The organism is Thermanaerothrix daxensis (assembly GCF_001306145.1).
GTDB classification, from domain to species: domain Bacteria; phylum Chloroflexota; class Anaerolineae; order Anaerolineales; family Anaerolineaceae; genus Thermanaerothrix; species Thermanaerothrix daxensis.
In genome coordinates, this window is the sequence record NZ_LGKO01000005.1 from 803,870 (window position 1) to 860,233 (window position 56,364).

General features: G+C 53.6%; 54 protein-coding genes and 1 tRNA gene (2 of these 55 only partly in view). 31 read left to right on the forward strand and 24 right to left on the reverse strand.

What is annotated here, in order from left to right; genetic code table 11:
• From hrcA to prmA, 5 genes are all read left to right on the forward strand, one after another.
• A protein-coding gene (hrcA, locus tag SE15_RS12280; RefSeq protein ID WP_054522389.1) for a heat-inducible transcriptional repressor HrcA crosses the window boundary here: on the forward strand, positions 1-305 show its end. It extends 769 nt beyond the left edge of the window; 305 of the gene's 1,074 nt are visible here — the last part of the coding sequence; the start codon falls outside the window, past its left edge; the stop codon is at positions 303-305.
• Positions 298-969, forward strand: a complete 672-nt coding sequence (locus SE15_RS12285) for a nucleotide exchange factor GrpE (protein ID WP_054522390.1) — start codon at positions 298-300, stop codon at positions 967-969. The genes hrcA and SE15_RS12285 overlap by 8 nt, the downstream gene beginning before the upstream one ends.
• Before the next feature lie 15 nt (positions 970-984).
• Complete coding sequence (dnaK, locus tag SE15_RS12290; protein ID WP_054522391.1) at positions 985-2,871, forward strand: molecular chaperone DnaK; 1,887 nt, start codon at positions 985-987, stop codon at positions 2,869-2,871.
• Between the two features lie 83 nt (positions 2,872-2,954).
• A complete protein-coding gene (gene dnaJ, locus SE15_RS12295; RefSeq protein ID WP_054522392.1) occupies positions 2,955-4,073 on the forward strand; it encodes a molecular chaperone DnaJ in 1,119 nt (372 codons plus the stop codon).
• Positions 4,066-4,989, forward strand: coding sequence for a 50S ribosomal protein L11 methyltransferase (gene prmA, locus SE15_RS12300; RefSeq protein ID WP_054522393.1), 924 nt, complete (start codon positions 4,066-4,068; stop codon positions 4,987-4,989). Before dnaJ ends, prmA begins: the two co-directional genes overlap by 8 nt.
• 8 nt (positions 4,990-4,997) lie before the next feature.
• On the opposite strand, the gene SE15_RS12305 is transcribed toward prmA, so the two are convergent.
• Positions 4,998-6,341, reverse strand: a complete 1,344-nt coding sequence (locus SE15_RS12305; RefSeq protein WP_054522394.1) for a nicotinate phosphoribosyltransferase — start codon at positions 6,339-6,341, stop codon at positions 4,998-5,000.
• Positions 6,342-6,514: 173 nt separating this feature from the next.
• On the opposite strand from SE15_RS12305, the gene SE15_RS12310 reads away from it, so the two are divergent.
• Genes SE15_RS12310 through SE15_RS12325 form a run of 4 tightly spaced genes read left to right on the forward strand, consistent with a single transcriptional unit; the run spans position 6,515 to position 8,743 of the window.
• Positions 6,515-6,748, forward strand: a complete 234-nt coding sequence (locus tag SE15_RS12310; protein WP_054522395.1) for a DUF2905 family protein — start codon at positions 6,515-6,517, stop codon at positions 6,746-6,748.
• A 26-nt stretch (positions 6,749-6,774) separates the two neighbouring features.
• The gene (locus SE15_RS12315) at positions 6,775-7,329 is read left to right on the forward strand and encodes a phosphoribosyltransferase family protein (RefSeq protein WP_054522396.1); all 555 of its coding nucleotides are present in this window, start codon (positions 6,775-6,777) and stop codon (positions 7,327-7,329) included.
• Between the two features lie 21 nt (positions 7,330-7,350).
• The gene (galK, locus tag SE15_RS12320; protein ID WP_054522397.1) at positions 7,351-8,487 is read left to right on the forward strand and encodes a galactokinase; all 1,137 of its coding nucleotides are present in this window, start codon (positions 7,351-7,353) and stop codon (positions 8,485-8,487) included.
• Between the two features lie 34 nt (positions 8,488-8,521).
• Complete coding sequence (locus SE15_RS12325) at positions 8,522-8,743, forward strand: ferredoxin (RefSeq protein WP_160316708.1); 222 nt, start codon at positions 8,522-8,524, stop codon at positions 8,741-8,743.
• 10 nt (positions 8,744-8,753) lie between these two features.
• On the opposite strand, the gene SE15_RS12330 is transcribed toward SE15_RS12325, so the two are convergent.
• Positions 8,754-9,737, reverse strand: coding sequence for a prephenate dehydrogenase (locus SE15_RS12330; RefSeq protein WP_054522399.1), 984 nt, complete (start codon positions 9,735-9,737; stop codon positions 8,754-8,756).
• Positions 9,734-10,387: a site-2 protease family protein gene (locus SE15_RS12335; RefSeq protein WP_054522400.1), complete on the reverse strand. Its 654-nt coding sequence runs from the start codon at positions 10,385-10,387 to the stop codon at positions 9,734-9,736. Before SE15_RS12335 ends, SE15_RS12330 begins: the two co-directional genes overlap by 4 nt.
• Positions 10,388-10,437: 50 nt before the next feature.
• Here SE15_RS12335 and SE15_RS12340 point away from each other — a divergent pair, with 50 nt between their 5' ends.
• The 11 genes from SE15_RS12340 to SE15_RS12390 are packed head-to-tail and all read left to right on the forward strand — an operon-like array spanning position 10,438 to position 20,614.
• Positions 10,438-10,665 carry a DUF951 domain-containing protein gene (locus SE15_RS12340; RefSeq protein ID WP_236690032.1) on the forward strand — a complete coding sequence of 76 codons (228 nt, stop codon included), beginning with the start codon at positions 10,438-10,440 and terminating at the stop codon, positions 10,663-10,665.
• Entirely contained in the window at positions 10,649-11,809 is a 1,161-nt protein-coding gene (locus SE15_RS12345) for an MGDG synthase family glycosyltransferase (RefSeq protein WP_054522402.1), read from the forward strand. Before SE15_RS12340 ends, SE15_RS12345 begins: the two co-directional genes overlap by 17 nt.
• A gap of 8 nt (positions 11,810-11,817) precedes the next feature.
• Complete coding sequence (tsaE, locus tag SE15_RS12350; RefSeq protein WP_054522403.1) at positions 11,818-12,330, forward strand: tRNA (adenosine(37)-N6)-threonylcarbamoyltransferase complex ATPase subunit type 1 TsaE; 513 nt, start codon at positions 11,818-11,820, stop codon at positions 12,328-12,330.
• On the forward strand, positions 12,314-12,979 hold the full coding sequence (gene tsaB, locus SE15_RS12355) for a tRNA (adenosine(37)-N6)-threonylcarbamoyltransferase complex dimerization subunit type 1 TsaB (RefSeq protein WP_054522404.1): 666 nt from the start codon (positions 12,314-12,316) through the stop codon (positions 12,977-12,979). The genes tsaE and tsaB overlap by 17 nt, the downstream gene beginning before the upstream one ends.
• A complete protein-coding gene (gene rimI, locus SE15_RS12360) occupies positions 12,976-13,530 on the forward strand; it encodes a ribosomal protein S18-alanine N-acetyltransferase (protein ID WP_083461922.1) in 555 nt (184 codons plus the stop codon). The genes tsaB and rimI overlap by 4 nt, the downstream gene beginning before the upstream one ends.
• Positions 13,527-14,183 (forward strand): uracil-DNA glycosylase, encoded by a 657-nt coding sequence (locus SE15_RS12365; RefSeq protein WP_054522406.1) that lies wholly within the window; start codon positions 13,527-13,529, stop codon positions 14,181-14,183. Before rimI ends, SE15_RS12365 begins: the two co-directional genes overlap by 4 nt.
• A gap of 13 nt (positions 14,184-14,196) precedes the next feature.
• Positions 14,197-15,519 (forward strand): nucleotide sugar dehydrogenase, encoded by a 1,323-nt coding sequence (locus SE15_RS12370; RefSeq protein ID WP_054522407.1) that lies wholly within the window; start codon positions 14,197-14,199, stop codon positions 15,517-15,519.
• A complete protein-coding gene (locus SE15_RS12375; protein ID WP_054522408.1) occupies positions 15,516-16,493 on the forward strand; it encodes an SDR family NAD(P)-dependent oxidoreductase in 978 nt (325 codons plus the stop codon). Before SE15_RS12370 ends, SE15_RS12375 begins: the two co-directional genes overlap by 4 nt.
• Positions 16,490-17,857 carry a lipopolysaccharide biosynthesis protein gene (locus SE15_RS12380; protein WP_054522409.1) on the forward strand — a complete coding sequence of 456 codons (1,368 nt, stop codon included), beginning with the start codon at positions 16,490-16,492 and terminating at the stop codon, positions 17,855-17,857. Before SE15_RS12375 ends, SE15_RS12380 begins: the two co-directional genes overlap by 4 nt.
• Positions 17,838-18,998 carry a glycosyltransferase gene (locus SE15_RS12385; protein ID WP_083461923.1) on the forward strand — a complete coding sequence of 387 codons (1,161 nt, stop codon included), beginning with the start codon at positions 17,838-17,840 and terminating at the stop codon, positions 18,996-18,998. The genes SE15_RS12380 and SE15_RS12385 overlap by 20 nt, the downstream gene beginning before the upstream one ends.
• The gene (locus tag SE15_RS12390; RefSeq protein WP_054522411.1) at positions 18,995-20,614 is read left to right on the forward strand and encodes a hypothetical protein; all 1,620 of its coding nucleotides are present in this window, start codon (positions 18,995-18,997) and stop codon (positions 20,612-20,614) included. The genes SE15_RS12385 and SE15_RS12390 overlap by 4 nt, the downstream gene beginning before the upstream one ends.
• Here SE15_RS12390 and SE15_RS12395 read toward each other — a convergent pair.
• From SE15_RS12395 to SE15_RS12435, 9 genes are all read right to left on the reverse strand, one after another.
• Positions 20,509-22,020: an O-antigen ligase family protein gene (locus tag SE15_RS12395; protein ID WP_054522412.1), complete on the reverse strand. Its 1,512-nt coding sequence runs from the start codon at positions 22,018-22,020 to the stop codon at positions 20,509-20,511. The two genes, SE15_RS12390 and SE15_RS12395, sit on opposite strands and share 106 nt — an antisense overlap.
• Positions 22,017-22,826: a YveK family protein gene (locus tag SE15_RS12400; protein ID WP_054522413.1), complete on the reverse strand. Its 810-nt coding sequence runs from the start codon at positions 22,824-22,826 to the stop codon at positions 22,017-22,019. The genes SE15_RS12395 and SE15_RS12400 overlap by 4 nt, the downstream gene beginning before the upstream one ends.
• A 10-nt stretch (positions 22,827-22,836) precedes the next feature.
• Positions 22,837-23,715 carry a dTDP-4-dehydrorhamnose reductase gene (rfbD, locus tag SE15_RS12405; protein WP_054522414.1) on the reverse strand — a complete coding sequence of 293 codons (879 nt, stop codon included), beginning with the start codon at positions 23,713-23,715 and terminating at the stop codon, positions 22,837-22,839.
• 2 nt (positions 23,716-23,717) lie between these two features.
• Positions 23,718-24,593, reverse strand: a complete 876-nt coding sequence (rfbA, locus tag SE15_RS12410) for a glucose-1-phosphate thymidylyltransferase RfbA (RefSeq protein ID WP_054522415.1) — start codon at positions 24,591-24,593, stop codon at positions 23,718-23,720.
• Entirely contained in the window at positions 24,590-25,675 is a 1,086-nt protein-coding gene (gene rfbB, locus SE15_RS12415) for a dTDP-glucose 4,6-dehydratase (protein WP_054522416.1), read from the reverse strand. The genes rfbA and rfbB overlap by 4 nt, the downstream gene beginning before the upstream one ends.
• A gap of 16 nt (positions 25,676-25,691) precedes the next feature.
• Positions 25,692-26,240, reverse strand: coding sequence for a dTDP-4-dehydrorhamnose 3,5-epimerase (gene rfbC / locus SE15_RS12420; protein WP_054522417.1), 549 nt, complete (start codon positions 26,238-26,240; stop codon positions 25,692-25,694).
• Positions 26,241-26,367: 127 nt separating this feature from the next.
• Positions 26,368-26,901 carry an FKBP-type peptidyl-prolyl cis-trans isomerase gene (locus SE15_RS12425; RefSeq protein WP_054522418.1) on the reverse strand — a complete coding sequence of 178 codons (534 nt, stop codon included), beginning with the start codon at positions 26,899-26,901 and terminating at the stop codon, positions 26,368-26,370.
• A gap of 66 nt (positions 26,902-26,967) precedes the next feature.
• Positions 26,968-28,830 carry an HD domain-containing protein gene (locus tag SE15_RS12430; protein ID WP_054522419.1) on the reverse strand — a complete coding sequence of 621 codons (1,863 nt, stop codon included), beginning with the start codon at positions 28,828-28,830 and terminating at the stop codon, positions 26,968-26,970.
• A gap of 94 nt (positions 28,831-28,924) precedes the next feature.
• The gene (locus SE15_RS12435) at positions 28,925-29,917 is read right to left on the reverse strand and encodes an aldo/keto reductase (RefSeq protein WP_054522420.1); all 993 of its coding nucleotides are present in this window, start codon (positions 29,915-29,917) and stop codon (positions 28,925-28,927) included.
• A gap of 80 nt (positions 29,918-29,997) precedes the next feature.
• Between SE15_RS12435 and glgX the strand changes: the two genes are divergently transcribed.
• Positions 29,998-32,070: a glycogen debranching protein GlgX gene (gene glgX / locus SE15_RS12440; RefSeq protein WP_054522421.1), complete on the forward strand. Its 2,073-nt coding sequence runs from the start codon at positions 29,998-30,000 to the stop codon at positions 32,068-32,070.
• Between the two features lie 18 nt (positions 32,071-32,088).
• Here the strand turns inward: glgX and SE15_RS12445 are convergent, their stop codons facing one another.
• The 6 genes from SE15_RS12445 to SE15_RS12470 form a co-directional block, all read right to left on the reverse strand.
• Entirely contained in the window at positions 32,089-32,997 is a 909-nt protein-coding gene (locus SE15_RS12445) for a radical SAM protein (protein ID WP_054522422.1), read from the reverse strand.
• A 14-nt stretch (positions 32,998-33,011) separates the two neighbouring features.
• Entirely contained in the window at positions 33,012-33,716 is a 705-nt protein-coding gene (locus SE15_RS12450; RefSeq protein WP_054522507.1) for an ABC transporter ATP-binding protein, read from the reverse strand.
• Positions 33,709-34,512 carry an ABC transporter ATP-binding protein gene (locus SE15_RS12455; RefSeq protein ID WP_054522423.1) on the reverse strand — a complete coding sequence of 268 codons (804 nt, stop codon included), beginning with the start codon at positions 34,510-34,512 and terminating at the stop codon, positions 33,709-33,711. The genes SE15_RS12450 and SE15_RS12455 overlap by 8 nt, the downstream gene beginning before the upstream one ends.
• An 11-nt stretch (positions 34,513-34,523) precedes the next feature.
• Complete coding sequence (locus SE15_RS12460) at positions 34,524-35,882, reverse strand: branched-chain amino acid ABC transporter permease (RefSeq protein WP_054522424.1); 1,359 nt, start codon at positions 35,880-35,882, stop codon at positions 34,524-34,526.
• A gap of 12 nt (positions 35,883-35,894) precedes the next feature.
• On the reverse strand, positions 35,895-37,016 hold the full coding sequence (locus SE15_RS12465; RefSeq protein ID WP_083461925.1) for a branched-chain amino acid ABC transporter permease: 1,122 nt from the start codon (positions 37,014-37,016) through the stop codon (positions 35,895-35,897).
• A 92-nt stretch (positions 37,017-37,108) separates the two neighbouring features.
• Positions 37,109-38,284: an ABC transporter substrate-binding protein gene (locus SE15_RS12470; protein WP_054522425.1), complete on the reverse strand. Its 1,176-nt coding sequence runs from the start codon at positions 38,282-38,284 to the stop codon at positions 37,109-37,111.
• Positions 38,285-38,654: 370 nt separating this feature from the next.
• Between SE15_RS12470 and SE15_RS12475 the strand changes: the two genes are divergently transcribed.
• Positions 38,655-39,068: a hypothetical protein gene (locus SE15_RS12475; RefSeq protein WP_054522426.1), complete on the forward strand. Its 414-nt coding sequence runs from the start codon at positions 38,655-38,657 to the stop codon at positions 39,066-39,068.
• 89 nt (positions 39,069-39,157) lie between these two features.
• On the opposite strand, the gene SE15_RS12480 is transcribed toward SE15_RS12475, so the two are convergent.
• Together SE15_RS12480 and kamA are read right to left on the reverse strand one after the other, a co-directional pair.
• Positions 39,158-40,123, reverse strand: a complete 966-nt coding sequence (locus SE15_RS12480) for a potassium channel beta subunit family protein (protein WP_054522427.1) — start codon at positions 40,121-40,123, stop codon at positions 39,158-39,160.
• 40 nt (positions 40,124-40,163) lie between these two features.
• The gene (kamA, locus tag SE15_RS12485) at positions 40,164-41,507 is read right to left on the reverse strand and encodes a lysine 2,3-aminomutase (protein WP_054522428.1); all 1,344 of its coding nucleotides are present in this window, start codon (positions 41,505-41,507) and stop codon (positions 40,164-40,166) included.
• A 275-nt stretch (positions 41,508-41,782) separates the two neighbouring features.
• Between kamA and alr the strand changes: the two genes are divergently transcribed.
• Entirely contained in the window at positions 41,783-42,913 is a 1,131-nt protein-coding gene (gene alr, locus SE15_RS12490) for an alanine racemase (RefSeq protein ID WP_054522429.1), read from the forward strand.
• A gap of 2 nt (positions 42,914-42,915) precedes the next feature.
• Positions 42,916-44,610, forward strand: a complete 1,695-nt coding sequence (gene recJ / locus SE15_RS12495) for a single-stranded-DNA-specific exonuclease RecJ (RefSeq protein WP_054522430.1) — start codon at positions 42,916-42,918, stop codon at positions 44,608-44,610.
• Positions 44,611-44,614: 4 nt separating this feature from the next.
• Here the strand turns inward: recJ and SE15_RS12500 are convergent, their stop codons facing one another.
• Positions 44,615-45,301: a glycosyltransferase family 2 protein gene (locus SE15_RS12500; protein ID WP_236690033.1), complete on the reverse strand. Its 687-nt coding sequence runs from the start codon at positions 45,299-45,301 to the stop codon at positions 44,615-44,617.
• A 100-nt stretch (positions 45,302-45,401) separates the two neighbouring features.
• On the opposite strand from SE15_RS12500, the gene SE15_RS12505 reads away from it, so the two are divergent.
• From SE15_RS12505 to SE15_RS12515, 3 genes are read left to right on the forward strand one after another with little or no spacing between them, the layout of a single operon-like run.
• Complete coding sequence (locus SE15_RS12505; protein WP_054522431.1) at positions 45,402-46,748, forward strand: ATP-binding protein; 1,347 nt, start codon at positions 45,402-45,404, stop codon at positions 46,746-46,748.
• Between the two features lie 2 nt (positions 46,749-46,750).
• Positions 46,751-47,545 (forward strand): glycerophosphodiester phosphodiesterase, encoded by a 795-nt coding sequence (locus tag SE15_RS12510; protein WP_054522432.1) that lies wholly within the window; start codon positions 46,751-46,753, stop codon positions 47,543-47,545.
• Positions 47,542-50,430 (forward strand): glycoside hydrolase family 3 N-terminal domain-containing protein, encoded by a 2,889-nt coding sequence (locus SE15_RS12515; RefSeq protein WP_054522433.1) that lies wholly within the window; start codon positions 47,542-47,544, stop codon positions 50,428-50,430. The genes SE15_RS12510 and SE15_RS12515 overlap by 4 nt, the downstream gene beginning before the upstream one ends.
• Here SE15_RS12515 and SE15_RS12520 read toward each other — a convergent pair.
• Positions 50,414-51,403: a serine/threonine protein kinase gene (locus SE15_RS12520; RefSeq protein ID WP_054522434.1), complete on the reverse strand. Its 990-nt coding sequence runs from the start codon at positions 51,401-51,403 to the stop codon at positions 50,414-50,416. The two genes, SE15_RS12515 and SE15_RS12520, sit on opposite strands and share 17 nt — an antisense overlap.
• A gap of 164 nt (positions 51,404-51,567) precedes the next feature.
• Between SE15_RS12520 and SE15_RS12525 the strand changes: the two genes are divergently transcribed.
• The gene (locus SE15_RS12525; RefSeq protein ID WP_054522435.1) at positions 51,568-52,242 is read left to right on the forward strand and encodes an FHA domain-containing protein; all 675 of its coding nucleotides are present in this window, start codon (positions 51,568-51,570) and stop codon (positions 52,240-52,242) included.
• 128 nt (positions 52,243-52,370) lie between these two features.
• Complete coding sequence (locus SE15_RS12530; RefSeq protein ID WP_152965613.1) at positions 52,371-53,210, forward strand: hypothetical protein; 840 nt, start codon at positions 52,371-52,373, stop codon at positions 53,208-53,210.
• A 1-nt stretch (position 53,211) separates the two neighbouring features.
• Here SE15_RS12530 and SE15_RS12535 read toward each other — a convergent pair whose 3' ends face one another.
• A complete protein-coding gene (locus tag SE15_RS12535; RefSeq protein ID WP_054522437.1) occupies positions 53,212-54,495 on the reverse strand; it encodes a glycosyltransferase in 1,284 nt (427 codons plus the stop codon).
• A gap of 48 nt (positions 54,496-54,543) precedes the next feature.
• Here SE15_RS12535 and SE15_RS12540 point away from each other — a divergent pair.
• A tRNA-Thr gene (locus tag SE15_RS12540) sits at positions 54,544-54,616 on the forward strand.
• A gap of 42 nt (positions 54,617-54,658) precedes the next feature.
• Here SE15_RS12540 and SE15_RS12545 read toward each other — a convergent pair.
• On the reverse strand, positions 54,659-55,126 hold the full coding sequence (locus SE15_RS12545) for an NUDIX domain-containing protein (protein WP_054522438.1): 468 nt from the start codon (positions 55,124-55,126) through the stop codon (positions 54,659-54,661).
• Positions 55,127-55,180: 54 nt separating this feature from the next.
• On the opposite strand from SE15_RS12545, the gene SE15_RS12550 reads away from it, so the two are divergent.
• On the forward strand, positions 55,181-56,364 hold the 5' portion of the coding sequence (locus SE15_RS12550; RefSeq protein ID WP_054522439.1) for a tetratricopeptide repeat protein. The gene runs 298 nt beyond the window's last position; 1,184 of the gene's 1,482 nt are visible here — the first part of the coding sequence; it begins with the start codon at positions 55,181-55,183; its stop codon lies off the right edge, out of view.

Below are 56,364 nucleotides of genomic sequence, written 5' to 3' on the forward strand. Positions count from 1 at the left end.
AACCCACACTGCTTCAAGATTTACTGGCTCGAACGGTCCTCACGCACAGTCCTGGCGGCGTCCAGGTGCTGATCGGCGGAGAGGGTACCTGGGAGGAGTTACGACAGTGTTCCATGGTGTTGGGGAGTTATGGGGCCCCAGGGCTGGTCATGGGAACGTTGGGGGTCCTGGGACCAATGCGTATGTCCTATGGTCGTGCCATCTCGGTGGTTCGTTTTATGTCAAATCTGCTGAGCGACCTGGTATCCGAAACCCTGATGGATGATTCGGCGATAAAATCGGATGAAGAGGTGAGCCATGAATAAGGATGAGCGTAAGCCCAAGGTGGTATCCCCTATTCCCGAGGAAGAGCAACAAACAGCCTCTACGCCTCAAGCCTCAGCGGCAGGTGGGGCTGAAGAGATACCTGAATCCTCTGCAAAAGAATCGGCTATTCCAGCAGCCGAATCAACCGAAGAAGAAGCAAAGGAAGTAATTAGTGAACCGATGACTACAATTCCATTGAGTGAATATGAGGCTTTAAAGCAAGAATTGGAGCGCGCTCAACAATCAGAAAAAGCGTATTTTGAGGGTTGGCAGCGTGAGCGAGCCGATTTTATCAATTACAAGAAGCGCATTGAGCGCGAGCAGAGTCAATTGGCTGAGACGATCGCGGCGAATATCCTCAAGAAGTATCTGGTAATTGTGGACGATTTGGAGCGTGCATTGAAGAATCGTCCTGCCAATGTGGATGCCCAATGGTTGGAGGGCATTGAACTTATCTACAAGAAGTTAATGGGTATTCTTGAGGCGGAGGGTGTAAAACGCATTCCGGCTGAAGGTGCCATGTTCGATCCCAACTTGCATGAGGCCATCTCGCATGAAGAAAGCCCGGATCACGAAAGTGGTCAAATCATTGAAGTGGTTCAGCAGGGTTACACCATCGGCGATCGTGTGTTGAGGCCGGCGCTGGTGAGAGTTGCACGCTAGGAGGATTAATCTACCATGGGCAAAATTGTTGGCATAGATTTGGGCACCACCAACTCTGTGGTGGCCGTCATGATCGGTGGTGAACCAGTGGTCATCCCATCAGCAGAGGGGGAACGTCTGGTTCCTTCCGTTGTGGCTGTGAATAAAAATCACGAGCGCCTGGTTGGGCGAGCGGCTCGAAATCAGGCTATTGTTAACCCTGAGAATACCATTTTTTCGATCAAGCGCTTGATGGGCCGCAAGTACGATGACCCTGAGGTTCAGCGCACGATCAGCCGCGTGCCCTACAAGATCACCAAAGCCCCCAACGGAGATGCTCGGGTGATTCTGGATGGGCGGGAATACTCTCCACCAGAGATCTCGGCCATGATTCTGGCTAAACTTAAGGCGGATGCGGAGGCCTACCTGGGGGAACCCGTAACTCAAGCGGTGATCACCGTGCCGGCTTACTTCAACGATGCTCAGCGCAACGCCACCAAGGATGCGGGTAAGATCGCCGGACTGGAAGTTTTGCGCATTATTAATGAGCCTACTGCCTCATCCCTGGCTTATGGGCTGGATAAAAAGAAGAACGAAGTGATTGCGGTTTACGATTTGGGTGGCGGTACCTTCGATATTTCCATCCTTGATGTCGGTGAGGGAGTTTTCCAGGTCAAATCCACCAGCGGTGATACCTTCTTAGGCGGGGATGATTTCGACCTGCGTTTGATGGACTATTTAATTGAAGAATTCAAAAAAGAAACGGGCATTGACTTACGTCAGGATCGGCAAGCACTGCAACGGCTCAAGGAAGCGGCTGAAAAGGCCAAGATTGAACTTTCAACTATCTTGCAGACTGAAATCAATCTTCCTTATATCACCGCCGACTCTACTGGCCCCAAGCACCTGGTGAAAACCATCACTCGTGCAAAACTGGAGCAGTTAACCGCGGATCTTGTTGAACGCACGATTGAGCCGGTAAAACGGGCGCTGAGTGATGCTGGGCTTCAACCCTCGGATGTCAATGAGGTAGTCCTGGTGGGCGGTATGACCCGCATGCCAGCCGTGCAGGAGGCGGTACGCCGTCTCTTTGGCAAAGAACCTCATAAGGGGGTCAACCCCGATGAGGTGGTGGCCATTGGGGCTGCCATTCAGGCGGCAGTGTTGGGCGGAGAAGTGCGCGATGTGGTGCTGGTAGATGTGACTCCGCTGACGCTCTCGGTGGAAACCCTGGGCGGAGTGGCAACCCCCATTGTCGAGCGTAATTCGGCCATTCCCACCAGCAAGAGTCAAATCTTCACCACTGCAACTGATAACCAGACTCAGGTAGAGATCCACGTGGTTCAAGGTGAACGTCCTATGGCCGCCGACAATAAATCGCTGGGGCGGTTCGTCCTTGATGGCATTCCTCCTGCCCCCCGTGGGGTACCTCAAATTGAGGTGCGCTTTAACATTGACGCTAATGGCATTCTGACCGTGACGGCTCAAGATAAAGCCACTGGACGACATCGGCACATCATCATCCAGGCCTCATCTGGGCTAACCGAGGAGGAGATTGAGCGCATGCGTAAGGAAGCAGAGGCCAACGCTGAAGCCGATCGCCGTCGCAAAGAACTGGCTGAAGTGCGTAATCAGGCCGATAACATGATTTATGCTGCAGAGAAACTCCTCCGCGACTACAGCGGGCGTATCTCGGATGCAGATAAACAGCAAGTTGAAGCCGCCATTGCTCACCTGCGCGAGGTTATGCAAGAGCAAGATATTCCTGCCATTCGTCAGGCGAACGATGCGCTCAGTCAAATTGTTCAGCGCATTGGTGGTGCAATGTACCAATCGGCAGGAGAAGCAACATCGGGTGGCACTACAACATCTCCCTCCCCGGATGACGGGGAAGTGGTTGAAGGCGAATTCAAAGAGCCGTGAACAACCCTCTCTGCATTCGAATCAAACTTTTCGTCACACCGCATGGGTGTGAGGCTCTTTTGTTTCAAGTGAGATAGGCAACCATGGCTCCGCGTGATTATTACGAGGTTTTAGGCGTTAGCCGGGATGCAACCCTGGATGAAATCAAGTCAGCCTTTCGTAGTCTGGCGCGCAAATACCATCCAGATGTCAACAAATCGCCAGATGCAGAAAGTATTTTTAAGGAAATAAACGAAGCCTATAGTGTGCTCTCTGACCCGGAGAAGCGGGCTGCCTACGACCGTTATGGTCATGCAGGGGTCAGCGGTATGGGGGGCATGCCCGACTTCACCACCATAGACTTTGCAGATCTCTTTGAGGAGTTCTTCGGTTTCGGCATGGGGGGTGGTGCGCGCCGTCAGCGCCGTGCACCTCGGCGTGGTGCTGACCTGCATACCACCCTCTGGCTTGAATTTGAAGAAGCCGTTTTTGGCACCGAAAAAGAGATTGAGATCACCCGCGACGAAACCTGTAGCGTATGTCATGGGAGTGGTGCCGAACCGGGAACCTCCCCTACGCGCTGTCCCACTTGTGGGGGGAGAGGGGAAGTGCGCCAGACGCGCCAGACCTTCTTAGGTTCTCTGGTTCAGGTTATTACCTGCCCCACCTGCAATGGGAGCGGCGAGGTTATTCAGACACCCTGCCACCAGTGCCGCGGGCGCGGGCTTGAACGACGTACTCTCCGTAAAACCGTGCGCATACCGGCAGGAGTGGATAATGGCACTCAGATCCGCCTAGCGGGTGAAGGGCAGCCGGGTGTTTATGGGGGGCCAAATGGCAACCTTTATATCGAGATCCGTGTTAAGGAGCATAAGTACTTCCGGCGCAAGGATGATGATATTTTGCTTGACCTCAATATCAGCATTCCGCAAGCTGTACTTGGGGCTGAGATTGAGGTACCGACTGTGGATGGGAAAACTAAATTGACCATCCCGCCGGGTACTCAGCCGGGTAAGGTTTTCCGCCTGAAAGGGAAAGGCGTGCCTCATCTACGTGGGAATGGGCGCGGCGATCAACTTGTGATCGTCAACGTGGAGATACCAACACGCCTGACTACCGAACAGCGAGAATTGTTCGAGAAACTGGCCAAAACTATGGGGGCAGAGCCGCGTCCGCAAGAGAAATCCTTCCTTGATCTCTTAAAGGAGGTTCTGGGTGGCTGAACCACGCTGGCTGGAGGTTTCGCTGACGGTGGATGAGGAATTGGCAGAAGCCGTGGCCGAGGTGCTGGCGCGCTTTTCGTCTCAGGGCGGAGTGGCTATGGAGCAGGCAGTCAATTACGATGCCTATGAAATCGAGGGCCAGCCGGTTGGTCCAGTGCGGGTATTTGGTTACCTGGTGGTGAACGAGACGATAGAGGAAACCCGGCAACGCCTTGAAGAAGCCCTTTGGCACTTGAGCCGGATTCAACCCTTGCCCGCTCCGGTTTATCGCTGGGTTGAAGATCAAGATTGGATGGAAGCCTGGAAGCAGCACTATCACCCGCTGCCCATTGGTGCGCGATTGCTGGTAGCGCCTCCCTGGGCAGAGATTGAAGCAGGTGACCGGGTCGTCGTGCGGATTGATCCGAGCATGGCATTTGGCACTGGCACTCACCCAAGCACGCAGCTCTCGCTGGAACTGCTGGAGCGTTATCTGCAACCCGGTCAGGAGGTTATTGACGTAGGGTGTGGCTCAGGTATTCTTTCAATCGCTGCGGTCAAACTGGGAGCACGGCAGGCTCTGGCGGTGGATATTGATCCGGCATCCGTGCGCGCCACCGACGAAAATGCCCATTTGAACAATGTGGCGACACAAATTGAGGTGGGGCAAGGCTCGGTGCGCGAAATTTTACAGGGCCGTTTTCGACTTCGGAGGGCGCCTCTGGTGATGGCAAACATTCTGGCGCCGGTTATTAAAGCCCTGCTTGAAACCGGGCTGGCCGATTTAATCACGCCGGGGGGTGTGCTCATCCTTTCGGGCTTGCTTCAGGAGCAAGTCCCAGAAATTGAGCAAGATGCTGCCACCAGAGGACTCTCGCTGTTGGAGCAGCGCACCAGCGGGGATTGGGTGGCCCTGGCCTTACGCAAAAATCATTAGCCCGGTTCTTACCACACCCGCTCCATGTCGGGGTTGTCCAGGGGGCGCCGTCCCACCTTGGCCATGTCAACCCACTGACCATGCACTTTAACCCGCACCACATCCGCTGTAAAATCGGTGACCGTAGGGCCGTGGTTATCAAATAGGGCTGAGCCCACTGCATAGATATCCACCGGCACCTGCAGTTTCTCAAAGCGCGTGATCTTTTCCGGGTTAAAGCCACCAGAAACCACAATTTTTACTCGCTGGCAGTATTTTCGGGCTTCCTCTCGCCATTTGGGGGGTATATCCCATTGCTCCCACTGGGTGTCTAACGCCTGGCGCACGTTAAAAACCAGGCGCGGGGTCACCCCTAAATCCAGGTTGGGATCCCCAAGAGGTGGCACGCTGCGATCACGCAAGTTGCCACTGGTGTCCAGACGTACGCCATATAAAATGTATCGGCGGGCTTCCTGCTCGTTCCCTTCTTCCATAAGGCGGTAGTAGCGCTCGAACATGGCTCGGCAGACCGCTAGGGAGTCGGTGACGCAATCGTTGTTAAAATCCACCAGGGCAATGCGAGGAATATTGATCGGCAACACCTGTGCAAAAGCCAGCATGGCTTCGGCGGTATCCCCGAGAAATGAGGCAATGGCCGCATGGGCAACGGTGCCCCCGCCTGAGCCGCCCCACCAATCGCCTTGGGCATCGGTTGAGACAAAAGGCCCCAGAGTGCTACCGTAATCCATATTGTAGCGCTGTACGGCAATCTGGTAGGCGTAACCATCGGCGGCCTGAACCTCATGCAAGTCGAAACGGGCTGGGAAGAAGAGCACTGGTTTGCCCCGGGCGGCGATGAGGGTTTCATACACATTTGTTGCAATCCGACTGGCACGGGTGAGTATTCCCAGGGTAGGAGTTTCTAGAATGGCGAAATCGCGATAGCGACCCCGCACACGCATGACGGGTTGGGCGTTCATCGGATCGCCATTGCCGTGGACGACTGCACCATCGTGCACGGCCCAAACCTCGAGCTGATCGGCGGTGTTGACGAATTGGTCTCCTTCCCAGTAACCTGTGCAATGCCGGAGCATGGTTAGTGCCTTATCCACCCCGACAACAATCGTGCGCCCGGCTCGGCGGGTGAACCACTGCATCTCCACCTCAATGTCCCCGCATTTTACTCCTTCAGGATTGATGCCCTCAGGGAGACGGTGGGCTTTCCCCTGATAAGTGTAGCCCATTTCAGAGAGGCGGGTGAGCATATAAGCAATATTGACAAAGTACTTATCCGTGTACCAGCCACGGCGCATCCGCTCAATATCTAATTTGAACGTTGCATTTGTGAGGCGTTGACCATCGAAAATGCTCATTTCGGCAATCTCCTCGGAACTCAGTGCAGTAATGCTATTAAGTGTAGGATTTACACTAAAGCATTATATGCGGGGTTAGGAGTCGGGTCAAGTTAGAGATTTCGGGAAAAAACGATGTTTCCCGATGTGTGGGTTAATTTGCGGTAAAATACAGCCCGTGAGGTGGTAAGGTTATGCAGGGTTTGGAACTTCTGGGACGTTTCATGGTTCTGGCGGGTGTGGTGCTTGTCCTTGTCGGCGGAGTTCTTTGGGGATTGGCTAAAATCCCTTCTCTTTCGAATCTACCCGGAACCATCAAAATTGAGACCTCGGGAATCACCTGCATTTTTCCACTGCTGGCTTCGGTGATACTCAGTCTGGTTCTCACAGTGGCACTGAATATCATCGTCCGTCTGATTAATCGCTAATTTTGAACGAGGAGAGTGAAACAACCATGACTCATACGCGTCCCGTCTATACGGTTGAACTGGCTGGTCTGAAGCGTGATTTACCGCTCTTTGAGGTAAAACCGGGGTTAAAGATCGCCATCCTTAATATTTTGGGAGATACCGCTTTGGTACAGGCTAGTGCTAAGGCATTGAGCGAGCGTCTCAGGGCGTATGCCTTCGATGTGATTGTTACGGCGGAGTCGAAGAGCATCCCGCTGGCTCATGCCCTTTCGCTGGAGTTGAATAAACCCTATATTGTGCTGCGTAAGACCTATAAATTCTACATGGGTGAGGCGCTCCATTCGGAAACCGTCTCCATTACAACCGGAAAACCCCAAACGCTTTACCTGGATGAGAAAGATCGCGCCATGCTTCAAGGCCGTAGGGTACTGCTTCTAGACGATGTTGTCAGCACTGGTTCCACCCTGGAGGGTATGCGCACTCTTATGGCACAGGCGGGTGCAGAAGTGGCCGTGGAAGCCGCGATTTGTACGGAGGGTGATCGCGAACGCTGGAAGGGCATAGTGGCTTTGCATCATCTGCCACTCTTTACAGACTAAAATAATTTGTGAGGGGGGATTATGGAGCGCTTTTTTGCGACGGCACCCGGGCGAGTCAATTTGCTGGGTGAGCATGTGGATTACAACCAGGGGATTGTCTTGCCAGCGGCAGTGGATCGCCGGGTCAAGATCCATGCACGGCGTCTCTCGGAACCCCGTGTGATTTTGCATGCGCTGGATTTTTCCCAGCAAGTTGAGATTTCCCTCGCTCCGGAAGCGCTCGATGCTCGTTGTGATAGGGAGGGGAAACCTTTACCCACCTGGGCGCTTTACCCGGCCGGGGTGGCTTGGGCGTTGCTTCGCTCGGGTTACCCAATAGAAGGGCTTGAAGCCAGTTATACCTCAGATATCCCTGTCGGGGCGGGGCTTTCTTCCTCTGCCGCTGTGGAAGTAGCCTTTGCTATCCTTTGGCAGGCAATGGGAGGATGGTCTCTCAGCCGGATGGACCTGGCCCGCTTGTGTCAATATGCAGAGAACGCCTATGTGGGCGTTAATTGTGGGCTCATGGATCAATTTGCCTCGGCACACGGCATAGCCGGACACGCTTTGTGTTTTGATGTGCGTGCCCTCACCTACGAACCCGTTCCATTACCAGCAGATGTGATGCTGGTCATTGCCGATTCCGCGGTACGCCGCTCCTTGGCGACCTCAGCCTATAACGAACGACGTGCTGCTTGCGAAGAAGCCGTTGAGCGACTAAGGCCCCATCTACCTGGTATCCAAGCCCTGCGTGACGTGAGCGTTGAGAATTTTTCCCGACTGGCTCATCTCTTGCCCGAGGTTGTGCGCCGCCGCGCGCAACATGTCGTGGATGAAATTGCCCGGGTTGAACACGCCGTAAAGGCGTTGAAGCGCGCCGATGTGGCTTTATTTGGTCAGTTGATGCTTGAAGGGCATCGCTCACTGCGCGATCTTTACGAGGTAAGCACTCCAGAACTGGATTTTCTGGTGGACTTTGCAGCCCGTCAGCCCGGTTGCTGGGGTGCGCGCCTGACAGGAGCCGGTTTCGGTGGGTGTACGATTAATCTGGTGCAGCGCGAGTGGGTGGAGCCTTTCGTGCGCAATCTCCAGGAAGCCTACCAACGTGAGGTGGGACTCAACGCTGAGGTGTACGTTTGCCTGGCCAGTGCTGGTGCTCACGCCCAGCCCATGGATTAAAAAGAGGAGTCCCAAAGGGCGGATGCTCTTTGCTATGGACAATCCCAACTTGCAGGTGGATCCTATGAAGGTCATTGTGGATGAGCAGCGTTGCATACGATGCGGCTTTTGCGAGACTATCGCCCCTGAGGTTTTCAGCCTGGATGGTTCATCCCATACCCATGTGAAGATGGAGTCGATTCCATGGCATCTGCAAGATCTGGTTTTTCAGGCAGCCGAAGAATGTCCTGAGCACGCCATCCGCGTTCTGGATTAGCACCCAGACCTTAGCCCTTCTTGGGAGTTTTTCTACCCAGTCCAAACATGCGTGCAAAATAGTGCCCGCTGGTTGGGATCTCGGTAGAGGGAGTGGTTTCCCAATCCCCTTTTTGGCGCTCTTGCCACCATTGAGAACGCACCCGCGAAGCCTCTTTCAGCAGATCGGCGAGGTGCTCACGGTCTTCGGCTTCCAGATACTCCCGTACTTCTTGAAGGACGGCAATGTAGTCATCCAAAAGGCGCATGAGGTTTTCGCGGTTGAGCAGGATAGATTCTCCCAGGTGTATGTGGTCATCCAAATGGGTGATCGGTTCGGTGGCTTCAACGAAGGTTTGCCCGGCTAATTTGCGTGCTTCACGCCAGCCTGGCTGGCGGGTAATGGCTGTGATCAGGGCTGCAGCACTGAGCTGAGGAAGTCCGTGTACTGCGGCCATTAAGCCATCGGCTTCGTAAGGATCGGCAAAATAGGGTTTGCCGCCTAATAACACCGCTAGATCGCTGGCCAGTTTCAGTGCACCTCCGTGGGTATGTGGTGGGCTGGCAATGACAAACACTCCGCCCTTAAAGAGGTCAGCGCGTGCGCCCTCAGAAGTGAGGGCAGGGGGGTAGAGGCACTCAGGATTGAGGCTGGGGGAAAAGGAAACCAAATACCGTTCTTCGGGAAGCAAATCTTTGGCCCATCGGGTGACCAATGTTTTAAGGGGGGAGGTATCCAGCACAACCGCGCCGGGTTTCAAATCGGGAGCAATGGTGGCCAGTGTGTCCCGTACCTCATCCATGGGAATGGCGAGCACAACGATGTCAGCATCACTGACGGCAGTGTGCAAATTATGAACGACCTCATCCAGTGCCCCCATCTTGAGTGCTTTCTGTTCAAGGTGGGGGTCGGCGTCATTGCCGATGCGCACAATCTGGTGAGGATTGTCTTTGAGTGCCAATCCAATCGAGGCGCCAATCTGGCCCAAGCCAATAATCGTCATTCGGATAGTCATAGCAGCCCTCCCAGGAGAAGCGAAAGCAAATTGTGTAAAGCCGGGTACAGGATGAAACCGAGCACGTCAATTCCCAGGCTTGGCAGAACAAACACAACAATCATGAGTAGTAGAGGGCCCATAGGGCGAATAGTCTCCAAGACTCGGGTGATGGAAGGGGGAGCGAAGTATTCCAGAATCTTATCCCCATCCAGAGGGGCAATGGGGATCAGGTTGAATAAGCACAAAATCAAGTTGATCCAGATGAAGCCCACCAGAAACTGGCCAGGGGAGGGTAGCCAGGAGTTGGTGCTCCCCCAGAGATAGGGGACCCACCCTAGCCGAAGTGGTATGGCTGCCAGGATGGCTAGGAGTAAATTGGAGAGCGGACCGGCCAGCGAGACCCACATGAGAGCGCTTGGTGTGCGTCGCCCCAAAACATATGGATTGACGGGCACGGGCTTTGCCCATCCAAACCCCGCCAGTAGAAGCGCCAGGGAACCCAGGGGATCGAGATGAGCCAGAGGATTGAGGGTGAGGCGTCCGTTCAGGCGCGGGGTAGAATCCCCCAGGCGCGTTGCTGTCCATGCATGGGCGAATTCATGCACGGTAAAGGCGATGATGAGGGTGATGATGCGGGTGATTAGAGTGGCAGGATCAAGATTGAGCATTCAAACCTTAACACTGATCGAGAGATAGACTTTGCGGTAGGGATTATAACATGGGTGGTATAATCCGATTGATGTTGACGGATTTGCAACTGGGTGACATTGTGCACCTGCGTAAGCCTCACCCATGTGGAAATTACACCTGGCGCGTTGTGCGCCTGGGGGCAGATATTGGATTGGAATGCCTGAAATGCAATCGTCGGATACTTTTGCCCAGGCGCGAACTGGCCCGCCGACTTAAGGCTATTTTACCCCGGGAGAACCATGAAACCGAAACCTGATCTTCCACATATTCTTTTCCTTTTTTCAGACACGGGTGGGGGACATCGAAGTGCTGCCGAAGCAATCATTGAAGCATTAAGCCTTGAATTTGGGGATCGGGTCACAGTTGAAATGGTGGATATCTTTCGGGAGTATGCTCCTCCGCCGTTCGACCTTGCTCCGGAGGCTTATCCAGTGCTCTCACGGATGCCCGAGGTGTGGCAACTGGGGTACCGTCTGAGCGATGGTCCGCGACGTACCCGCTTTGTTTTCAATGCTCTGTGGCCTTATGTGCGACGTTCGGCGGAACGCCTTATGGTAGAACATCCCTGTGATTTAGTTGTCTCGGTCCATCCGCTCTTCAATGACCCGATTTCCCGGGCAGCCCGCCGATTTTCTCGTCCTTACATTACAGTGGTTACCGATTTGGTTTCAACCCATACTGCCTGGTACTGTGGTTCCCCAGATTTGATCATTGTTCCAACGGAAGCAGCCCGCGAGAGGGGACTGGCCGCAGGGGTGCCTGCAGAACGGTTGCGGGTCATTGGTTTGCCAGTGGCCGAACGTTTCAATTCCTTTAGCGAATCAGCCCAAATGATTCGTCATCGCTTGGGGTGGCCACTTGATCAACCAGTCATTCTTCTGATTGGGGGCGGCGAGGGTATGGGACCGCTCGAGACCGTGGCAACGGCGATCAATGAAGCGAACCTCAATGCGACGCTAGTGGTGGTGTGTGGGCGTAACCAGGCGCTTCAGAACCGATTAGAACAGGTAACGTGGAAGCGTCCGACATTCATCTACGGCTTTGTGCGTGAGATGCATAACTTCATGCGTGCGGCGGATATTCTCGTTACAAAGGCAGGGCCAGGAACCATCAGCGAGGCGTTCATTGTTGGATTGCCAATCATCCTTTATAGTCGCATGCCCGGCCAAGAGGATGGAAATGTTGATTACGTGATTAGCGAACAAGCCGGCGTTTGGGCGCCAGGACCCGAGCAAGTCGTTAATACGCTGAGGCTCTGGCTTGCGCGCCCTGAAGAGCGTCAACGCATAGCGGCAAACTCACGACGTCTGGCTCGACCGCAAGCCGCCCGGGAGATCGCTCGTGTGTTGGGAACATGGGCACAGCGTTCTTATGAAGAGCGTATGCGAACGCAGGTATAATTTGGAATATGCCAATCCTGGATGCGCACACGCTGGAACTTTTTAGCCGTAGCCCTGAGCAAACACGCCGTTTGGGAATGCGCCTGGGGGCTTTGATGCGCCCCGGCGATGTGATTTGCCTGCAGGGAGACTTGGGGGCTGGTAAAACCACACTGGTGCAGGGGATTGCACGGGGGTGGGGCTCGCTTGATCCGGTATCCAGTCCCACCTTTGTTTTGGTCAATGTCTATCGTCAGCCCGAGGGGCGTATGCTTTTTCACCTGGATGCCTACCGCCTGAATTCCCTTGAAGAAGCCATTGATCTCGATATTGACGCCCTATTAAGCGAAGGAGCGCTGGTGATCGAGTGGCCGGAGCGAATTGCTGGCATCCTTCCGGCGGAGCGTTTGTGGGTGACGTTGACCTGGATTTCTGAAGAGCAACGCAGCCTGCTTTTTAATCCATTGGGAGCACGATACCGAAATCTGGTGCACCGATTGCGCCAGCAGGTTTTGGGGGTGACTCATGCTGTTGGCCGTTGATACCAGTACGCAGTGGATAGGGTTGGCACTCTATGACGGGAGCGCCGTGCTAGCCGAGCATGCCTGGTTGACCCAGGGGCACCACACGGTAGAATTGGCACCTGCCATTGAATGGATGCTAACTCGAACGCGGGTTTCCATTAAGCAACTTAAGGCCCTGGGAGTTGCCCTGGGCCCTGGTTCCTTTACCAGCCTGAGGATTGGATTGGCGGTTGTCAAGGGAATCGCTCTGGCTGAGAAATTACCCGTAGTGGGTGTGCCCACCCTGGACGTTCTCGTCTACGGCCTGCCACCAGATGAGCGCCGCCTAATCGCCGTATTGCAGGCTGGCCGTGGTCGCCTGGCAGTAGAGGATTATAGTTACCGGGCAGGGGCTTGGCAAGCCGAGAATCATCTACGCGTGGTTGGGCTTAAAGAACTGCTTGAAACGATCCAGGAACCGGTCATGATATGTGGTGAGTTAAGTGCCCAAGACCGCCAGCAATTGGCACGCCAACGTCACATCACTTTGCTACCGCCTGCTCATTGTCTGCGCCATCCGGCATTTCTGGCTGAATTGGCCTGGAAGCGGTGGAAAGCCGGCGCTGTAGATGACGTAAATAGCCTGGCTCCCCTTTACCTTCACCAAGCAGAGGGAATCTCTGCATGAAAGCGGCGACTTTACCCAGAGTTTGGATTCGGCGGATGCGGGTTGAAGATATTCCCCGCGTGCATGAAATTGATGTGGCATCATTCACGTTGCCCTGGCCAGAGAGTTCATATCGGTTTGAAATTGAAGCAAACCCCTCAGCACATTTGTGGGTGGCGGAGTGGCAGAATGATTGCGGCCAGTATGAGATTGTGGGCATGATTGTGATCTGGCTCATCATTGATGAGGCACACATTGCTACCTTCGCTGTTCACCCCCAGTTCCGGGGTTACGGTATCGGGCAACGTCTTTTGGCCCAGGCGCTACTTGAAATGCACCGAATGGGGGCCCAGCGTTACACCCTGGAAGTGCGCCGTTCCAATCTCCCAGCGCAATCCCTCTACCGCAAGTTGGGCTTTGAGGTGATTTCTGTTCGTCCCGGGTACTATCGGGACAACCACGAAGATGCGCTGATCATGAATCTCGAACATCTTAATGTAGGGCTTGTAGAGCGACTTGCCCGTGAAGAGAGTTTGCCCGGCAGATCAACTCTGACAGGAGGTCAGCCTTGAATGCAGAAGACGTTTTAACCCAAATTGCTGCTGAGGTTTCGGTTTGCACAAAGTGCGTTCTCCATTACTCGCGTAAACATGCGGTTCCCGGTGAAGGTCGTCCTGATGCTGAGATCATGTTCATCGGTGAAGGGCCGGGGTTTTACGAAAATGAGCAAGGACGACCGTTTGTTGGCCCTGCAGGGAAATTCCTGGATGAATTGCTCCAGCGGGCAGGTTTGAAGCGGGAGGATGTGTTTATTACCAATGTAGTTAAGTGCCGCCCGCCAGGGAATCGGGACCCACAGCCTGAGGAATTGGTCGCCTGCGATGACTACCTGGAACGTCAATTGCAGGCCATCAATCCCCGGATCATTGTTACCCTGGGGCGATTCTCAATGGCAAAATTTCTCCCGAATGCGCGCATCAGCGATGTGCATGGCAAAGCCCTGTGGGTTAATGGCCGCCTGATCGTTCCCATGTACCACCCGGCTGCGGCCTTGCATCAGCCTTCATTGAAGGCCACGGTTATTGAAGATTTTAGCCGTCTGCCCGCTTACTTGGAAATGGCGCGCCAGGGTCAACCGGATCAGACCGCGGCAGAGCAAAAAACGTATGCGCCCGAACCGCCTGCCGATCAGGATGAACATCCAACCCAACTTAGTCTGTTTTGAAAGGGGAAAGTAAATGGAACGCGATTATCGTGGTGAATTGGTAGAAAGACTGACTACCCGGCAGGCACGCGTGGCTGTGGTAGGCATGGGCTATGTGGGCCTCCCGCTGGCGGTCGTCTTCGCTGAAGCCGGTTTTGATGTGACGGGCATTGACCCGATCGCATCCAAAATGGAGGCTTTGAATCGAGGAGAGAGTTATATCCTGGATGTTTCTTCCGAGCAGGTGCGTGCATTGGTCGGCCAGGGGCGGTTGCGAGGCACCACCGATTATGCTGTGTTGCAAGATATTGATGCTGTTTCGATTTGTGTGCCGACCCCACTCCGCAAAACCGGTGATCCTGATCTTTCTTACATTGTCAGCGCTGCGGAAAGCCTGGCGCCATATCTTCACCCCGGCATGGTGGTGGTGCTGGAATCCAGCACATATCCGGGAACAACACGTGAACTGGTTCTACCAATACTGACAGAGCGGAGCGGCCTGGAAGTAGGAAAGGACTTCTTCCTGGCGTTTTCACCTGAGCGGGTTGACCCGGGGCGCAAGGACTGGACCACTTACAATACCCCCAAGGTTATTGGCGGGATTACCCCTGCCTGCTGTGAGGTATCCACGGCCTGGTATCAACAGGCCATTCAAACGGTGGTGCCAGTCTCCTCGACCGAAGTGGCCGAGATGACCAAACTTCTGGAGAACACTTTTCGCATGATTAATATTGGGCTGGTCAACGAACTGGCGATCATGTGCGACCGTCTCAAAATTGATGTGTGGGAAGTGATTGAAGCCGCAGCCACCAAACCTTTTGGGTTTATGAAGTTTACTCCCGGGCCTGGGTTAGGGGGACATTGTATTCCTATTGATCCATTGTATCTTTCGTGGAAGTTGCGTTCGGTGAAGTATACGGCGCGGTTTATTGATCTTGCCTCGGAGATCAATACCTATATGCCCCGCTTTGTAGTGGGCAAAGTCCAAGATGCCCTGAACCAACAAGGCAAACCGGTAAAGGGAAGCAATATCCTGGTCCTGGGCGCAGCCTATAAAGCGGATATTGACGATCTACGTGAATCACCCGCACTTGATGTTATTCATCTCTTGCGTGAGAAGGGTGCCGTTGTGTCTTATCATGACCCCTATATTCCGGTCATCCAACAGGACGAACTGAGCATGGAATCGGTCCCGGATCTCATGGAAGCCGTGCGGGGGGCAGATTGTGTGGTAATCATCACCAACCACAGTAAATACGACTACCCGGCCATCCTTGAGGCTGCCCGGTTGATCGTGGACACGCGAAATGCCCTGGGCAAACTGGGGCGTAACAATCCCAAGGTGGTCCGCTTATGAAGCGTTACCTGCTAACTGGGACTGCTGGCTTCATAGGCGCCAGGGTGGGGCACTACTTGCTTGAAGACGGGGCAGAGGTGGTTGGGGTGGATAACCTCAACGATGCTTACGATGTCCGCCTGAAGCACTGGCGGTTGGAGCATTTGAGGGGTCGGCCTAATTTCCATTTTCTCCAACTCGACATCCGGGATCGCGAAGCGGTCGAGCAGTTATTTGCCCGTTATGCTCCTTTTGAGGCCGTCATCAACCTGGCAGCGCGGGCTGGTGTACCCTATAGTGTGGTAAACCCGTGGATTTATTTTGAGACTAATGTCACCGGGACGTTGAATTTGCTTGAAGCCAGCCGCCGGTTTGGGGTGGTGAAATTCGTCCTGGCCTCGACCTCGAGTTTGTACGGCATTCTAAATCCGATGCCTTTCCGCGAGGACGCCGATACCAGTCATCCTCTCTCACCATATGCAGCAAGCAAAAAGGCGGCGGAAACGCTGTGTTACACCTACCATCATCTATATGGGCTGGATGTAACCGTTTTCCGGTATTTCACGGTCTACGGGCCAGCAGGACGCCCGGACATGAGCCTGTTCCGTTTTTGCCAGTGGATTGCTGAAGGGCGTCCTTTGCATCTGTATGGAGATGGCAGTTTCTCGCGTGATTTTACTTACGTGGATGATATTGCCCGAGGTACCCTTCTGGGGTTGAAACCAATGGGGTTTGAGGTGATCAATCTGGGGAGTGATCAGCCTCATACTATGATGGAAGCCATTCGCATCTTGGAAAAGGCGTTAGGACGCTCCGCGCAGATTGATTATCATCCTCCTCAGGCAGTGGATATGCCTGCGACATGGGCTGATATCACTAAGGCGCGCACCCTCCTCGGTTGGGAGCCCCAAATAACCCTGGAAGAGGGACTTCAGCGCCTGGTCCAGTGGTACCTGGCGGAACGGACGTGGGCCAGCCAGATCAAAACTATATGAAGCGAGTTGCCTACCTGTGGACTAACTGGAAGGAAGATCGCCTGTTGCGCCAGGTTGTGCGCAATACTGCGTACCTTTTCAGCGGTAATACCATAAGTTTGGGGCTAAGCCTTTATCAGGGGTTGTTGGCGGCTTATTTGCTAGGTCCAACCCAATATGGGGTCCTGGGGTTGGTTATTGCATTTGCCTCTAATGTGAACCGTTTACTCTCATTTCGCATGGGAGAACCGGTCATCCGCTATGTGAACCAGTACCTTAGCCAGGAGCGACGAGACCTGGCCGCAGGGGTGGTGAAACTCGCGGCTATCACCGAGGGGGTAAGTTCGATTATTGCCTTTTTATTGCTTGTCTTTATCTCGCCTTTAGCCGTGGAATGGCTCATTAAAGACCCGGTGGCCTTGCCCTGGATTCCTCTCTATGGGCTGGCGCTGTTGGGTAACCTCTTCACCGAGACCTCAACGGCCATGCTTCAGATTGCGGGGCGCTTTCGCGCGCAGGCTACAATCACACTGGTGCAGAACATTGTCACCGCGGCTGGCATCACCCTGGCTTATTTCATGCATTGGGGCGTGTTTGAGGTGATGCTGGCTTACTTGATGGGCAAGTTGGTGTTTGGGCTGTTTATGCTGGGGGAGGGATGGCAATCGGCGAGGAGGATGCTGGGATCGGGTTGGTGGCGGGTCCCCCTGCGCCAGGTGCCGGAAAAGACTGCGCTCGGACGTTTTGCAATTAGCACGAACCTGAGTGGTACCGTTAACATGCTCATCCGGGATAGCGAGGTGCTATGGGCGGGATTCTTCCTGAGCAGTTTAGAGGCGGGGTATTATAAATTTGCCCTGGCTCTCATGAATGTCTTGATGTTGCCCATCCTTCCATTTATTCAAACCACTTATCCCGAGATTACCCGTGCGGTGTCTCAACGGTCGTGGGGAACCTTACGGTCGCTCTTACGGCGTACCAGCCTGATGGCTCTGGCCTGGACAGCGATTGTGGGGGTTGGGCTGATCGTGCTTGGACCATGGTTTCTGACCTGGTTCAAGGGTGGCGCCTATTTGCCAGCTTTTCCTCTCATCCTGGTGCTTCTAGCCGGGTACGGTTTCGCCAACATTCTGTATTGGAATCGTCCCCTGTTGCTGGCGCTGGGAAAACCCAATGACCCTCTGGTGATCACGATGCTTGTGGGAGCCGTAAAGATGGTGCTCATGTTTGTTCTTGTCAAATCCTTTGGGGTCATTGCGCTGGCGCTGCTTTTGAGCGGTTATTTCATTATCTCAGTGGCGATAATTATCTGGCGGGGCAGTCAGGAACTCTTGCGAGCAGAACGAGCCGGTCTTGAGGTGGTGGATGCGGATCGCTTGTCTTAGCACCTCTCAGATCCCTTCTAGTACGGCCAATAGCATCCAAGTAATGAAAATGTGCCAGGCGCTGGTGCAGTTAGGGCATTTAGTTAGGCTGTGGGTGCCGGGAAGTATGCATGCTGCCTGGCCTCAACTGGCAGCGCATTATGGTCTGCGCGATGCGTTTCACATAAACTGGGTAGCAGCCCATCCGGCGCTTAAGCGTTATGATTTTGTTGCAAAAGCCTGGCCTCAGGTATTGGCCTGGTCGCCTGACCTGATCTACACCTGGATGCCCCAAGTGGGGCTCCTGGCTTTGTGGGCCGGGCGCCCCTTGGTGCTCGAGATTCACGATCGCCCAAGCGGAAGATTTGGCCCTCGCTTACTCCGCCAGATCGTTCAAGCAAAAGGCAAAAAGCGGTTTGCCGTGATTACGCGGGCCCTCTATTGGGTGTTGCGGGAAGAATGGGGTCTGGCCATTCCAGAGGCTCAGGCGGTCATTGCCCCCAATGGGGTGGATCTGGAGCGTTACCAGGATTTGCCTGCTCCGCCCGAAGCGCGTTGTCAGTTGGGGCTGACTGAGTGCTTTACCGCGGTGTATAGCGGGCACTTTTATCCTGGACGAGGTATGGGGTTGCTTTTGGAGATGGCGCGTCGTTTACCTCACATTCAGTTCCTCTGGGTGGGTGGCCGAGAGGAAGCGGTGGCTCACTGGCGAAGAGTGGTGGCTGAGCAGGGGCTTCAGAACGTAATTCTGACCGGGTTTGTGGAAAATCGTCTTTTACCCCTTTATCAGGCCGCCGGAGAAGTGCTGTTGATGCCTTATGAACGGGCGGTAGCCGGGAGCAGCGGGGGAAATTCCGCTGACATCTGTAGCCCGATGAAAATGTTTGAATACCTGGCGTGTGGAAGGGCTATTCTGACCAGTGATCTGCCTGTGCTGCATGAGGTGCTAAACGATAAAAATGCCCGTTTTTGCCCTCCTGAAGAGGTGGATGCCTGGGTACAGGCGCTGGATGATTTAGCCGCGCATCCGGAGATGTGTCGCACACTCGGGGAGCAGGCTCGGACGGATGCGGCTCGCTACACCTGGGTAGCACGGGCGCAACGCATTCTGGCGGGATGGACCTTGGATCAAACGAGTTTCATGGAGGCAGGTGACCTGTGAAACCCCGGATAACATTTCTCTATGCCCTGTTGGCTGTAATTGGTGTGGCGTTGGGGTTGGCTGTTGCAATCACTTGCCTAATGGAAGGGAGGGTAACTTTCCAAGGTGTAATCGCCGCGGGCGTGTTGCTAGTTCTGGCTTTAGGGAGTCTCCTTGGCGTATGGAGGTGGGGTGGACACGGCCGGTGGTTGGGCTGGATCATTAGTGGGGCATTTCTACTGCGTCTGATTTTGGGGTTGGGTTTAGCCCTTGCGTTGCCAGAATGGGGATATGACACTCCCCAACAGAACCGGGGCTACCTTTACTATGATGCGTTTAAACGCGACCAGCAGGCTTGGGAAGTGGCGACTTCCTCTGCACCAGTTCTCTCGGCCTTGGGTGGACGCTATGTCTCGGATCAATATGGGGGAATGCTGATGCTAAGCGCGTTGATCTATCGCTATCTGAGCCCAGACCAACACCGTCCCTGGTTGATCCTGATTCTAACGGCTTGGGCTGGCGCAGTTGGAGCACCTTTCCTGGCCCGCGCGCTGAATCGGGAGCCCTTCCGAAAGGCTCGATACCTGGCCGTTGGATTGTTAGCGTTTTATCCTGAGGCGGTTTTCTTGGGCGCCTCGCAAATGCGTGATCCCTTCTTAATTGCTCTGGGGGCGGTGATGTTGTGGGCGTTTTTGGAACGCGAGCCTGTGAGTTTGAAAGCGCGCCTGGGATGGGGTGGGGCGGCGCTTGTCTTAATGTTCCTCTTCTCCTGGCTAGCAGTGAGTGTCTGGTTATTTGTGATTCTCGGCGGAAGTTTGCTTCTTTACTTGGGGCAGATCAAGATTAAACGGCCCTGGCAGTGGGTAGGGGCTGGGCTGGCTATTTTTGGTTTGCTAGGGCTGATAGCCTTTGGAGGGTGGTTACAGCGAGTTGCTGCGTGGGATGCTTACCTCACTCAGCGGGGCTCTGGTTGGGTTCAAAAGTTACTTGGGGAACTGCCCTCCGCGCTTGAATTGCCTTTCATTGTGGGTTATGGTTTGTTCCAGCCGGTGTTGCCTGGAGCCATTTTTGACCCTTCATTACCGATCTGGAATGTCATCAGTACCTCGAGAGCGCTTGGGTGGTATGCGATTTTACCGGTGCTTTTTTATGCTCCGTGGGCTTTACGGCATCAGCCCGGGCGTTCCTGGAAATTCCACTTGCTTTGGTTGATCGGCGTAGCCTGGGGATGGGTGATCCTGGCTTCGCTTCGTGCCGGAGGGGATCTGTGGGACAATCCACGCTACCGCACGATGCTATTACCTGTGCTGGCTATGCTAGTGGCCTGGGTCTATTACCTTGCTCGTGAGGCGCGCGATCCCTGGTTATGGCGCTGGTTTGCTGTGGAAGGGGTGGGGCTGGCCTTTTTTACTGAGTGGTATGTCAGCCGTACTTATCGCATCCTTCCACGTTTGCCCTTTTGGATCATGATTGGAGCGATTGTAGTGGGTGCAGGGTTGATTCTGGTGGGGGGATGGCTGTGGGATCGCTTTCAGGCTTCTGGGGATGTTTCTCGTTCCGGTGAAGCGGGAGCGCTATTGGGTGAGAGCGGTAAAGATGCGGCGGCGGTAGCCAGTCCGAAGAGGGTCCAGAAATAGGGCAAGGCAAAGGTATCTACACTAAACCCCTCAATAACGAGGGCAATCAGTCCAAGCATAGCTGCCCAACCCAGCGTGCGCTGGTGGAGATCAGGGGCGCGCCCCAGCGAGCGCGCGGTTACCCAAATCACGTAGAGCCAGGTTAAGAAAGTGACAAAACCTATAACCCCGGTTTCGGTCAGCAAACGTACCCATAGACTCTTCGTGTTGGGGATGAAAGGCTTGCGGAACATCAGATCCTGCACCTCAGTGAGAGCCCAGCCAAAGGTCACCATTTTTTGAGGGAAGAAATAGCCCGCATTGCCCAATCCAACGCCCAGCCAGGGATAATCGGCGAAGATACGGTAACCGGTCTGCCAGTACACCAACCGTTCGGCAAAGACCAGACGGTTGGCGTAGCCGACCACCCCTTCTGTGCGCACAAACTCGAAGCGAAAGAGATCCCGCATACGCGGATCCAGGCGGCTGAGGACAAAGCCAGCGCCCAGGAAAAGACCCGCGTAAGCCGCAACCAGAACGAAAGCCAATCCCAGTGGAATGGCACGTTCCATGATCCAGCGGGCCAGGTTCAGGTGCAGGTGCTTCTGGATCTGGTCGCGTGACCAGCGTATCAAGGTAAGGTTGGCTCGCAGAATCAGGTAGGCAAGCGTGCACAGAAAAGCCAACCACCCCACTCGAGAAAAAGAGAGGAACAGCACGGCTCCGCCGCCCAGTAGGCAAAGATTTTCCAGGCTGAGGCCGAGAACGCGGAAGCGGAAAACTGTGGTGCGTTGGAGAGTTGTGGCCAGCCAGAGGGGCAGATAAAGCAAATTTAACTGGTGGGCAAGCCACGAGGGCTCAAAAGCCAACCCGGTGACGCGTTGGTCAAAGAGGCGGCCGTTAGACGTCAGATAGGACTGAAGGACAAACATCCAGGTTGGGTAGCCCTGACGGGTATACCAGGTCACGGCCTGCCAGAACGACCAAAGTATGATGACAATCCCGCCGATGTGAATAACACGTAAAACGAACATCAGCCGTTTGGATGAATTGATCCAGGTGGCGGTTAATACATAGAAAGCCCCCCCTACCCCCAGAGTTAGCAGTCCTTCCCGGATATTGTTCCACACGTTGGCTGAGCGGAAGGGTGGAAAGGGAATTAGAAAGGCAAACAACGATGAAAGCACGGCTATTCCAGCGAAGACCAAGAGAGGGATTGTCTGAGAGGGGAGGTGTCCGTCGGGTGAGACAAGATGGGGCAGATACCACACCAAAAGCAAGCCGACCAGAGGAAGAGCAGCGGCTGGGGCAACCGAATGGATGTTGAAACGCTGTGCAATCAGAGGAAAACTGGTGAGAGGGAGCAGTAACCCCACACTTCCCCATAGGATATACTGGAGGCTCAGGTACCAATTTTTGGTGCTCATCTTTGTGACCGCGAGGGGTGGAAAATGGGCAAAGTTTCCACCAGTGCAAGCCCAATTACCCAGCCAATGAGTGCACCGGCCAGCATGAGATCGTTGCGTCCGTACTGAACGGGTCGGAGCGGGGGGGAGGCCGACTCAACCCATTGGACAGACAATCCCGGGAAAAGATTGCGGCTAGCCTGGCGTTCGGCCTGAAGTTGCTGACCAGTGGTAGCAAGCAGAGTCTGCAGATCTTCCAAAGATTGGTGGGGGCAAAATGAGGGGGCCGGTGCCACCCCTACCGCACGTTGAAGGCATTTTTCAACCGATTGCATATATTGCGTAAGGCTGGCCGCCTTCAAAGCATGGGCCTGCGCCTCGGTGAGAACTGCATTGGCTTCCTCTGCCCATAAATTGGCCAGTCGGGCTGCTTCCTGTGGGTCGGAGGTGCGCAAGCGAAGAATGAAGGCGTCCACCTGGCGTTCCACGGTGCCCATGCGTCGCAAGTCCGGCACGGTGAGAGCAAGCCCCTCTTCTTGGCCCTTGGCTACCATACGTTCAAGCACTTCGTTTGAGGCAATAAGGTGTCCTACGGCATTAAGGGCTTGATCCTCCTCAAACTGGGTCATCAGACCGGTACGCGTGTAATCAATGGCGGCACTGAAAACAGCCTGGGCCTCGTAAACAGGGGGTTTAATGGCGTGAGCCAGCCAGCCGCTAAACGCTCCTAAAAGCGAGACCAACACGATAACCCACCACCAGCGAAGCACGCGCAGGAGTTCGGTTTGGGTGGAGAGGGCAGGTGGGGAGTCAGAAGGGGCACGCATACCCATTCCTTTAGCGTTGCATGGCCAGGATAAGTGCTTCACGCCAGGGGGGTAGACATAAGCCAAACTTCTGTTCAAAACGGTTACAATCGAGGGCAGAGAAAAGGGGGCGCTGAGCCGGGGTCGGAAACTCCTCCGTTCGCGCAGGCAAAAGTTGGCGGGTGATTTGTTCTTCGCGTTGCGGATCAGAGGCTAGGATTGCCTGTGCCCACTCAAACCGGCTAGCCCAGCCTTTACCGGCCAGATGATAAAGCCCACGTTTTTCGTATAGTTGAGCATATGGGTCGTGACGATGAGAGGCCAAAAGGTTTGCCGTTACCTCGGCTAGCATCCGCGCCCAGGTAGGGTTCCCAATCTGATCATCCACCACGCGAAGCACCTCTTGTTTGCGGCTCCACTCCAGCACTTTGGTGACAAAGCTATCCCGGCGCAGGCTATAAACCCAACTGGTTCGAAAAATCAAGTACGCGTTATCCACAGCCTGGATGGCCTGTTCTCCCAGCCACTTTGTCTTTCCGTAAACATTCAGGGGGTTGGGGATGTCGTCTTCGGTATATGGGCTACCCTTGGTTCCGTCAAAGACGTAATCTGTAGAAAAGTGGATCAAAACCGCGCGAATTTCGCAAGCGCACTCAGCCAGTACGCCGGGTGCCACGGCGTTAATCTGCTCGGCCAGGTGGTGCTCTTGCTCGGCTTTATCAACTGCGGTGTAGGCCGTGGCATTGTAAATCACATGAGGCTTTATCTCTCGGATGAGCGGCGGCAAGGTGTGGGGCTGGCTCAAATCAATTTGAGGATAATCCAGGGCAATGATATCACCCAGGCAGGCCAGAGAACGCCGCGCCTCCCAACCCAATTGCCCTAAATGGCCAAGGAGCAAAATGCGCATATTTACCAGGGGGTCTCCTCGAGAAGTCGAAGCAGATAGGCCCCGTATCCGTTATTTGCCATGCTCAGGGCCTGCTCACGGAGCTGTTCGGCGGTAATATAGCCCATACGATAGGCAATCTCCTCGGGGCAGGAGATCATCAGACCCTGCCGTTCCTCAACGGTCTGGACGAAGTTGCTGGCCTGAAGGAGGGCCTCATGCGTGCCGGCGTCCAGCCAGGCAATCCCGCGCCCCAGAATCTCGACCCTGAGCTGGCCTTTTTCAAGGTAAATGCGGTTCAAATCTGTGATTTCCAATTCACCACGTTGAGAGGGGTGCAAACCTTCGGCATACTCTACCACGTGGTGATCGTAAAAATAAATGCCCGGAACTGCGAGATTTGAACGAGGCTTCTTGGGTTTTTCCTCGATGCTTAGGGCGCGTCCGTCAGGACCAATTTCAACCACTCCATAGCGAGTAGGATCGTTAACCGGGTAGGCGAAGATAACCGCTCCCTCCTGCACCTGGGCGGCGCTCTGGAGCAAACGCGCCAGTCCGCGCCCGTAGAAGATGTTATCGCCAAGGATGAGTGCGCAGGGTTCCCCAGCAATAAAATGGCGCCCGATGAGAAATGCCTCGGCCAGGCCACGTGGTTCGGGTTGTTCTGCATATTGGAAGCGTAACCCCCATTGATGACCTTCGCCAAGCAGTCGCTCGAATAGGGGGAGATCTTGGGGGGTGCTGATGATAAGAATATCGCGAATCCCGGCCAGCATCAGCATGGAGAGGGGATAGTAAATCATTGGTTTGTTGTAAACGGGAAGAATTTGCTTGCTGATTGCCCGAGTGATTGGATAAAGGCGGGTACCTTTACCACCTGCCAGAATGATCCCTTTCATGTTTGAACTCCTCGTGAGGCGTAGTTGTTTTCTAGCCAGGCCTGGAAGTCAGGGCGCTTCAAGATGGATGAGACCCACTCCAAATTACTCAGATACCATAGGACAGTTTTTCGCAGGCCGCTCTCCAGGGTTTCACGTGGTTGCCATCCGAGTTCCTGTCGAATTTTGGTAATATCCATAGCGTAGCGCCGATCATGGCCGGGCCGGTCGGCAACAAAGCGGATCAGGTTGCGATGCGGACGGTGAGGGGATTCGGGACGGAGTTCGTCCAGCAGATCGCAGATGGTGTGCACAATGTAAAGGTTGGTGGGCTGATTGTTGCCACCGATGTTATAAGTTTCCCCCAAGCGGCCTCGCTTTAACACCCCCAGGATGGCCTCACAGTGATCTTCAACGTACAACCAATCCCGAATCTGCTGACCATCTCCATAAACAGGTAGGGGTTTCCCCTGGAGTGCATTTAAGATCATCAGCGGGATGAGTTTCTCCGGGAACTGATAAGGCCCATAATTGTTGGAACAGTTGGTGATTGTCACTGGGAGTCCATAGGTATGAGCATAGGCACGCACCAGATGATCGCTGGCTGCCTTCGATGCGGAATAGGGAGAATTCGGCGCGTAGGGATTGGTTTCGCGGAAGGGTGGCTCGTGGGGTTCAAGTGAGCCAAATACTTCATCCGTTGAGACATGGTGAAAACGACACTGCTCAAGCGGTACCATTTTATCTTCTATCCAGGCTTTGCGAGCCGCTTCCAGCAGAGTGAATGTGCCTACAATATTGGTTTGGATAAATTGAGCCGGGCCAAGGATGGAACGGTCTACATGGGACTCGGCTGCAAAATGCACCACAGTGTCAATTTCGTATTGGATGAATAAGCGATAGACCAAATCGGCGTCGCAAATATCTCCACGGACGAAGATATGTCTCTGTTCATCGGGCAAGTGGCGCAGATTTTCCAGACTGCCCGCATAGGTTAGGAGATCCAAATTGATTACCAATACCTCGGGTTCGTGTTGGAGAAGATAACGCACAAAGTTGGATCCGATAAACCCTGCACCACCTGTGACCAATACGCGTTGCATAGGCACTCCACGAAATTCAATCAAATAACTCGGCTTCAGAAAGGTACTTGCCCTGGGCGTCCTTCTCAGAAAGCAAAGGGGGTTGGTGCTCTATCAGAGGCCAGTCAATTCCAATGTGAGGATCATCCCAGCGGAGAGTGCGCTCCCCACGAGGATTGTAAAAGTCGGTGGTTTTATAGTGCACCTCCGCCCAATCGCTCAGCACATAAAAGCCATGTGCAAAACCAGGAGGGATCCAAATTTGGAGGTGATTTTCTGCCGAGAGAATCACCCCTACCCATTTTCCAAAAGTAGGAGAACTTTTTCGCAGATCCACTGCCACGTCAAAGATGGTGCCGGTAATGGCCCTTACCAGCTTGCCCTGCGGGTTCTGAATCTGATAATGGAGACCGCGCAGGATTCCACGATGTGACCCCGAGTGGTTGTCCTGAACGAAATGGGTGGGCAGACCTGCCTCGGCGAACTTACGAGCCTGGAAGATCTCCATAAAAAAACCGCGCGAGTCGCTGAATACCTCGGGCTCGATCAGAATAACATCGGGGATTGATGTGGGCAAGAAGCGCATACTGTGTGAAGTCTTAAGGCAGGGATTGGCTGCGATTGGATTATACCAGAATACCCCTGGGCTTTTAGTCCAATAGAAAACCGCTGCGGGTACGCCGCAGCGGTTTGGGTTGGCAGGCGGACGAGAATTATTCCTCCTCGTCGCCGGGGAGGAATTCTTCCTCTTCTTCCATGCCCTCTTCGTGAACGTGGCCGTGGCGCAGTTCTTCTTCGGTGGCCTGGCGCAGATCAACAACCTTGACGTCGAAGACCAGTTCCTGACCAGCCAGCGGGTGGTTGAAGTCAAGAGTAACGGCTTCGTCATCAACCCCTACGATGGTAGCATGCAGGATATTACCTTCCATGTCACGTACTTCAAGTTCCACGCCTGTGACCAGGGGGATCTGGGGAGGAAATTCCTCTTTAGGGATGCGCATGACGGCATCGGGGTCAATTTCACCATACCCATCACGAGGTTGGACAACGATGTGTTTTTCATCGCCAACGTGCAGACCGTAGAGTTCGCGCTCGAGGCCAGGGATGATGTTGCCGTAGCCCTGAAGAAAAACGACCGGATTCGACTCATCCGAAGAGTCCACAACAGTGCCGTTGACGCTGAGCGTATATGCCAGGGAGACCACGACGTCATCGGCGATTTGGGTGGGTTTTGCTGAGGGATTCAATTTTTTACTCCGTTCTAGATTTCATGCATTTATGGGGGGCATGAATTTTGAAAATTATACCATAACCTAGGTAATTTCAATGGATTCTAGTTCAACGCCACAGTGAATATAAGCCTGATAGAGGGGTTCACACTGTTCGGGTGATAGATTGCTCACTACCAGCCGTAACGAAAAACGGCCATCTGGAAGCGTATTGTTCACCGAACGTAGAATATTCCCACCGGCTTGTGAAACCAGACTTGCAAGGCGCGCCAGTGTCCCGGGACGATTGGCCCGTGCACTGCCTATCATTTGAATGGTGGTCCAACGGAGGGTGTCATTGGTGATACCAACACTATCCAGGGTTTGAGAGACTTCCTGCTGGCGGATGGCACCACTTCCCAGCGCAGCATAGAAGTCTTCCAGGCTTGCACATGCCAATTGTTCCAGAAGATTATCCACCCGCGTTGGCTCCAGGGCCTGAACATCCTCAAGCGCCAGTAGTCCTCGCTCTTTGGGCAATTGCTTGGCGATTTGGCGCCCCTTTTCAGCACTGCGCTTGAGGGCTTCCGTTACCAGGACACTCCGCAGCAGGCGAGCGGTGGATGGATTGCTAAATGCCAGCCATTCCTCAGAGGGGGCTAAGCGGTTGCTCCCGGTTATCACTTCCACTATGTCACCGGGTTGAATGTGGTCGGATAATCGCGCCAAGTTACCGTTCACCTTGACGGCGCTGATTTTATCCAGGAGAAATTCTTGCTGAATAGAAGCAATGGCATCCAGGACCGTGGAACCTTCGGGCAGGAAACGCGCACTCCCGCTGGGGGTGAAGATTTCAATGGGGCGGTATTGACTAATGTCCTTTCCTTGTTGTAGGGCATAAACGACCCCCCAGTGGTTCTCACCCTCCATATCACGGGTGGCGATAGCAACCTCAATAGCCCCTAGATCGGGCAGCCAGGCAGTAACCTGAAGAGCACGGTAGCCGTTTTGCGGGCAGGCGATGTAGTCATCAAAACGATTCTGGTCTAAATAAGGGCCGAGGAACCGGTTGACCTTGGGGAGAAGGGCATAACATTGGGTTTCATCTTCGCTGTCTACAACCAATCGGAAGGAAACCAGGTCATTAACTGCTGCAAATGAATCCATCGAAGCACGCCGTGCCCGTGCCATACGGCGCAGTTTCTGCCAGGTTTGCCAATAACCATTGACGGTAAGTTCCACACTGCCGCTGATGCCGCTTTCTTCCATCAAGTTGCCCAGTTGCTCCATCATCGGGTTAATGAAGGAGAGATCTAGGCGGGGATCGGCATCAATTTTCTCTTTGACAAAAGAGTAGGTTTCGGGGTCTGCATAGGGGAATGCTAAGTCTTCCAGCCAGCGCCGCCAGCGATAACAGTTCAAAATGCCCGCCAGCTTGCCGTAAGCGCGGATGACCTCAAGGGCTTTCTGCTGGCGTTTGTGCTCTGGCATGTAGTGAAGCGTTAGCAAGTTATGGCTTTTATCTGCCAGTTTGACCAGGAAGACTCCGGGATCACGGAATTGAGCCAGTTTGCGTAGCGTTTCGATCTCGCGGGTTCGCCCATCGCGCGGCGTGCTGATCTTGGTGACTCCGTCTACAATGTAGGCAACTTCTTCGCCCAACGGACCGGGGAAGCGTGCTCGAATAGCATCTAATGTTTCGCCCTGGTCTTCCACGGCGTCGTGAAGCAAGCCGGCAATGGTCCAGGCTTCGCGGCCGATGAGTTTATCCAGAAATGCGCCTACCCACACGCAATGGGTTTCAAAGTAGGGTTCCCCACTCAGGCGACACTGCCCTTTATGTAATTCGCGTCCCCATGCGTAGGCTTCGGCAATTGCCGGGGTGCGTGGGATGAATTCGCCTGGATTGAACTCATCCTCTAGGCGAGGGCGGATTTCTTTGACCGGGGTTACGGTTACTTTAACCATCGCTTGCTTTACGGGGTATTACCATTATTATCTTATTGTTCTATTTTAACCCCTAAAAATCCCTGTACCAATACCCAGGCAACAGCGTCCCGCATTAACGAGACACCATGCTATAAGGTGTACGTTCTTCCGAGCGATCCGTGGCAGGTGGTGGCTCAGGCGAGAGTGAGGATATTTTTTCTCGCAGGTCAGGTGTCATGGGGATTTCCAGAGCTTTTAGGACCCCTTCCAGCTGTTCTAGGTTCCGGGCGCCAATGATTGGGGCGGTTACAGCGGGGTGGCTGGCGACCCAGGCAATGGCCAGAGGGGCCGGTTCATAGCCATGCTCCTGGGAAAACCGGGTGAATCGTTCGGCAACTTCGTACATCCAGGGTTCCCCATAGCGGGTTCGATACATGGTGTTCTCAACAAGCCGACCTTTTTCAGGTTGGCGATTCACACCGTATTTTCCGCTCAGCAAGCCACCTCCAAGCGGGCTGTAGGGCACTACCCCGAGCCCCTCTGCCTGAGCCATGGGCAGGATTTCCACCTCTGCCTGACGTTTGACCAGATTGTACATGGGCTGAATGCAGGCGAAAGGCGTCCAGCCGTGATGTTGGGCGATCCCCAGGGCTTTTTCAATTTGCCAGGCAGCAAAATTGCTGGCAGCGGGATAGAGAATTTTGCCCTGGCGCACCAGGTCCTCCAATCCACGCAGAGTTTCCTCAAGATCGGTGAAGTCATCAAAATGATGGATGTAGTAAATATCAATATAATCGGTGCTAAGCCGCCTGAGGCTGGCTTCTACGGCGTGCCTCAAATGTCTGCGCGAAGCGCCGCGTGCGTTAACATCAGGGCCTGTGGGGAAAAAGGCTTTGCTTGTTATAATCACTTCATCGCGATGGCCGGCGATCAGGCGTCCGAGGATGATCTCGGATTGGCCGCCGGCGTAAATATTGGCTGAGTCGAAGAAATTAATGCCTGCATCGCGACACCGTTGATACATGGCAGCCGCTGTCGCTTCGTCGGCTTCATGACCGAACGACATCGTACCAAAGCATAACTTTGAAACCTTGACACCTGTTTTGCCTAAAAAACGATATTCCATGAGTCTTGCTCCTAAAAAATTCTTCTTCCTAAGAAAGATATTTTGATTGTAATCCTGTTTGCTCGTGCCGGAGAGGTGCAATGTCCCAAATAAGAGTGTATCGCGGTCATAGTTACCCCTTAGGCGCTACGATCCACGATGGCGGTGTCAATTTTTCCCTCTTTTCCATGAACAGTGAGAGGGTAGATCTGCTCCTCTTTGAGAATCCAGAGGATTCTGAACCTCAGCATGTGATCCGCTTGAATCCTGACGAGCATCGGACCTTTGCCTACTGGCACGTATATATCAGTGGGATTGGTGCGGGGCAAATTTATGCCTACCGTGTGTACGGTCCTCATGATCCGGAACGTGGTCTTCGTTTTGATCCCAGCAAGCTCTTGTTGGATCCTTATGCTCGTGTGATTGTCAATACAGAAAACTACCGCCGTGAAGCTGCGCTGCAACCCGGAAGCGACTGGGGACACCTGATGAAATGTGCGGTGATGGATCCTCGTGGCTACAATTGGGAGGGGGATGAGCACCTGCGTTTACCTTACGCCCAGACGGTAATCTACGAACTCCATGTGGGCGGTTTTACGCGCCATCCTTCCTCTGGAGTTGCTAAGGAGAAGCGGGGCACATATGCAGGCCTGATCGAAAAAATTCCTTACCTCAAGTCTTTGGGCATCACCTCAGTAGAACTGATGCCGGTACAACAGTTCGATGAACAAGATGCGCCCCCGGGGTTGACCAATTACTGGGGATATAGCCCAATCGCCTTTTTTGCTCCTCATCGAGGTTATAGTTCGCGTCAGGATATCTTAGGCCCAGTAGATGAGTTCCGCGATATGGTCAAAGCCCTGCATCGGGCAGGAATTGAGGTCATTCTCGATGTGGTTTTCAATCATACGGCTGAGGGAGATCATCGAGGGCCAACTCTGGGCTTTAAGGGGCTTGAAAACCGCATTTATTACATGCTTGATCCTCGTGACCCCTCTCGTTATTTGAACTTCAGCGGGTGCGGAAATACCTTGAATACCAATAATTCTATAGTAAGACGTTTGATCCTGGATGCCTTACGCTATTGGGTGCAGGTGATGCATGTGGATGGCTTCCGTTTTGATCTTGCTTCAGTGATGGCGCGGGATGAGGATGGGCAATTGCTTAAAAATCCCCCCATCCTCTGGGAGATTGAAACCGACCCCGTATTGGCTGGAACCAAGATCATTGCTGAAGCCTGGGATGCAACCGGTCTCTATCAGGTGGGAACGTTCATTGGACATCGCTGGGCTGAATGGAATGCGCGCTTTCGAGACGATGTGCGTCGTTTCATACGAGGGGATGAGAGCATGGTTTGGGATTTCGCAAACCGACTGATCGGCAGCCCCGATTTATTCCGTCAGCCTGATCGTGAGCCTAATCGAAGCATTAACTTCGTCACTTGTCATGATGGTTTTACTTTGAACGACCTGGTTTCATATAACCAGAAGCATAATGAGGCAAACCTTGAAGATAATCGGGACGGGGTTGAGGAAAATTATTCCTGGAATTGTGGCATTGAGGGCCCGAGCGAAGACCCTGAGGTCGAAAGATTGCGTCAGCGGCAGATCCGCAATTTTCTGGTGGCGTTACTGGTTGCGCAGGGAACACCAATGCTCTTAATGGGGGATGAGGTCCGGCGTACTCAGCAGGGAAACAATAATGCCTATTGTCAAGATAACGAAATTTCCTGGCTGGATTGGGGGTTATTGGAGCGCGAAAAGGGACTGTGGCGGTTTGTCCAGACGTTGCTGGCCTTCACCCAGTCCTACCACATATTCCGCGAGGAATCTTTTTGGGCCCGCAAACCGGGTGAGAACACCCCACGTATTGCCTGGCATGGAGTAAAGCGTAATCACCCTGATTGGCGGAGCATTTCCCATTCACTGGCAATCGAATTATGCTGCGCTGAAGCCGGAGAGCATGTCTATGTGGCTTTCAATGCCTATTGGGAGCCTTTAACTTTTGAACTGCCTTTGTTGCCCTCAGGGCAATGCTGGTATCGGTTGGTAGATACCAGTTTGCCCAGCCCCGAGGATATTTATGATCTGCGCCAGGCACCCTCAATCAAGGGGGACACCTATACCTTAGCCGCGCGTAGCAGTCTCATTCTGGTTGCCCAGTCCGAAGGATGATCGGAGATGTAAGCCGGTTCATCGGTCCAGCCGATATAAACCTGCTTGGTGGGCGGCTTCGACGGCTTGGCGATACTCTTCGGGGGTAATGCGCCGGTTGATTTCCGGGTACCAGTGGGCTCGGTAAGTGGGGTAGTACTGTTCCATTATATTCAGATAAGTGTGAGGCGAGATCTCCTGAGCCAGGAAGCGAACAATGGCTTCGGTTCCAGCCAGATGGTTGGGCAAGACAAGGTGGCGAACCAATAATCCACGCGTCGCCAAGCCATTTTCATCCAGTTGCAAATCTCCAACCTGGCGATGCATTTCTCGCACGGCTGCCTGGTTGATCTGGGGGTAATTTGGAATACGGGAGTAGCGCTTGGCAATTTCGGCGTCGGCGTACTTCATATCCGGCATGTAGATATCAACCACCCCATCAAGCAGTTGCAAGCTTTCCATGGAGTCGTAACCTCCGGTGTTGTAAACCAGGGGGATACGTAGACCGGCTTGAGCCGCGATCAGCACGGCGGCTAGAATTTGGGCGACCACGTGGCTGGGTGAGACCAGGTTTATATTGTGACAGCCCAAATGTTGCAAGCGGAGCATAATTTCCGCCAGTTCTTCCGGTTCGACCTCAACCCCGGCATCGGTCTGGCTGATTTCGTAATTCTGACAGTACTGACAGCGAAGATTGCAATGGGTAAAAAAGATGGTTCCCGAACCCCGCCAGCCTCGTAGCGGGGCTTCTTCACCGAAATGCGGGCCGTAACTGCTGATTTTGGCTTTTTCCCCGGTTCGGCAAACCCCTAACTGACCTGCGCGACGATTAACTCTGCACTTCCAGGCGCATAGATCGCAGGCTTCCAGGTGAGCGTAAGCAGTTTCAACGCGTCGTTTGAGTTCGCCACTCTCCAGGAGTTTGAGGTAGGAGGGTTGGAACCCCATAAAAAGTGAGAGTCTTACACGCCCAAGTAAGCGGCTTTGACCATCGGGTTTTCTGCTACTTCCTTGGCTGTGCCTGAAAGCACGATTCGCCCTGTTTCAAGCACGTAAGCCCGGTGCGCGATGGATAATGCCATGTGAGCATTTTGTTCTACTAGGAGGATGCTGGTGCCCTGTTGGTTAATTTCCTGGATGATGCGGAAAATCTCTTCTACCAGGATTGGACTGAGCCCCATGGAGGGTTCGTCGAGGAGCAAAAGGGTGGGGCGGCTCATGAGACCGCGCCCCATGGCAAGCATTTGTTGCTCGCCACCCGAGAGGGTTCCCCCGAGTTGGTTAATGCGCTCTTTGAGGCGTGGGAAGGAAGCGAAGACCCGTTCCATGGTGCGTTGAATCTCATTGGGGTCATTGCGGGTGTAGGCCCCCATGAGCAGATTTTCACGTACTGTCAGGGGAGCGAAAATTTTGCGCCCCTCCGGTACGTGGCTGATGCCCATCTTGACAATTTCTTGGGCAGGGGTATTGGTAATATCTCGCCCTTTGTAACGAATATAACCGGTACGGGTGCGCAAAAGTCCGGAAATGGTGCGCAGAGTAGTGGATTTTCCAGCGCCATTAGCGCCAATGAGGGTAACGATTTCTCCTTCCTCCACATGAAAAGAGATTCCCTGGAGGGCGTGAATGGCGCCGTAGTACACATTTAGATTATGGACTTCAAGCAGCATGGGTCACTCCTTTCCCCAGGTAGGCTTCGATGACCAGCGGGTTCTCTTGAATTTCCTTGGGGGTTCCTCGGGCGATTACCTGGCCAAAGTCCATCACTGTGATCCACTCACAGATGCCCATGACCACGCGCATTTGATGTTCGATGAGCAAGATGGTCAGATTGAAGCGCTCGCGGATAAAGTGGATCAGATCCATGAGTTCAATAATCTCGCGCGGGTTCATACCGGCGGCGGGCTCATCCAGGAGCAAAAGTTTGGGGTTACAGGCCAATGCTCGTGCAATTTCGACCCGACGTTGTTCACCGTAGGGTAGATTTTTGGCGGTCTCGTTGTAAATTCGGTCGAGCTGAAAGATGCTGAGGAAATCCAATGCCTGTTCGGTCAATTCTTTTTCCTTAATATTAAAACGCGAGGTGCGTAGCAAGCCATCGCTCAGCGTGTAGCCGCAGTGAGGGTGGTATGCAATGCGCACATTATCCAGAACCGTGAGGTTGGGGAACAGGCGAATATTCTGAAAGGTTCGTGCTATGCCCATGCGGGTAATCTCATGAGGTTCCAGACCAACGATGTTAGTCCCGTTGAAGAAAATCTCTCCGCTGGTGGGCACATACAATCCCGTAATCATATTAAACACCGTGGTTTTCCCGGCACCGTTGGGGCCGATCAAACCCACCAGTTCACCGTGTTTCAGGGTCAGGTCGAAATTACGTACCGCTGCTAGGCCGCCGAAGAATTTCGTCAGACCGCGAATTTCAAGCACAGTGGGAGAAGTCGAGGTTGCGGAGGTCTCCATGGGTGCTCCTCTCAGATTGCGCTCTTATGAGCGGGTTCAGGCTGTTGGCGTGGGGCGGTAATAAACTCAGGTCCTTTGAGAAAGCCCCATTCAATGGATCCGAACAACCCCTGCGGGCGAATGAGCATCAAGAGAAGCAGAGTGATTGGGTAAAGAACAAAGCGCCACGTGGGTGCCTCGGTACCCATTTGGCTCAACAGCACGCGCAGCATACCTTCGAGGAAGAAGATCCAACCAAAGGACGCGGCAATGGTTCCGGTCATGCTCCCTAAACCGCCAAACACCACAATAATAAGAGGGTTGAAACCAGCCAGGAAGTTGAAGGTGCCTGGGCTCAGGAATCCAATGTAGTGGGCATATACTGCCCCTCCGATTCCGGCGAAGAAACTGCCGACTACAAAAGACATCAACTTGGCGCCAGCCACGTCAATTCCCATGGCTTTGGCCGCGATTTCGTCTTCGCGTACAGCGACGATGGAACGGCCCGTGCTGGAATGAACAAGGTTGCGCATAATGATGATCACTGCCATCATGAAGAAGAATGCCGAGAACCAGGTGGTCAGTTTGGGAATTCCGATCATACCTCGCCCACCTTTCATCTCAGGGAAAGGCAGGATGGTATCGGAATTTATCATTAAGGTGTTGACCACAATGGTAAACCCCAGAGTAGCGATGCCAAAATAATCGCTTCCCAGCGTTAGCACGGGTAGGCCAAAAAGAAACGAGATTTGGGCGGCAAAAATTCCAGCCAGGATGACCGCCAGGAAGTAAATGACCTGCTGCGCCACGGGAGAATTGAGAGGGCCCGGCTCGGCCACTGAGCCCAAGAGTGGGGTCAGCAAGGGGTTTAGTTGATTGCCCAGATAAACAGCAGCGGCTCCGGTGATCAAAGCGCCGATCAGGTAAAGGGTGAACGATGAAAGGACCGGAATGCCTCGAAAACGCTGAAGCCATTTATTGATTCCAAGCAGGGTCAGAGTGCCGATTAAAGCGCCCAGCCCCAGGACTAACAACCCTCGTGCATCTCCGTTAATCCAGCGATAGGTAATATCGGCTGCGGCGTACGCACCAATTCCATAGAAGCCCCATTGCCCCAGGCTGAACTGGCCGTTGAAGCCGTAGATCAGATTCAGCCCCAGTGCCACCATGGTCATTGCAGAGGCCTGGAAGAGCAAACCGCTGTCAAAGTTGTTGAGTAAACGGAACCCATTGATATCTGTTAAGGCCAATTGCACAATGCCAAATGCCCCCACCAGGCCGGCAATTTTGATCCAGATAGATGGGCGGGCGAGAAGCCACATGAGTCCGTACAGGTAGGCGATAATGGCAATGATTTTGACCAGAGAACCCAGTAGGAATCCCAATTCCATGGATCGTTCTCCTTAGGCTTTTTCTTTTTCGGGCTCGCCGAAGATGCCGGTAGGGCGGAGGAGCAGCACGATAATCAGAATGGTAAAGGCTACCGCGTCGCGCATCGGCGTGGAAATGTAACCCATGGTCATGGCTTCAGCCTGACCCATGATGAGTGCTCCCACAAGGGCGCCCGGGATGCTGCCAATCCCCCCTAGTACGGCTGCCACGAAGGCTTTTAGTCCGGGTAGAATGCCCAATTGGGTCCAAATAAGGCTGTAAGCGATGGCGTATAATACGCCTCCTGCGCCAGCGAAAGCGGCCCCAACAGCAAATGTGAATGAAATTACTCGATCCACATCAATGCCCATCAGGCGGGCTGCCTGACGATCATAGGAGCAAGCCCGCATGGCGATACCAATCTTTGTACGTCGAACCAGATATTGTAGGAAGAGCTGGATAAGTACCGAAACGCCGATGATGATGAGGAAGATATTAGAAAATGTAACGCTGTTTTCCGGCGCCTGTTGGCCGGGCATAACCAGGTGAATCCCATTTTTGATGTACCAGGCAACGACCTCGAAGGGGCGCTCATAAGGAATAAAACGCGGGGAAAAGACAAAATTCAGAGCCCCATAAAATTCCAAAAAGAATGACACACCGATTGCCGTAATGAGAGCCGAAATACGCGGAGCATCGCGTAGTGGTTTGTAGGCAACCCGCTCAATGGTGATGGCCAGGATGACACAAACCAACATGGATAGGAGGATGACCGTAATAGAACCGATGAGAACGCTGAGAGTGGGGTTAATACCGGGGAAGGCGCTGGCTGGCCATTGATGCAGACGATACTTGGCAACAGCATAATAACTGGCGAACGCCCCTACCATAAACACATCACCATGGGCAAAATTGATTAATTTGACAATTCCATAGACCATGGTGTAACCCAGGGCGATCATGGCGTACACAAACCCTAGTTGAAGGCCACTGATAAATATCTGGGCAAACAGGGTGGGATTCTTTATCAGGTTCGTGCCAAGAATATAAGCGACGACTAAGCCCAAAAGAATGAAAAAGCCTCTACCAACCCAAATTAAGGGCTGACGTTGCTGGTAGATGACCGGGGTGGAGGGTGCTTGTGCGGTTTGCATAGGCTATAGGCTCCCAATGCCAGATTTGCAGCATGCGGGGGAGCGACCTGGGTTGTCGCTCCCCGCTTTGAACTGCACTTGCTAAAAGGAGGTCACGGATTAACCACAGTTTCGAATCTGACGGCTCCGTCTTTGACAGCCAGGATGACCGCCGATTTGATCGGATTGTGGTTGGCATCGAAAGTGATTTGACCGGAGACACCGCTGAATTTGATCTTCTCCAGGGTATCTTTCACCTTGGCGGTGTCGGTAGTGCCGGCCTGGTTGATGGCCTCAAGCAACAGGTTGGTGGCATCATAAGCCAGCGCCGCCAGCGCATCGGGGACCTTGGGGTTGCCGTTTTCATCCTTGTATTTCTCGCCGTAAGCCTTGCGGAAGTTCTGGACCTCGGGCCGCGGGTCATCCGGTGAGTAGTGGTTGGTGAAGAAGCCACCATCTGCAGCGGCCAGATCCAGATCGGCGGAATCCCAACCATCGCCACCTACAAAGGGAACGTTGATGCCCTTTTCCTTGGCCTGCTTCATGACCAGGTTCACAATGTTGTAGTAGTCAGGTAGATAGACAACATCGGGCTTGGCATCGGCGATCTGAGCGAGGATGGCCGAGAAGTCCGTGTCTTTATCGGTGTAGGTTGCTTTGCCAACAATCTCACCACCCAGGGCAGTAAAGGCCTTCTCAAATTCCTCGGCCAGGCCCTTAACGTAGTCGTTAGCCTGATCTAGCATGATAAACGCCTTCTTGGCACCCAGTTTTTCCCAGGCGAACTTGGCGCCAACCTGTCCCTGGAAGGGATCAATAAAGCAGGCGCGGAAGATGTAGGGCTTCACCTTGCCTTGGCTATCCACCGTCACGCTGACGTTGGTGGAAGTGGGGCTGATTTGCAACACGCCCTTGGCGTTGGCAATTTCCGATACCGGGATGGACGCTTTGGAGCAGACTTCACCGATGATGAACTTCACGCCATCCTGGTCAATGACTTTGTTGGCTGCATTAACGGCCGGATCGGGGGTGCACTGGCTGTCTTCCACAATGGGCACGATCTTCATGCCCAGCACACCACCCTTCGCATTCCATTCATCGATAGCCATCAGAGCACCATCGCGGGTGGAGACACCGAACGTGGGCACAGGGCCCGAAAGAGGGGCCAGAATGGCGACCTTAAGTTCTTTGGCTTGCGCCTCGCCGCCACCCCCACCGCTACTAGGAGCACAGGCTGCCAGGATCATGGCCAAAGCAACAATAGCATACAGGAACTTAACCGAGCGCATACTCTCCTCCTATTGGCTTTTGAGTTGTGACAAACAAAATGGGTGGGAAAAAGGGGTTAAAAATTGTAATTGGATTGGAATTGAGCGCCATCACCTCCTTTGGCTGAAGAGTAATTGCAACGCCTATTTCGAGTTAAAAACACCAAGATGGCTGGGATGAAAAGATGTTTACCGCAGGGCAGGAATCGCCCTTTTTAATTGCGCACAATGATAGGTGAGCCTTGGGGATTTGTCAAGAGTTTTTCGGTCAACTTGTGAGAGAATATATATATTTCTAGCGCTTTTGCTTGACAAAGGCAAGGTTGTGCACTATTATCGGGGTCACAATAATCCCCCAAGAACTTTGCAATATTGCTCAAGGAGAGACAGCATGTTGCCCAGGGTTTTCTTCCAGCCGGGTGTAATTGCAACCTTCTTGATCCTTCAGGTGGTCCCGCTGCTTTTGTATCCGCCTGCGTCGTTTGATCCGGCTTCACAGGAATGGTGGTTACCTGTGGTTCTGGCGGTGCTGGCTTTAATTGGGACAATCCAGGTGCTGAGGCGCAGTTTGGCGGCATGGCCATGGTATCTGATTTCATTCTCGCAGGGCTTCAATATTATCAGCCGGCTAATGCTGGTGCTTTCCCGCGTTACCGTTAATGTGGACGGGAGTCAGGTATTTAATGCCCCTTATGTCTTGATGACGCTGGTGGCAATGGGGCTTTCCGCCTTTCTGATTTGGTACACTGACCTACCAGAGGTGCGGATGGTCATTTTGGGTGGTGTAGCCAGGAAAGAAGCCTGAGTCTCCCTTACCGCATCTGAGTTTCCGAATGAAAACAAAAAACGCGGTGAAGTGAATCACCGCGTTTTGATTTATCCGGGTGGTGAAACTTAGTCGTTGTCGCTGGGGACCCCTACAATGCGATCAATTCGCTCCAGCACGTCATCTGTGAGTTTATTCACTGCCTCGGCTGCTCCGAGATTCTCATCCAGTTGCTCAAGACGGGTTGCCCCTGTGATGACACTGGAAACTTCCTTGCGGCGTAGCACCCAGGCAATGGCAAGTTGCGCCGGGGTGAGGCTGAGTTCCTTTGCCAAATCGGTTAATTGACGCACCTTTGCGATGCGGTCGGGAGTGAGCATATCCCGAATCCAGGCCATGTCAGGGAGCGAAGCCCGGCTGCCGGCCGGGATACCATCGTTGTATTTGCCGGTGAGGATGCCAAATGCCAGGGGACTCCAGGTTGTCAGCCCAATGCCCAGTTCATGGCATACTGGCGCCAGTTCCTCTTCCACTCGGCGGCGATGTAAAAGATTATATTGGGGTTGCTCCATGGTTGGCGGTACCAGCCCATATTGACGACAAATGCCGTATACCTGGGTGATCTGAGCGCCGCGCCACTCCGAAGTGCCCCAATAAAGCACCTTGCCTTGATGTACCAGATCATCCATGACCCGTGCCACTTCTTCAAGTGGCGTGTCAGGATCGTAGCGATGGCAGAAGTATAGGTCAACGTAATCTGTGCCTAGACGTCGCAATGATGCATGAATGGACTCCATAACATGCTTGCGAGAAAGGCCGCGTCCGTTCGGCCCGGGCATGGTCGGCCAGAAAACCTTGCTGGAGATTACAAGGGCCTCACGAGGCAGGTCTTTAATGGCCTTGCCCATCACGATTTCAGCCTGTCCATTGGCATACACATCGGCATTGTCGAAATAGTTGATCCCATGGTCGTACGCTGCATGGATCAGGTCAATGGCGGTTTTTTCGTCAATCTGGTTACCAAAGGTCACCCAGGCCCCCAATGAAATCTCACTTACCTTTAACCCAGAACGACCCAAACGTCGGTAATGCATAGATACCTCCTTATGTGATGTGAATGTATATTATAAGGTGTTAGGTGGGATCTGCTTCTTCGTTACCGATCCCTAGGGGTTTCCACTTCGAAGGGTCAGCGCGCAGGCGATGAACCTCGCCGCCGCGCCGATGAAGCAGATCGAATCCTTCTGGTTTTATGAACATTTCCTCACCGTCCAGTAGGGCAGTAATGCCTTTCTGCCCAGGTTCTGGGCGTTTGTTCTGGCAGTAGAAGCATGTTTTGGGATCATGCGGTTTGTACTCGATAGGTTCTTCGTAGGTGGTAATGTACCCCTCGTAGTTGCGCAGCACAATTTTATGATCGGACATGCTGATCAGGTAATTGGGCATGACCGGAATTTTGCCCCCACCTCCCGGTGCATCAACCACGTAGGTGGGCACCGCATACCCAGATGTGTGCCCCCGCAGTCCTTCAATGATCTCGATCCCTTTTGCTACTGGAGTACGAAAATGCCCAGCGCCTTCTACCAGGTCACACTGGTAAAGATAATAGGGGCGTACGCGGATGCGGACCAGGTCATGTACCAGTTTACGCTGAATATGAACGCAATCGTTGATACCTGCCAGAAGCACAGATTGGTTACCTAGCGGGATACCGGCTCGCGAGAGGCGGTCGCAGGCCTCGGCCAGTTCTTTGGTGATTTCGTTGGGGTGGTTGACGTGGATGTTCATCCACAATGGGTGGTATTTTTCCAGCATGTCACATAATTCATCTGTGATGCGCATGGGTAGGAACACGGGCACGCGCGTTCCAATACGAATAATTTCGATGTGAGGGATCTCCCGCAATTTTTGGAGCAGTTCCTCCAGCAGTCGCGGGGCCAGGGTCAGAGGATCACCCCCAGAAAGGAGGACATCGCGTACTTGTGGGGTGTGACGCAGGTAGTCCAATTGCATTTCAAATTCGCTGCGGGAGAAGGTGGCGCTTGGGTCGCCTACAATGCGCGAACGGGTGCAGTAACGGCAGTAGGAGGCGCACTGCGTTGTGACCAGCATCAGCACACGGTCGGGATATCGATGCACCAAGCCGGGCACAGGAGAGTGCTGATCCTCTGCCAATGAATCCTCCATCATTCCCGTGAAGGGCACAATTTCTTCCTCTCGTGGGATCACCTGTTTGCGAATGGGGTCTTCGGGGTCATTGGGATCAATGAGTGACACGAAGTAGGGGGTCACATCCACGCGGAAGAGGCCTTTTTGGCTAAGGGCTTTCCGTTCGCTTTCGGTAAGATTCAGAACGCGTTCAAATTCCTCAACCGTGTTCAAGCGGTTGCTAAGTTGCCAACGCCAGTCGTACCACTTTTCATCCAGGACATCCGCATAAGCAGGTGCACGCTTGGAGGGGAAAGGGTTGCTGAACATAGAAAACGCTCCTTGGGCGGTTAAAATCCGGGCTGTAAGCATCAGAAAAAAGAACAGTCTTTCCGCCAGCGCGATTCTAAGATCCCTTAGGAGGGCGGATCGTGATCGGGGCGGTAGAAACCAGCCGGTAAGAACACCATATCCCTCAGTTTTATTTTAAGAGTGATAGGGGACTGGGTCAACCAACGCACTGGATGATTTAATGCTCATGTCTAAGGGTTACAAATTAGCGAATGCCTTGCTGAGAGAGCGAGAGGTGCTTATACTATACCCCTATGGAGGAAGCGCTCACCACCTGGTTAGAAGTGGATCTGGGGGCCATTCAGCATAATTATCGTCTCCTGCAGACCATCAGCCGGCGACCGGTGATGGCGGTGATTAAGGCGAATGCGTATGGGCATGGCATCAGCGGGGTTGTGCCCGCTCTCATTCGGGCAGGGGCTGATTGGTGCGGGGTGGCACGCATTGAGGAAGCGCTTGATGTGCGTCGGTTTGGAAGTGAAATCCGGGTTTTGGTTTTGGGGTACACGAATCCCGGCTGGGTAGATGAGGCCATAGCTCGGGATATCCGCTTTACAGTGTTTGACCCTGCTACAGCAGAAGCCTATGCCATGCGTGCGCAGGCCTTAGGGAGGGTTTTACGTGTCCATATCAAGGTGGATACTGGCATGGGGCGATTGGGTGTGCTACCTGACGAGGCGGTGGAGTTTGTTCGTTGGGTAACAGGGTTACGTGGTTTGGAAGTGGAGGGGCTTTATACCCACTTTGCCCGTGCTGATGAGAGCGATCCGGGTCCAACCCTGGAACAAATACGGCGCTTTGATGAAGTGGTACACGCCTTAACCACTTTGGGATTGCGTCCTCGCTGGGTACATGCCAGCAATTCGGCTGCCATTTTCAACTTTCCCCAGGCGCGATACGACCTGGTGCGGGCGGGCATTGCACTCTATGGATTGCACCCATCGCCCGAAACCCCGCTCCCTACCGGGTTTCGCCCTGCGATGACCCTGAAAGCCCGACTGATTTCTCTCAAAATCCTACCGCCGGGCAGCGGTGTGGGGTATGGACATCGTTATGTAACCAGGGGCCGTGAGCGAATCGGTGTTGTGGCTGCAGGGTATGCTGATGGAATGCGTCGGGTCTTGGGCAATGAAGTTTTGATCCGCGGGCAAAGAGTGCCAGTTTTGGGAACCCCCTGTATGGATCAGATCATTATTCAATTGGATGGGGTGAAGGAAGCCGTTCCAGGGGATGAAGTGGTTATTTTTGGGTGTCAGGGAGGCGCGTGTATCTCAGTCGAGGAAGTTGCCCAACGCTGGGGGACGATTAACTATGAAGTTGCGACTAGCATGATGGCGCGGTTACCGCGGATTTACATCGAACCTCGCAATGAGGAGAACGGATAAGAATGCCTCCTCGAGTAGAAAAACGCTGGGAAATCTATCCTCCTCTTCCACCTGCCGTTGATACGGCCCTGAGCGCTTATCCCTTTCCGGTGCGCCAGTTGCTTTATAACCGGGGTATTGAAACCCATGAACAGGCTGAGGCGTTTTTGAGCGGAGAAGCGTTGCTGCACAATCCCTGGCTGCTAAGCGATATAGGAGAGGCAGTCGAACGCCTGTTGTGGGGTATTGACCATGGCGAGCAGATCATAATTTATGGGGACTACGATGTGGATGGCGTTACGGCAAGTGCCCTTTTGTACGAGGCGCTTCAAGCATTGGGGGCCAGCCACGTAAGGGTTTACATTCCCAGTCGCTTTGATGAGGGATATGGTTTAAACATTGCTGCTATTGAGGAACTGGCAGGTGGCGGAGCCAATCTAATCGTCACCGTTGATTGTGGAATCCGTTCGATTGACGAAGTGGCTTATGCCAGGCAACTTGGCCTGGATATCATTGTGACTGATCACCATCACCCTCAAAGCGAATTACCCCCAGCGCGAGTAGTGGTATCTCCCAAACGTCCTGCGGACCCTTACCCCGAAAAGCACCTGGCTGGGGTGGGTGTGGTGTATAAACTGGTTCAGGCCCTTTTTGAGCAGCGTCCGGTGCCGGGGGTTGAGCCTACGGATTGGCTGGATCTGGTTGCGCTGGGCACCGTAGCCGATGTGGTGCCGCTGGTAGGAGAAAATCGGGGCCTGGTCCGGCAGGGCATTGTACAAATGCGCCAGGCAAAGCGGATGGGATTGGCAGCCCTGGCCCGTGTTGCTGGTTATGATCTGACACGTGTAAACGCTGAGGCAATCGGGTACATACTGGGACCGCGCTTGAATGCATCCGGACGTTTAGAGACCGCCATGGACGCCTATCAACTGTTGGTTGCCCGCCAGCCTGAGGTGTGCGCGCACCTGGCTCAGGTGCTGGATAACCGCAATCGAGAGCGACAGCGCTTGACTCAGGAAATGCAGCGCCGTGCAGAAGAAATCATTCATGATCCTCATTCACGTACTCTTCTGGTGGTTTTTGAAGAGGGTTTTAACGAAGGAATTGTCGGATTGGTGGCCTCACGATTGGCCGAGGCTTATTACCGCCCTGCCGTGGTTGGGGTGCGTGGAGAGACGTTTTCGAAAGCGTCCTGCCGGAGCATCCCCGAGTTTCACATTACCGAGGCTCTGGATCAGTGTGCAGACTTGCTTGACCGACATGGTGGACATGCTCTTGCGGCCGGTTTTACGGTGCGCACCGAGAGACTTTCTCAGTTAATTGAGCGCCTGGAGGAGGTTGCTGAGCAAACGCTGCGCGCACGTGTGCTTAAACCGGTATTGCGGGCAGATCTGGAGATATCGCTTTCAGAAATGCGCCCCGATCTTCTGGTTTATTTACAGCAGTTTGAGCCCTTTGGGTTGGGTAATCCTGAAGCCACTTTTGTATCGCGGGGGGTAGAGGTGCGTTCAGCCCGTCAGGTGGGGGCTGAGGGACGGCATCTTTCGCTGAAACTTAGCGATGGACGTTTTATCTATGATGCGATTGCCTTTGGTCAGGGCGAACGGTTGGGGGAGGTAACCTCGAGGCTAGATGTCGTATACAGCCTGGGAGTCAATCGTTATAACGGTCAGGAAACCCTGCAACTGACCTTACGAGATTTTAAACCCGCTGAGTAGGTTTTCAATCTACAAAGCGGTATTTGATGAGTGCCCAGAGCGCTTCAAATGCATCCCAGGCCTTGATTTTCTTTCCCTCGGAGTAATCGCGCGGGTTGAAGTCAATGGGCACTTCGTAAATTCGAATGCGGCGCTTGAGGATTTTAGCCGTGAACTCGGGTTCGAAGTCAAAGCGCTGTGCCCGCAAGGGGATATTCTGAATTGCCTCGCGCTTGAAGACCTTATATCCGGTTTCCATGTCGCTCAGGATGTTGTTATAGAGCACATTGGTGATAAGGGTCAGCAAGCGGTTGGCGACCATGTTCCAGAAGAGGATGGGGCGGCGTGCACCTCCTAAGAATCGGGAGCCGTATACCACCTCGGCAATGCCTTCTTCAATGGGGCGCAGGAGTTTGGGGTATTCTCGAGGATCGTATTCCAAATCTGCATCCTGAATGATAATCACATCGCCACGAGCGTTTTGAATGCCGGTGCGTACGGCGGCTCCTTTGCCGGCATTTGCTTGGTGCAGGATCACGCGGATGGGAGGCAGGTTTTCCAGCTCTTTTAAAATCTCGCGCGTTCCGTCGGTGGAGCCATCGTCTACAATAATGACCTCGTAAATCAGGCCGGTATCCAGGACGCGCTGTACGATCTCACGAATGGTTTGACGTTCGTTATAAACCGGAATAACTACGCTGACTTTCATCATGAAAGCATTATATAAAAGGCAGGCTAATCATGCAAGCCGCTGCATGCTATAATCGGAAATAATCAGGCAATTATTCCCTCATGATGGAGGTCATAAAAGGATGAGTACCCCTGCTCGCCCCGGTACAACCGGCAATACCTCACTGCCCCCGGTTGAGCCTCCTCCTTTTGTTCCACCTCCGATCACTCGAATTGACGAAACCGGTCTCTCTCCTCTCTGGCTGCAAGATCTGGTGCTTAAGATCTTCTATTTCCAGGGATACATGAGCGGTTTTAAGGTGGCGGAGGAGATCGCCTTACCTTTTACAGGGGTGGTGGATCAGATCCTGGATGCATTGAAACGTGAAAAATGCATCGAGGTGCGCACTTCGCAGATGGGTTTAGGGGAGGGCGCGTATGTTTATGGAATTACAGGTGTTGGCATTGCACGCGCGCGAGAAGCACTGGAACGCAGCCAATATGCGGGTCCTGCACCGGTGCCCTTGCACGCCTATAACGAGGCAATTCGTAAACAGAGTCGAGGGCGTCTTCAGGTAACCAGCCGTCTCCTGCGCCAGGTGCTCTCTCATCTGGTTCTTTCCGAAAGCACTTATCAGCGAATTGGACCGGCGGTCAATTCGGGCACTTCAATTTTCCTTTATGGCCCACCTGGTAACGGTAAAACCTCGGTAGCCCGCGCCATTGGGGATTTGATCCAGGTGCAGAGCATGTATATCCCGTACGCGCTTTATGTAGATGGCCAGGTTATAAAACTTTATGATTCGGTAAATCACCAGCGCGTGCCTGAAGAAAACGTAGCCCAGGGAACTGGTGCGCTGCGCACCGGTGCAAGACGCGACCCCCGCTGGGTGTTGATCCGACGCCCGTTCATTGTAACCGGCGGAGAACTCACCCTGGCTGGTCTGGATCTGGTCTTTGATGATACGCTGAAATATTACGAGGCCCCGTTCCAGGTTAAGGCAAACGGAGGCATTCTGTTGATTGACGATTTCGGGCGTCAGCTAGTACGTCCGCGCGATCTGCTGAATCGCTGGATTGTGCCGCTTGAAAATCGCATTGATTACATGACTCTGCACACCGGACGAAAGTTTGAGATTCCGTTTGATGTGCTGGTCATTTTCTCCACCAATATTCCTCCTAAGGACTTGGTAGATGAGGCGTTCCTAAGACGCTTGCGTCATAAGATTGAGATCCAAGATCCTTCTTACGAAGAGTATCGTGAGATTTTCCGTCGTGTGGCCGCTCAAAAAGGGGTCAAATACAGCGACCAGGGTCTGGCTTATCTGCTACAGGAACACTATATCAAACGCAACCGCAAACTACGCGCTTCCCACCCGCGAGATTTATGCGATCAGATTCTGGATATCTCGCGCTATCTGGGTGTAGAGCCAGAAATGAGCACCGATCTCATTGATCGGGCAGCAGAATCTTACTTTGTTGAGTTGTGAGTATGTTGGAGAAGTTGCCTCAACCTGTCATTTTTGCGCATCGCGGAGCCTCGGCATACGCTCCGGAGAATACCCTGGCAGCCTTCCGTCTGGCGGCTAAGCAAGGTGTGGAAGCCATTGAGTTGGATGCGAAACTAACCGCCGATGGCGAGGTGGTGGTCATCCACGATATGACTGTTGACCGCACGACTAACGGTCATGGGGAAGTACGCCGCTTACGCCTTGAGGAAATCAGAAGGTTGGATGCGGGGTCCTTCTTCTCAGAGGCTTATCGTGGCGAGAAGGTCCCCTTATTACGCGAAGTATTTGAAGAATTAGGTCAACGCTTGTTTATCAATGTGGAATTAACCAACTACAATGCTCCGCTGGATCCCCTCCCAGTCAAGGTGGCGCAGTTAGTCCGTGAATATCACCTGGAGGAACGCGTTCTTTTCTCCTCGTTTAATCCCTGGAACCTGCTCCGTATTCGTCGCCGACTACCAGAATGTCCGGTGGCTTTGCTGGCCCTGGAGGGACGCTCGGGCTGGTTAGCGCGTTCTGACCTGATGCACTGGGTTTCACCGCGCATTATTCACCCCTATTTTGCCGACGTCACCCCTGAATGGATAAGGCACGCGCATCAACGTGGACGGCGTATTCACGTTTGGACGGTCAACCGGGCAGAGGATCTGGAGACTCTTTTCCGTTGGGGGGTGGATGGGGTGTTTACGGATGATCCGATTCTGGCTATGCAGATTCGCTCTCGGGTGAAGGGGCTTGAGGCTGGCTCCGTGGACGAGGTGGTTGCGAGGTTATGAGTCGAGGTAGGCAGACTAAGATTGAAGATGAGCGCGCGAACCGGTACTGGGGGTGGGTGGTGCGTATTGGTTTGCTAATCCTTGCTCTAATGGCTCTTTTAGGTGGATCACCCACGCCGAGTCTTGCTCAAACTTCCCCCAATAGCGCTGAGGCACGTGCGCGTGAACTTTTGGCTCGTCTTTCGCCCGAGGAAAAGGTGGGGCAATTGTTCCTGGTGGGGTTTCAAGGCCGTGATGTCAGCCCGGGCACGCCGATTCATACGCTTATTACCCGCTACCATATTGGGGGTGTGGTTCTCAGTGCTGCCAATGATAACTTCACGGGCCCCGAAGGTACGGTGGCCCAAACTGCGGCTTTGATTCGCAATCTGCAGCAGGTGGCATGGGATATCACTCAGACCCCTGCTATGGATGTTCGAAGTGGGCAGCCCCTAGCTCTAACCTACATTCCCTTGTTGGTGGGAATTTCGCAGGAGGGGGATTTATATCCCAATGATCAAATTTTCAATGGGGTGACCCCCTTGCCCAGTGCCATGGCAGTGGGTGCCACCTGGAAACCGGCACTGGCTGAACAAGTGGGGCAGGTTCTGGGAAAAGAACTTTATGCCCTGGGGTTTAACCTCTACCTTGGTCCATCCTTGGACGTGTTGGATGTGCCGAATCTGGGCATCAGCGGTGAAGATTTGGGAACACGCACGTTTGGTGGTGATCCTTATTGGGTAGGTGAGATGGGAAAGGCGTTCATTCGAGGGGTGCACGCCGGGAGCAACGGGCGAATTGCGGTCATAGCGAAGCATTTTCCGGGTCAGGGCAGTTCCGATCGTTCACCCGAAGAAGAGGTGGCCACGGTCAGGAAATCGCTGGAACAACTTAAGCAAGTTGAACTGGCACCTTTCTTTGCGGTGACCCAGGCGCTTCCTGGAAATCCTATTTCGCCAGATGGGGTACTCGTCTCGCATATTCGCTACCAGGGATTTCAAGGGAATATTCGTGCCAGCACACGCCCGATCTCATTAGATGCCACGGCGCTGGAACAATTGCTCAAACTTGAGCCGATTGGCATCTGGTATCAGGGGGGTGGGCTGATCATTAGCGACAACCTGGGAAGCAATGCGGTAAAGCGCTTTTTTGATCCAACTGGCCAGAATTTTGACCCGCGTTTGGTAGCGCGCACAGCATTTCTGGCGGGCAATGATCTGCTTTACCTGAATAATTTTGTAGGGTCAGGAGATACAGATGCCTTCGACTCAATTGCGAAGACGCTGGATGCTTTTGTTCAGAAATATCTGGAAGATCCAGCCTTCGCGGAGAGGGTGGACGCTTCGGTATTGCGCATCCTTACCCTCAAATTTCGTTTGTATCCTTCGTTTGTGCTGGAAGATGTGATTCCCGAAGCAATTGCTTTGAACGAGGTAGGGCGCTCTCAATCTGTTGTCTTTGAAGTTGCCCGTCAATCTGTTACCCTGCTCAGCCCAGATGCGGCAGACTTAAGTGATGCCCTGCCTCGTCCACCTGCCACTCGAGAAGGGATGATCTTCTTCACGGATGTAGAGAACGCCCGTCAATGCAGCACCTGCCCGGAGCAATCTGTTTTCGCTGTAGATGGATTGAAGAAGGCTATTGTGCGTCTTTACGGGCCTCAGGCAGGCGGTCAGATCAACGAAGCCTATCTTTCTGCCTATTCATTTCAGGACCTTACCGCTTATTTGAACGGCGGGCAGGAAATGACTGCCTTGGATAACAATCTGCGTCAAGCCGAATGGGTGATTTTCTCGATCTTGAATCCACGTCGCGGGCATCCGGAAGCCAACGCCTTGCGACGATTGTTGACCGAACGTCCCGATCTGATCCGCAATAAACGGGTCATTGTATTTGCCTTCAATGCCCCCTATTATTTGGATGCTACCGACATCAGTAAGTTAACCGCCTATTATGCCGTATATAGTAAAGCGCCGCCTTTCCTGGACATGGCCGCACGCGTACTTTTTCAGGAAGTTGTGCCGGTTGGGGCGTCTCCGGTTTCAGTGCCCGGGATAGGCTACGATCTTATCACGGCGACTTCACCCGATCCAACGCAGGTGATCCCCATCATAGTGGAGCCGGTTGGGAGCGAAGGTGCCGCAATTCCCTCAAATACCCCTCAAATAACGGCAACGGAAGCCCCCTCGTTTAGAGTGGGTGACGTTATCTCCATACGTACTGGATTGATTTATGACCACAATCGTAATCCCGTGCCGGATGGAACGGTTGTGCGGTTTATGGTCACGGCAGGGGTGGGGGAAAAGCGTATTCAACAACAGATTGAGACGGTAACCGTTCAAGGGGTGGCGCAGACCACTTACAAGATTACTGAGACCAGCCCAATTGAAATTCGCGCCGCCAGCGATCCGGCGTTGTTGTCGCAGATCATTACCATCAACATAATAAATGGTCAGGAAGCGGCTGTAACGGCCGTTTTACCAACCACGATCCCCACTGAAGTTCCCGAGAGGACTGTGACACCTGCCGAGATCACCCCGACTCCTACTGTAGAACCCCCAACAGCCGAGGAGGAGACCTTGCCTTTCGGGGTGGGGTTGATTTCCCTGGTAGTGGTCTGGGGCATTGGTCTTGGTGTCGGGGGGATAGCCGCCAAAAAGCTTGCAATGCGTTTGGCCTATCAGCAATCTATGTTTACGATTATTGGGGGAATGGTGGCTTACGTGGCGACGTTATTGCTACCTGCCTCTCGAAGTGGTTTCTTGCAGGCCGGGTTGCCGGGGATTCTGGTAGCCATCTTATTGGGGTGTGGTGTGGGTTGGGGGCTGGGACGCTTATGGCAGGTGGCAGGAGGCCAGATGCGCACCTGGCTGGAGCATTGGCTTGGGATCAACGAATCAGAGTGATCATCAGCCCTAGCAGTGTCAGTGCAATGGCAGTATAAAGCAATAAGCGCTCCGCAGGCAGTGCCAGGAAGTACCACTTAGGGTATTTGATCTGCCTTGGAAGTGAGCGGGGATAGGTTGGTCGGTCCCCAATTAAACTGAGGCGAAATTGTTCTACGCTTTCAGGGCGTTCGCTGGGATGTAAGCCCATGGCCCACAGAATGGCACGTTCGGTGCGGAGACTGATGGCAGGGTTGATTTGGCGGGGAGGAATCAGAGCCTCGGGGTTAAGGAAACGCTCTTTGGCATCCGCTGGAGGGGTGTTGGTGAGCAGGTGGTATAGCGTAGCACCAAAGGCATAAATATCGCTGCGGACATCGGTGTGCCCCCCGTCGCCTCCGTATTGTTCCAGAGGCGTGTAGAGGGCTGTGCCCTGACCTTGCAAGATGGTAATCGTCACTTCCCCTGGCGCCAGCATTTTGACCAAACCAAAATCCACCAATTTGAGCAATCCGCTGGGTGTGATTTTGAGATTGCTGGGCTTGATATCCCGATGCAAAATAGGAGGATTCTGGCTATGCAAGTAGGTCAAGGCATCGGCGAGCTGATTAGCCCAGTTCAGAACATCGCTTTCGGGCAAGAACTCGCGGCGGGCTTTGGCTTCCAGCATTAATGTGCGCAGGTCCTTGCCTGGAATGTAATCCATGACCAGATAGTCACGCTCTTCGACCGAAAAGAAGTCCGAAACCTTGGGAAGATTCGGGTGATCCAACCGCGCCAGGACGGTGGCTTCACGGAAAAACTGCTCTCGGGCTTCTTTGAGCAGCTCCGGAGGCAATGAACGGTCGTATTCGACTTCCTTGAGTGCACATTGACGCCCCTCCAGACGCAGGTCGTCAGCCAGATAAATATTCCCCATCCCGCCATGGCCGATGATTCGGCGGATGCGGTAGCGGTTCCGCAGAATACTCCCGGCTTTCAGGGGTAAGGGCATGGTGGTGACTTCCTGACATCATTGAGAGTGGCTGGCATCTTAATAGCGGCGTAAATGCCAACCGAAAAGGGCGTACCTTCTGTGGTCATTTTCTGTTATATTATAACTGAGGGTCGGTGGACTGTTTGAAGCGATTTCTGAGCCTGGGAGCCTGATTGAGGAACATGCTAGAAAAAGATTTGCCGCTACTTATCGGTCAGACGGGGCCATTGAACGGGCAGCGCTGGGCTATTGATCGGGTGTTAACTATTGGACGCGATGCGCAGTGTGAGGTGGTGATCCCCGATCGTCAGGTCTCCCGTTATCATGCGCGGTTGGTGCCTGATGAGGAGGGGGTGCTTTTAGAGGACTTAGGAAGCAAAAATGGGACCTTTCGTAATGGTCAGCGTATTGAAGGTGAAGTGCGATTAGAGGATGGGGATTTGATCCAGATTGCGCTGGTGCAACATTTTGTGTTTCTGGCTTCCGATGCCACCCTCCCTCTCCTGGAGCCATTAGTCGTACCTGGGGAGAGAGAATCTGAGCCCTGGCGGCGGCGCCTGTATTTAGACAGGCAGTCTCATCGCGTGTGGGTGGCGGGGCGCGAGGTTCTACCTCCTTTGTCGGTCCCCCAGTTTCGTCTCCTGGAACTGCTTTATGAACATCAGGGGGAAGCGGTATCACGGCAGGAAATTATTTCCGCAGTGTGGGGGAATGAGCAGGCATTGGGTGTATCCGACCAGGCGTTGGATGCGTTGGTGCGACGGTTGAGAGATCGCCTTGCTGCAAGTGATGAGTACCCATACTTGGTGACCGTGCGGGGTTACGGATTTCGTCTGGATAATCCGTTGTACCCATGAATTTGAAAAGCAACTGTTAGGTATGGAGAATTGACGAGAGAGCCAGCGGCGATTAAGATAAAGTGCAGAAACCTGAGAGTCCGTCGTTGCCAGAGTCATTGAATGCCAAGATAAGGGGTGGGAAAATTGTGAAGCGAAAAAATCGAAAGTCCGCTACACAAAATACGGGGGCATCTATTCAGGAAGGGACAAAGTCCAATCTCAAATCCACACGGCGCTCGGGGGGATTGGCGATTGATTCTGATCCGGTTGAAGCGGTTCCCTCTGCCGCTGGGGTCTCGGAGCGCACGGTGCCCGTGCGTTTTCTGCTTGGGGTGTTGGGAGGAGGCCCGATTGGCTTAACCCGTGATCTTTCCAGTAAATTCTGGGATGGCCTGATCCCAATGGCGGCACTTGTGTTGCTAACGCTTGTATTGCATATGCTGGCCGCCCCTATTCAGGGGTTTTGGGGGAATTCGGGGTTGTTGGTTTATTTGGTTTCTTTACTAGGCCTGGGAGTGGTATTGCTCAATCATGCCATTCTCCAGACATACTCGGAAATTGCGCGGGGGTGGCTGGGGCTTGCCAGTGGGATTGTGATGTGGTACGTGATCTTGCTCAGTGAAAAAATCGGGGGTGCCCAAATACCGGGAGCCACTATTCTCTTGCTATTGGTTGTTATTGGGTTGGTTAGTGCTATTTTGTGGAAATCAGTGTTTCCTATCGGGATCAAGTTCTTTGTCCTCAGTGTATTCCTGGCTGCGGTTGCCCGCTTCTGGATCACTTCCCAGCAACTTATGGCTACAGCATGGCCGTTATTTAACTCTAGCTTGATCATTTCGGGCTACGTGGCCCTGGCGGCGTTGGTGTTCGTTTTGGTGTGGATCATTGTGTTGAGCAAGGAGCGCACCCAACGTTTGTGGGCAGCAATGTGGGGCTGGTTCTGGGCCTTACAAGTACTCTCGGTGTTTCTAGGTAAACCCCTTTAGTTTAGATAGGAGTCGCTGTCACGACGCCGGGTGGAGCCGCCTGAAGGGTAAGCAGTCGGTCATAGACCTGGATGATCTGGCGGGTAATCTCGGCCCAGGCGTAGGGTTGTGCGCGTTCCACGGCGCGTTTCCCCATTTGTTCACGCAGGTTGGCATCCAGAATCAGTTGAGTTAAGCGATCAGCAAGCAAAGCAGGCTCCCCATCGGGTATAACAAAACCGGTTATTCCATCTTTTACCAGGAAAGGCAAACCGCCTACCTGCGAGGCAATGACAGGGGTACCACATGCCATGGCTTCGAGGGCCACCATACCGAAGGATTCATAGTGGGAAGGGAGCACTAAAACATCGGCAGCAGAGTAATAATACGGCAGCGATTCTTGGGCTTGCTTACCGAGAAAGAGCACCACGTCTTTAACCCCAAGTTGTTTGGTCAGCCATTGCAAGCGGGCCATTTCGGAGTCCATTTGCTGAGCATCTGCTGAGGGATCGCCCCCGATAATCGCCAGATAGTGGGGACAACACGTCAGGCGTCCAGTGTCCTGGATCAGCCGCAGGGCGCGGATCAGGGTCTCTATTCCTTTCAGGGGTTCGATGCGCCCCACAAAAAGGATCATTCTTGCCTCGGCAGGCACCCCCACAAAGGCACGTGCTTCATCCTTAGGAATGGGGTAGAAACGCCCTAAATCCACACCCGGGGGAATGATGGAGATTTTCCGGGAGTCCGCATGATACAAAAATTCCAGTTGGGCCTTTTCGGCAGGGGTAGCAGCGATGATATGATCAACAGTTTGAACCAGATGGGCTTCTTTTTCTAACCGGAGCGGCGACTCGCGTTCAGAAGGGGAGCGGGCTACCCGGTTTTTCATCACGCCGAGGGTATGGAACATGTGTACTACGGGTGTGTTCCATTCATTTCTCAATCTCTCGGCTGCCAGGCCTGAAAGCCAATAGTGGCTGTGTACGAGATGGTATTGAATGTGTTTATTCTGGGCAAATTCCAGAATGCCGCGCGTGAAGTCATCAAGGTAGGTGTAGAGATCCGATTTAGGGAGGGGCTCTTCTGGGCCGGCAGGCACGTGAACAACGCGATTCCCATAGCCCAGGTTATGCAAAACGTGAGGGACGTGCTCATCTTGGGAGCGCGTGAATACATCCACATGTATGCCCATTTGCCCCAGATGACGGGTAAGTTCGGCGACATAGACATTCATCCCCCCGGTATCTTTGCCACCAAGCGTAGCCAGGGGGCAGGTATGATAAGAGATCATGGCAACGTGCAGCATTGTAAAACCTTGTCGAAAACTTCACTCCTGAGATATAATTTTGACCGCGCCACCGTAGCTCAGCCGGCAGAGCAGCCGCTTCGTAAGCGGCGGGTCAAGGGTTCGATTCCCTTCGGTGGCTCTAATATTTTAATCGAGTGGGGTAAAGCGAGCGCCTTATGTGTCAGGTTGAGGGGTAAGGGGTTCTGTGAGTGGCAAGCAATGAAAGCGGATAAGCAGGAGCACCCGAGGCTAGATTTTCCAGGATTTGCCGAACTTCTGGGCTGCGGAGAGGGTATTGAGAGAGTTGTTCCAGCGTGATCCATCGGGCTTGCAGGGATTCTGCATCGGGTTGAGACTTTGGGGGTGCAGGAGTGGCTGGATGAGCGAGAAAGAAAAAACGCATTCGTGCTGCGCCGATGGGCAGTGCGGTGTGTTCGATGCATAATAGCCCATCCAGTTCAACGGGAATGCCGGCTTCCTCAAGGGTTTCACGATAAGCAGCCTCCAAAATTGTCTCGCCGGGTTCAACGCGCCCAGCCGGAAAATACCAGGTCTGCCCGTGACGGCTTTCCTGAATTAGAAGAAACTGGTTGTTCTGGCGTACAATGATCACAACAAAGAACCACGCTGGGATTGGATCTCGTGACATTACCTCCATCTCCTGAGAACGCCTGGATCAAATTAGGTTGATTATAATGTCAATATGACCAGCGGGCGTTCCCCATTGGATTGGTGGAAAGTAACCTGGCTTCGGCGGGCCTGGAAGCGTTACGCTTCTTGGTTAGAAGAAGGGATCTATCTAATTCTTTTTCTGATCATCCTTGGGCTTAACTTGTGGCCTCGTCCCTGGGCGGTTGATGCATGGGTGGCAGAGGGGCGCTTGGCGCGACTGCGTGGGGACAGGTCACAGGCATTGACCAAGTGGCTCCGAGCAGGGGAATATATGCCAGAGACCCCTGAGCTCTGGCGGGGTATGGCCAGTCTGGCTTATGAGGCCGGGGATTATTCCACTGTCGTTCGGGCTTTGGTTCACCTCTCGGCGTATGAGCCACTTTCACCAACGGAACAGCGGAACCTGGCTGAGGGTTATTTCCAAACGGGTGATAAGGCTGCTGCTAAGGAAATATGGCTCGAACTCATGCGCGATGTACGCGTTCCCTCGACGGAACGGGCCAATCTCGTCACTCATCTACGGCAGATTGATCTGAACTTGGCGCGTCAGGCTTTACATGTTTGGTTGGATCAGGTCCCCGAAGATCTGGAAGCACTACAGTTGGGGATTCTCCTCTTTGCTTCACAAAATCCTGGCCGTGCGCTTGAGTGCTTTCAGAGAGCGAGCACGATAAATGCTCGGGTTCAAAACATCTACCAGGAACTTGGGGAGGTGCTTGCGGGTGCCACCCGGCAGTCGGGCGAGGTCGCAGACCTGGTGCGCATTGGTCAGGTGCTGGGGCGTTATGGGGAATGGGACCTGGCTCAAGAGGCTTTTGAACAGGTTGTGGCGCGGGTTCCCGAGTATGCGGAGGGGTGGGTTTTGCTAAGCGAAGCCCGCCAACAGTTGGGGCAAAGTGGGTTGGAAGAATTGGAAACAGCCCAAACGCTGGCTCCCGAGGCGGTTGCGGTTCGAGCCGCATGGGGACTGTATTGGCGCCGTGCTGGGCAACCTGAAAGAGCCCTCTATTTCTATCAGTCCCTGGCTCGCCAGTTTCCGGAGGAACCGCGTTGGCAGATGGAGTTAGCCGAAACCTATGCGGCGATGGGCAATGTGGCGTTGGCGGTGAATTTATATGATAAAGCCGTTGCGTTGGCACCTCGGGATGCCTTGATCTGGCGTTACTATGCACGCTTTGCGCTTGCCTACGGGTTAGATTTGGAAACCTACGCTCT

What these genes read in the sequence shown, in the direction of transcription:
- SE15_RS12510 (WP_054522432.1), top strand. Translation starts at nt 46,751, where the DNA reads ATGTTGGAGAAGTTGCCTCAACCTGTCATTTTTGCGCATCGCGGAGCC.
- SE15_RS12380 (WP_054522409.1), top strand. Translation starts at nt 16,490, where the DNA reads ATGAAGCGAGTTGCCTACCTGTGGACTAACTGGAAGGAAGATCGCCTG.
- tsaB (WP_054522404.1), top strand. Translation starts at nt 12,314, where the DNA reads ATGCTGTTGGCCGTTGATACCAGTACGCAGTGGATAGGGTTGGCACTC.
- SE15_RS12505 (WP_054522431.1), top strand. Translation starts at nt 45,402, where the DNA reads ATGAGTACCCCTGCTCGCCCCGGTACAACCGGCAATACCTCACTGCCC.
- SE15_RS12345 (WP_054522402.1), top strand. Translation starts at nt 10,649, where the DNA reads ATGAAACCGAAACCTGATCTTCCACATATTCTTTTCCTTTTTTCAGAC.
- kamA (WP_054522428.1), bottom strand. Translation starts at nt 41,507, where the DNA reads ATGTTCAGCAACCCTTTCCCCTCCAAGCGTGCACCTGCTTATGCGGAT.
- SE15_RS12370 (WP_054522407.1), top strand. Translation starts at nt 14,197, where the DNA reads ATGGAACGCGATTATCGTGGTGAATTGGTAGAAAGACTGACTACCCGG.
- SE15_RS12285 (WP_054522390.1), top strand. Translation starts at nt 298, where the DNA reads ATGAATAAGGATGAGCGTAAGCCCAAGGTGGTATCCCCTATTCCCGAG.
- SE15_RS12500 (WP_236690033.1), bottom strand. Translation starts at nt 45,301, where the DNA reads ATGATGAAAGTCAGCGTAGTTATTCCGGTTTATAACGAACGTCAAACC.
- dnaK (WP_054522391.1), top strand. Translation starts at nt 985, where the DNA reads ATGGGCAAAATTGTTGGCATAGATTTGGGCACCACCAACTCTGTGGTG.
- SE15_RS12310 (WP_054522395.1), top strand. Translation starts at nt 6,515, where the DNA reads ATGCAGGGTTTGGAACTTCTGGGACGTTTCATGGTTCTGGCGGGTGTG.
- SE15_RS12385 (WP_083461923.1), top strand. Translation starts at nt 17,838, where the DNA reads ATGCGGATCGCTTGTCTTAGCACCTCTCAGATCCCTTCTAGTACGGCC.
- SE15_RS12475 (WP_054522426.1), top strand. Translation starts at nt 38,655, where the DNA reads ATGTTGCCCAGGGTTTTCTTCCAGCCGGGTGTAATTGCAACCTTCTTG.
- SE15_RS12400 (WP_054522413.1), bottom strand. Translation starts at nt 22,826, where the DNA reads ATGCGTGCCCCTTCTGACTCCCCACCTGCCCTCTCCACCCAAACCGAA.
- SE15_RS12445 (WP_054522422.1), bottom strand. Translation starts at nt 32,997, where the DNA reads ATGGGGTTCCAACCCTCCTACCTCAAACTCCTGGAGAGTGGCGAACTC.
- SE15_RS12315 (WP_054522396.1), top strand. Translation starts at nt 6,775, where the DNA reads ATGACTCATACGCGTCCCGTCTATACGGTTGAACTGGCTGGTCTGAAG.
- SE15_RS12335 (WP_054522400.1), bottom strand. Translation starts at nt 10,387, where the DNA reads ATGCTCAATCTTGATCCTGCCACTCTAATCACCCGCATCATCACCCTC.
- SE15_RS12520 (WP_054522434.1), bottom strand. Translation starts at nt 51,403, where the DNA reads ATGCCCTTACCCCTGAAAGCCGGGAGTATTCTGCGGAACCGCTACCGC.
- rfbC (WP_054522417.1), bottom strand. Translation starts at nt 26,240, where the DNA reads ATGCGCTTCTTGCCCACATCAATCCCCGATGTTATTCTGATCGAGCCC.
- SE15_RS12515 (WP_054522433.1), top strand. Translation starts at nt 47,542, where the DNA reads ATGAGTCGAGGTAGGCAGACTAAGATTGAAGATGAGCGCGCGAACCGG.
- glgX (WP_054522421.1), top strand. Translation starts at nt 29,998, where the DNA reads ATGTCCCAAATAAGAGTGTATCGCGGTCATAGTTACCCCTTAGGCGCT.
- SE15_RS12455 (WP_054522423.1), bottom strand. Translation starts at nt 34,512, where the DNA reads ATGGAGACCTCCGCAACCTCGACTTCTCCCACTGTGCTTGAAATTCGC.
- SE15_RS12325 (WP_160316708.1), top strand. Translation starts at nt 8,522, where the DNA reads ATGGACAATCCCAACTTGCAGGTGGATCCTATGAAGGTCATTGTGGAT.
- SE15_RS12340 (WP_236690032.1), top strand. Translation starts at nt 10,438, where the DNA reads ATGGGTGGTATAATCCGATTGATGTTGACGGATTTGCAACTGGGTGAC.
- SE15_RS12465 (WP_083461925.1), bottom strand. Translation starts at nt 37,016, where the DNA reads ATGCAAACCGCACAAGCACCCTCCACCCCGGTCATCTACCAGCAACGT.
- SE15_RS12305 (WP_054522394.1), bottom strand. Translation starts at nt 6,341, where the DNA reads ATGAGCATTTTCGATGGTCAACGCCTCACAAATGCAACGTTCAAATTA.
- tsaE (WP_054522403.1), top strand. Translation starts at nt 11,818, where the DNA reads ATGCCAATCCTGGATGCGCACACGCTGGAACTTTTTAGCCGTAGCCCT.
- SE15_RS12525 (WP_054522435.1), top strand. Translation starts at nt 51,568, where the DNA reads ATGCTAGAAAAAGATTTGCCGCTACTTATCGGTCAGACGGGGCCATTG.
- SE15_RS12460 (WP_054522424.1), bottom strand. Translation starts at nt 35,882, where the DNA reads ATGGAATTGGGATTCCTACTGGGTTCTCTGGTCAAAATCATTGCCATT.
- alr (WP_054522429.1), top strand. Translation starts at nt 41,783, where the DNA reads ATGGAGGAAGCGCTCACCACCTGGTTAGAAGTGGATCTGGGGGCCATT.
- recJ (WP_054522430.1), top strand. Translation starts at nt 42,916, where the DNA reads ATGCCTCCTCGAGTAGAAAAACGCTGGGAAATCTATCCTCCTCTTCCA.
- SE15_RS12375 (WP_054522408.1), top strand. Translation starts at nt 15,516, where the DNA reads ATGAAGCGTTACCTGCTAACTGGGACTGCTGGCTTCATAGGCGCCAGG.
- rfbA (WP_054522415.1), bottom strand. Translation starts at nt 24,593, where the DNA reads ATGAAAGGGATCATTCTGGCAGGTGGTAAAGGTACCCGCCTTTATCCA.
- SE15_RS12435 (WP_054522420.1), bottom strand. Translation starts at nt 29,917, where the DNA reads ATGGAATATCGTTTTTTAGGCAAAACAGGTGTCAAGGTTTCAAAGTTA.
- dnaJ (WP_054522392.1), top strand. Translation starts at nt 2,955, where the DNA reads ATGGCTCCGCGTGATTATTACGAGGTTTTAGGCGTTAGCCGGGATGCA.
- SE15_RS12535 (WP_054522437.1), bottom strand. Translation starts at nt 54,495, where the DNA reads ATGCTGCACGTTGCCATGATCTCTTATCATACCTGCCCCCTGGCTACG.
- SE15_RS12330 (WP_054522399.1), bottom strand. Translation starts at nt 9,737, where the DNA reads ATGACTATCCGAATGACGATTATTGGCTTGGGCCAGATTGGCGCCTCG.
- SE15_RS12480 (WP_054522427.1), bottom strand. Translation starts at nt 40,123, where the DNA reads ATGCATTACCGACGTTTGGGTCGTTCTGGGTTAAAGGTAAGTGAGATT.
- SE15_RS12545 (WP_054522438.1), bottom strand. Translation starts at nt 55,126, where the DNA reads ATGTCACGAGATCCAATCCCAGCGTGGTTCTTTGTTGTGATCATTGTA.
- rfbB (WP_054522416.1), bottom strand. Translation starts at nt 25,675, where the DNA reads ATGCAACGCGTATTGGTCACAGGTGGTGCAGGGTTTATCGGATCCAAC.
- galK (WP_054522397.1), top strand. Translation starts at nt 7,351, where the DNA reads ATGGAGCGCTTTTTTGCGACGGCACCCGGGCGAGTCAATTTGCTGGGT.
- SE15_RS12430 (WP_054522419.1), bottom strand. Translation starts at nt 28,830, where the DNA reads ATGGTTAAAGTAACCGTAACCCCGGTCAAAGAAATCCGCCCTCGCCTA.
- SE15_RS12395 (WP_054522412.1), bottom strand. Translation starts at nt 22,020, where the DNA reads ATGAGCACCAAAAATTGGTACCTGAGCCTCCAGTATATCCTATGGGGA.
- rimI (WP_083461922.1), top strand. Translation starts at nt 12,976, where the DNA reads ATGAAAGCGGCGACTTTACCCAGAGTTTGGATTCGGCGGATGCGGGTT.
- SE15_RS12470 (WP_054522425.1), bottom strand. Translation starts at nt 38,284, where the DNA reads ATGCGCTCGGTTAAGTTCCTGTATGCTATTGTTGCTTTGGCCATGATC.
- rfbD (WP_054522414.1), bottom strand. Translation starts at nt 23,715, where the DNA reads ATGCGCATTTTGCTCCTTGGCCATTTAGGGCAATTGGGTTGGGAGGCG.